Origin of the sequence: Vulgatibacter sp. (assembly GCF_041687135.1) — a bacterium.
Classification (GTDB): domain Bacteria; phylum Myxococcota; class Myxococcia; order Myxococcales; family Vulgatibacteraceae; genus JAWLCN01.
In genome coordinates, this window is sequence record NZ_JAWLCN010000017.1 from 1 (window position 1) to 52049 (window position 52049).

At 71.7% G+C, this 52049-nt stretch carries 44 protein-coding genes; 21 read left to right on the forward strand and 23 right to left on the reverse strand.

Annotated elements, in window-relative coordinates:
* Nucleotides 1-145: 145 nt before the first annotated feature.
* The 4 genes from ACESMR_RS23275 to ACESMR_RS23290 all read left to right on the forward strand — a co-directional run bounded on the left by ACESMR_RS23275 (nucleotide 146) and on the right by ACESMR_RS23290 (nucleotide 8682).
* Entirely contained in the window at nucleotides 146-1900 is a 1755-nt protein-coding gene (locus ACESMR_RS23275) for an Ig-like domain-containing protein (RefSeq protein ID WP_373049529.1), read from the forward strand.
* A 97-nt stretch (nucleotides 1901-1997) separates the two neighbouring features.
* Entirely contained in the window at nucleotides 1998-4580 is a 2583-nt protein-coding gene (locus ACESMR_RS23280; protein WP_373049530.1) for a PQQ-binding-like beta-propeller repeat protein, read from the forward strand.
* Nucleotides 4577-7027, forward strand: coding sequence for a PQQ-binding-like beta-propeller repeat protein (locus ACESMR_RS23285; protein WP_373049531.1), 2451 nt, complete (start codon nucleotides 4577-4579; stop codon nucleotides 7025-7027). Before ACESMR_RS23280 ends, ACESMR_RS23285 begins: the two co-directional genes overlap by 4 nt.
* Nucleotides 7028-7167: 140 nt before the next feature.
* Nucleotides 7168-8682: a DEAD/DEAH box helicase gene (locus tag ACESMR_RS23290; protein WP_373049532.1), complete on the forward strand. Its 1515-nt coding sequence runs from the start codon at nucleotides 7168-7170 to the stop codon at nucleotides 8680-8682.
* A 65-nt stretch (nucleotides 8683-8747) separates the two neighbouring features.
* Here ACESMR_RS23290 and ACESMR_RS23295 read toward each other — a convergent pair whose 3' ends face one another.
* Nucleotides 8748-9086 (reverse strand): FKBP-type peptidyl-prolyl cis-trans isomerase, encoded by a 339-nt coding sequence (locus ACESMR_RS23295; RefSeq protein ID WP_373049533.1) that lies wholly within the window; start codon nucleotides 9084-9086, stop codon nucleotides 8748-8750.
* A 52-nt stretch (nucleotides 9087-9138) separates the two neighbouring features.
* Nucleotides 9139-10083 carry a hypothetical protein gene (locus ACESMR_RS23300; protein WP_373049534.1) on the reverse strand — a complete coding sequence of 315 codons (945 nt, stop codon included), beginning with the start codon at nucleotides 10081-10083 and terminating at the stop codon, nucleotides 9139-9141.
* Nucleotides 10084-10194: 111 nt separating this feature from the next.
* Between ACESMR_RS23300 and ACESMR_RS23305 the strand changes: the two genes are divergently transcribed.
* From ACESMR_RS23305 to ACESMR_RS23315, 3 genes are all read left to right on the forward strand, one after another.
* Nucleotides 10195-11361 carry a PQQ-dependent sugar dehydrogenase gene (locus ACESMR_RS23305; protein WP_373049535.1) on the forward strand — a complete coding sequence of 389 codons (1167 nt, stop codon included), beginning with the start codon at nucleotides 10195-10197 and terminating at the stop codon, nucleotides 11359-11361.
* 116 nt (nucleotides 11362-11477) lie between these two features.
* Nucleotides 11478-11819, forward strand: a complete 342-nt coding sequence (locus tag ACESMR_RS23310; protein WP_373049536.1) for a hypothetical protein — start codon at nucleotides 11478-11480, stop codon at nucleotides 11817-11819.
* A gap of 186 nt (nucleotides 11820-12005) precedes the next feature.
* Nucleotides 12006-13121 carry a GGDEF domain-containing protein gene (locus ACESMR_RS23315; protein WP_373049537.1) on the forward strand — a complete coding sequence of 372 codons (1116 nt, stop codon included), beginning with the start codon at nucleotides 12006-12008 and terminating at the stop codon, nucleotides 13119-13121.
* Between the two features lie 58 nt (nucleotides 13122-13179).
* On the opposite strand, the gene ACESMR_RS23320 is transcribed toward ACESMR_RS23315, so the two are convergent.
* Nucleotides 13180-14331, reverse strand: coding sequence for a citrate synthase (locus tag ACESMR_RS23320; RefSeq protein ID WP_373049538.1), 1152 nt, complete (start codon nucleotides 14329-14331; stop codon nucleotides 13180-13182).
* A 140-nt stretch (nucleotides 14332-14471) separates the two neighbouring features.
* Here ACESMR_RS23320 and ACESMR_RS23325 point away from each other — a divergent pair, with 140 nt between their 5' ends.
* Together ACESMR_RS23325 and ACESMR_RS23330 are read left to right on the forward strand one after the other, a co-directional pair.
* Nucleotides 14472-15419, forward strand: a complete 948-nt coding sequence (locus tag ACESMR_RS23325; protein ID WP_373049539.1) for an ABC transporter ATP-binding protein — start codon at nucleotides 14472-14474, stop codon at nucleotides 15417-15419.
* Nucleotides 15416-16180 (forward strand): ABC transporter permease, encoded by a 765-nt coding sequence (locus ACESMR_RS23330; RefSeq protein WP_373049540.1) that lies wholly within the window; start codon nucleotides 15416-15418, stop codon nucleotides 16178-16180. The genes ACESMR_RS23325 and ACESMR_RS23330 overlap by 4 nt, the downstream gene beginning before the upstream one ends.
* 42 nt (nucleotides 16181-16222) lie before the next feature.
* On the opposite strand, the gene ACESMR_RS23335 is transcribed toward ACESMR_RS23330, so the two are convergent.
* From ACESMR_RS23335 to ACESMR_RS23355, 5 genes are all read right to left on the reverse strand, one after another.
* Entirely contained in the window at nucleotides 16223-17176 is a 954-nt protein-coding gene (locus ACESMR_RS23335; protein WP_373049541.1) for a TerC family protein, read from the reverse strand.
* Nucleotides 17177-17241: 65 nt separating this feature from the next.
* Nucleotides 17242-18228, reverse strand: coding sequence for a M48 family metalloprotease (locus tag ACESMR_RS23340; RefSeq protein WP_373049542.1), 987 nt, complete (start codon nucleotides 18226-18228; stop codon nucleotides 17242-17244).
* The gene (locus tag ACESMR_RS23345; protein ID WP_373049543.1) at nucleotides 18228-18587 is read right to left on the reverse strand and encodes an HPF/RaiA family ribosome-associated protein; all 360 of its coding nucleotides are present in this window, start codon (nucleotides 18585-18587) and stop codon (nucleotides 18228-18230) included. The genes ACESMR_RS23340 and ACESMR_RS23345 overlap by 1 nt, the downstream gene beginning before the upstream one ends.
* Nucleotides 18588-18676: 89 nt before the next feature.
* Nucleotides 18677-19591 (reverse strand): transcriptional activator NhaR, encoded by a 915-nt coding sequence (gene nhaR / locus ACESMR_RS23350; RefSeq protein ID WP_373049544.1) that lies wholly within the window; start codon nucleotides 19589-19591, stop codon nucleotides 18677-18679.
* A gap of 2 nt (nucleotides 19592-19593) precedes the next feature.
* A complete protein-coding gene (locus ACESMR_RS23355) occupies nucleotides 19594-20058 on the reverse strand; it encodes a GNAT family N-acetyltransferase (protein WP_373049545.1) in 465 nt (154 codons plus the stop codon).
* 83 nt (nucleotides 20059-20141) lie between these two features.
* Here ACESMR_RS23355 and ACESMR_RS23360 point away from each other — a divergent pair, with 83 nt between their 5' ends.
* Complete coding sequence (locus ACESMR_RS23360) at nucleotides 20142-21083, forward strand: tellurite resistance TerB family protein (RefSeq protein ID WP_373049546.1); 942 nt, start codon at nucleotides 20142-20144, stop codon at nucleotides 21081-21083.
* 70 nt (nucleotides 21084-21153) lie between these two features.
* Here the strand turns inward: ACESMR_RS23360 and ACESMR_RS23365 are convergent, their stop codons facing one another.
* The 3 genes from ACESMR_RS23365 to ACESMR_RS23375 all read right to left on the reverse strand — a co-directional run bounded on the left by ACESMR_RS23365 (nucleotide 21154) and on the right by ACESMR_RS23375 (nucleotide 25168).
* On the reverse strand, nucleotides 21154-22269 hold the full coding sequence (locus ACESMR_RS23365) for a M50 family metallopeptidase (RefSeq protein ID WP_373049547.1): 1116 nt from the start codon (nucleotides 22267-22269) through the stop codon (nucleotides 21154-21156).
* A gap of 223 nt (nucleotides 22270-22492) precedes the next feature.
* Nucleotides 22493-23134, reverse strand: a complete 642-nt coding sequence (locus ACESMR_RS23370) for a hypothetical protein (protein WP_373049548.1) — start codon at nucleotides 23132-23134, stop codon at nucleotides 22493-22495.
* A 120-nt stretch (nucleotides 23135-23254) separates the two neighbouring features.
* Entirely contained in the window at nucleotides 23255-25168 is a 1914-nt protein-coding gene (locus ACESMR_RS23375; RefSeq protein WP_373049549.1) for an OPT family oligopeptide transporter, read from the reverse strand.
* Nucleotides 25169-25423: 255 nt separating this feature from the next.
* On the opposite strand from ACESMR_RS23375, the gene ACESMR_RS23380 reads away from it, so the two are divergent.
* From ACESMR_RS23380 to ACESMR_RS23390, 3 genes are all read left to right on the forward strand, one after another.
* On the forward strand, nucleotides 25424-25975 hold the full coding sequence (locus ACESMR_RS23380) for a hypothetical protein (RefSeq protein WP_373049550.1): 552 nt from the start codon (nucleotides 25424-25426) through the stop codon (nucleotides 25973-25975).
* 53 nt (nucleotides 25976-26028) lie between these two features.
* Nucleotides 26029-27963, forward strand: coding sequence for an ABC-F family ATP-binding cassette domain-containing protein (locus ACESMR_RS23385; RefSeq protein WP_373049551.1), 1935 nt, complete (start codon nucleotides 26029-26031; stop codon nucleotides 27961-27963).
* 215 nt (nucleotides 27964-28178) lie between these two features.
* On the forward strand, nucleotides 28179-28853 hold the full coding sequence (locus tag ACESMR_RS23390) for a hypothetical protein (RefSeq protein WP_373049552.1): 675 nt from the start codon (nucleotides 28179-28181) through the stop codon (nucleotides 28851-28853).
* Between the two features lie 27 nt (nucleotides 28854-28880).
* On the opposite strand, the gene ACESMR_RS23395 is transcribed toward ACESMR_RS23390, so the two are convergent.
* From ACESMR_RS23395 to ACESMR_RS23405, 3 genes are all read right to left on the reverse strand, one after another.
* On the reverse strand, nucleotides 28881-29765 hold the full coding sequence (locus ACESMR_RS23395) for an MBL fold metallo-hydrolase (protein ID WP_373049553.1): 885 nt from the start codon (nucleotides 29763-29765) through the stop codon (nucleotides 28881-28883).
* A complete protein-coding gene (locus ACESMR_RS23400) occupies nucleotides 29766-30134 on the reverse strand; it encodes an FHA domain-containing protein (protein ID WP_373049554.1) in 369 nt (122 codons plus the stop codon).
* A gap of 61 nt (nucleotides 30135-30195) precedes the next feature.
* On the reverse strand, nucleotides 30196-30861 hold the full coding sequence (locus tag ACESMR_RS23405) for a hypothetical protein (protein ID WP_373049555.1): 666 nt from the start codon (nucleotides 30859-30861) through the stop codon (nucleotides 30196-30198).
* A gap of 83 nt (nucleotides 30862-30944) precedes the next feature.
* Between ACESMR_RS23405 and ACESMR_RS23410 the strand changes: the two genes are divergently transcribed.
* Together ACESMR_RS23410 and ACESMR_RS23415 are read left to right on the forward strand one after the other, a co-directional pair.
* Nucleotides 30945-32435 carry an aldo/keto reductase gene (locus ACESMR_RS23410; protein WP_373049556.1) on the forward strand — a complete coding sequence of 497 codons (1491 nt, stop codon included), beginning with the start codon at nucleotides 30945-30947 and terminating at the stop codon, nucleotides 32433-32435.
* A gap of 25 nt (nucleotides 32436-32460) precedes the next feature.
* Nucleotides 32461-33324: a hypothetical protein gene (locus ACESMR_RS23415; RefSeq protein ID WP_373049557.1), complete on the forward strand. Its 864-nt coding sequence runs from the start codon at nucleotides 32461-32463 to the stop codon at nucleotides 33322-33324.
* A gap of 7 nt (nucleotides 33325-33331) precedes the next feature.
* On the opposite strand, the gene ACESMR_RS23420 is transcribed toward ACESMR_RS23415, so the two are convergent.
* From ACESMR_RS23420 to ACESMR_RS23455, 8 genes are all read right to left on the reverse strand, one after another.
* Complete coding sequence (locus ACESMR_RS23420; protein WP_373049558.1) at nucleotides 33332-34171, reverse strand: histone deacetylase; 840 nt, start codon at nucleotides 34169-34171, stop codon at nucleotides 33332-33334.
* Between the two features lie 61 nt (nucleotides 34172-34232).
* On the reverse strand, nucleotides 34233-34616 hold the full coding sequence (locus ACESMR_RS23425) for a response regulator (protein ID WP_373049559.1): 384 nt from the start codon (nucleotides 34614-34616) through the stop codon (nucleotides 34233-34235).
* A gap of 14 nt (nucleotides 34617-34630) precedes the next feature.
* On the reverse strand, nucleotides 34631-36058 hold the full coding sequence (locus ACESMR_RS23430) for a CheR family methyltransferase (RefSeq protein WP_373049560.1): 1428 nt from the start codon (nucleotides 36056-36058) through the stop codon (nucleotides 34631-34633).
* Nucleotides 36055-37074 (reverse strand): chemotaxis-specific protein-glutamate methyltransferase CheB, encoded by a 1020-nt coding sequence (gene cheB / locus ACESMR_RS23435; RefSeq protein ID WP_373049561.1) that lies wholly within the window; start codon nucleotides 37072-37074, stop codon nucleotides 36055-36057. Before cheB ends, ACESMR_RS23430 begins: the two co-directional genes overlap by 4 nt.
* Nucleotides 37056-39197, reverse strand: a complete 2142-nt coding sequence (locus ACESMR_RS23440; RefSeq protein ID WP_373049562.1) for a response regulator — start codon at nucleotides 39195-39197, stop codon at nucleotides 37056-37058. The genes cheB and ACESMR_RS23440 overlap by 19 nt, the downstream gene beginning before the upstream one ends.
* A gap of 9 nt (nucleotides 39198-39206) precedes the next feature.
* A complete protein-coding gene (locus ACESMR_RS23445; protein ID WP_373049563.1) occupies nucleotides 39207-40445 on the reverse strand; it encodes a methyl-accepting chemotaxis protein in 1239 nt (412 codons plus the stop codon).
* Nucleotides 40446-40447: 2 nt separating this feature from the next.
* Complete coding sequence (locus tag ACESMR_RS23450; protein ID WP_373049564.1) at nucleotides 40448-40819, reverse strand: hypothetical protein; 372 nt, start codon at nucleotides 40817-40819, stop codon at nucleotides 40448-40450.
* Nucleotides 40816-41310: a chemotaxis protein CheW gene (locus ACESMR_RS23455; RefSeq protein ID WP_373049565.1), complete on the reverse strand. Its 495-nt coding sequence runs from the start codon at nucleotides 41308-41310 to the stop codon at nucleotides 40816-40818. Before ACESMR_RS23455 ends, ACESMR_RS23450 begins: the two co-directional genes overlap by 4 nt.
* 135 nt (nucleotides 41311-41445) lie before the next feature.
* Between ACESMR_RS23455 and ACESMR_RS23460 the strand changes: the two genes are divergently transcribed.
* The 5 genes from ACESMR_RS23460 to ACESMR_RS23480 all read left to right on the forward strand — a co-directional run bounded on the left by ACESMR_RS23460 (nucleotide 41446) and on the right by ACESMR_RS23480 (nucleotide 49539).
* A complete protein-coding gene (locus ACESMR_RS23460; protein ID WP_373049566.1) occupies nucleotides 41446-44187 on the forward strand; it encodes a CHAT domain-containing protein in 2742 nt (913 codons plus the stop codon).
* 61 nt (nucleotides 44188-44248) lie between these two features.
* Nucleotides 44249-46978 (forward strand): CHAT domain-containing protein, encoded by a 2730-nt coding sequence (locus ACESMR_RS23465; protein WP_373049567.1) that lies wholly within the window; start codon nucleotides 44249-44251, stop codon nucleotides 46976-46978.
* Between the two features lie 78 nt (nucleotides 46979-47056).
* Nucleotides 47057-47512 (forward strand): hypothetical protein, encoded by a 456-nt coding sequence (locus ACESMR_RS23470; RefSeq protein WP_373049568.1) that lies wholly within the window; start codon nucleotides 47057-47059, stop codon nucleotides 47510-47512.
* Entirely contained in the window at nucleotides 47512-48666 is a 1155-nt protein-coding gene (locus ACESMR_RS23475; RefSeq protein WP_373049569.1) for a methionine aminotransferase, read from the forward strand. Before ACESMR_RS23470 ends, ACESMR_RS23475 begins: the two co-directional genes overlap by 1 nt.
* 66 nt (nucleotides 48667-48732) lie before the next feature.
* Nucleotides 48733-49539, forward strand: coding sequence for a class I SAM-dependent methyltransferase (locus ACESMR_RS23480; RefSeq protein ID WP_373049570.1), 807 nt, complete (start codon nucleotides 48733-48735; stop codon nucleotides 49537-49539).
* A gap of 64 nt (nucleotides 49540-49603) precedes the next feature.
* Here ACESMR_RS23480 and ACESMR_RS23485 read toward each other — a convergent pair whose 3' ends face one another.
* Nucleotides 49604-51061, reverse strand: a complete 1458-nt coding sequence (locus tag ACESMR_RS23485; protein WP_373049571.1) for an OmpP1/FadL family transporter — start codon at nucleotides 51059-51061, stop codon at nucleotides 49604-49606.
* Between the two features lie 104 nt (nucleotides 51062-51165).
* Between ACESMR_RS23485 and ACESMR_RS23490 the strand changes: the two genes are divergently transcribed.
* Complete coding sequence (locus ACESMR_RS23490; RefSeq protein ID WP_373049572.1) at nucleotides 51166-51954, forward strand: hypothetical protein; 789 nt, start codon at nucleotides 51166-51168, stop codon at nucleotides 51952-51954.
* Nucleotides 51955-52049 lie beyond the last annotated feature (95 nt).

The following is a 52049-nucleotide window of genomic DNA, read 5'->3' on the forward strand; positions in this document are numbered from 1 at the left end:
TCTACCTGAGCCGCGATGGGGCATTCCGTGGCGGGGCTCTCGCGGGCCTCCGGCCTCCGGACCGCCGATCGCGGAAGGCGTTTCTTTCACAGTCTCTGACTCGAACGGCGGCGGCGTCGACGGCGGCAAGGCCGGCAGCGGCGGCATGGGTGGAACCGGTGGCACGGGCGGCAGCGGCGGCGCCGGTGGCACCGGCGGGTCGGAGGCGCCGGTGATCGACCGGATCGAGGTGCGCTGCGAAGGAGATCGCGGCGTGGGCTGCGGGGAGCTCGAGGCCGGCGAGACGGTGCAGCTCGTCGCAGCGGCGTACGATGCCGACGGCGCGGCGATCGAGGAGCTCGCCTTCACCTGGTCGAGCAGCGACGAGGCGGTCCTCCTCGTCGACGAACACGGCCTGGTCACCGCGGGCGGCGACGGCGCCGCGTCGATCCGCGCAACCGCCGGCGGCGCGACCGGCGAGGTCGGTTTCCGGGTGGGCATCCTGCCGGTGAAGAAGATCAACGCCTCCACCGGCATCGGCGGCGATCGGCCCAACGTCCTCGTTGGCCAGAGCGTGCTGGTCCAGGCCTGGGCCTACAGCGATCCGAGCGGCTTCCAGCAGAACGCGCAGGCGGAGCTCGACTTCGCCTTCTCGAACGAGAGCGCCGTCGAGATCCTCGAGGAGAGCCGGGAAGCCGACGGCGGCGAGACGGTCCTCGTCCGCATCCTCGCGGAGGGCGCGATCACCGTCACGATCACCAGCCCGCAGGGCGAGGGCGTCGAGGCGGCGCTCGTGATCAACGGGATCCCGGTGACCGTCGGCGCACCGGGCGCCTCCTTCTCCACGCTGGCTGCTGGCGCGAGCCTCGTCTGCGGCCTCGAGAGCGGCGCCGTCTCGTGCTGGGGCGAGAACGGCGCGGGCCAGCTCGGCGATGGGAGCACCTCCTTCGAACCGGTGCCGCATCCCGTCGCCGTCGCCGGCGGACACAGCTTCGCCGCGCTCACCACGGGCAACGACTACGCTTGCGCCCTCGACGACGGCGGCTCGGCCTGGTGCTGGGGCTCCAACTTCGCCGGACAGCTGGGCATCGAGGAGGCCGACGGCGAGATCTTCGACGTCGCCGTTCCCACCCTGGCGGCGGGTGGCACCGCCTTCACCTCCATTGACGCCGGCATCGGCCACACCTGCGCGGTGACGCCTGCGGGCAAGGCCTGGTGTTGGGGCTGGAACGGCAACGGCCAGCTCGGCAACGGCACCTCGGGCGAGGGGCGCTTCGGGCCCCAGGAGATCGCCGGGATCACCTTCACGTCGGTGCAGGCGGGCAGCTTCGCGACCTGCGGCCTCGACACCGTGGGCCAGGCCTTTTGCTGGGGGGAAGCGGGCGCGCACCTCGGCGCCCCTGCCGACGCCGAGGATCCGTGGGCGCCGGTCCCCACCCCGCAGGCGGTGGCGGGCAGCGTGCGCTTCTCCACGCTCACCATGGGGAGCGGACACGTCTGCGGTCTCACCGACGCAGGGGCCGCCCATTGCTGGGGCGCCAACTTCAGCGGCGCCGCCGGCTCCGCAGCGCCCGAGGTCCGGGAGCCCACCCCGGTGGTCGGCGGTCACAACTTCGTGGCGATCGCCGCCGGCGGCAGCCACACCTGCGCCATCGACGATGCCGGCGCAGCCTGGTGCTGGGGTGGCAACCACGCCGGCCAGCTCGGCGACGGCAGCTACGAGGGGCGCGGTGAGCCGGTGCAGGTGCTCGGCGGCCTCAGCTTCTCGTCGATCACCGCCGGCGGCGAGACCACCTGCGCCAGCGCCACCGATGGCACCGCCTGGTGCTGGGGCGGCTCGCTCTCCGGCCAGCTCGGCGCCGGCCTCGTCGGTACGGCGTGGCCGCTGCCGATCGCGGTGGAGGCAGCGGCGATCGACTGATCGCCAGCAGGAAATCCGGCGCAGGCGACCGGCGGCCCCGATGCAGGACGGGGCCGCGACGGGAGGGCTGCGCGCCAAGCGCGAGAGGAGTACGCAGATGAAGGTACGGATCGCCCCGCTGCTCGTCGCTTGCGGCCTCGCCGCCGCAGCATGCGATGGCTCGCCCCCGGAGCCGCAGCCCGCCATCGAGGAACCCGGTACGCAGCCACCGGTCGAAGAGCCCGCGGTGCTGCTGCAGCGCGATTGGGTCGCCCGGGGCTTCGGCGAGGTGCAGCTCCTGCAGCGCGTGGACCTCGACGGGGACGGCCTCGACGAGGTGGCGGTCGGTGCGCGGCGGGCGGTGGCCCTCGACGGCGGCGCAGGCGAGCAGCGCTGGTTCTTCGAGTGGGAGGCGGCGCCGTCCGATCCGCTCCACGCCTACGGCGACTACGCGATGGTGTGGGAGATCGAGCCGGTTGCACGCGCCGACGGTGGCGCGGATCTGATCGTGGTCGACGATCGCGGCAAGGCCTGGCGGGTCGACGGCACCGACGGCTCGCGGCAGTGGGCGGTGGAGCCCGATCTGCGCTTCCCCTTCGGCGGACCGATCACCGTCTTCGGCCCCGAGGACGAACGGCGCTTCTTTCCGAGCTATGGCTACGCCGCCTACGGCGTCGCCACCGGCGAGGTGGCGTGGGAATCGCCGCTGCCCACCTGGCCCACCTGGAGCCTGGAGGCGCGCCTCGCTGCAGGCGCACCCACCGGCCTCTTCGTCGCGCACCAGTACGACGGTTCCGCGGAGCAGCGGGCGAACGGCGAACACACCGGCGAGCGCGGGACGGAGGAGCCGGGGCTGCATGCGGTCACCGCCAGCGGCGAGCTCCTCTTCTCCCGTGCGTTCACGCCGGGGATCCAGCTCATGGCCATCGGGGTCGGTGATCTCGCCGGCACCGGCCTCGACGCAGCGGTGGTGGCCTTCGACGACGGCTCGGTGCTCGCGGTCGACCCTTCCGGCGAGACGATCTGGGAGAGGAGCCTCGCCCCCTTCGGCGGCGAGCCCGCGCGAACCCTCGTCCAGGCGCTCCTCGCCGAAGACGTGGACGAGGACGGCAGCGCCGAGATCTTCGTCGTCGCCCACGACGCGCACTACCTCGGCGCCCCGGTCGTTCCCTACGCCGTGATCGCCCTCGACGCCGACGGCGCCGAGCGTTGGCGCTACACCTACACCCAGAAGGTGTGGCAGGCGGCGATCGAGCGCATCGGCGGCAAGCCGGTCCTCGTGCTCGCAGCAGGCGCCAACGATTCCCACTCGAAAGGCGACGTCCGCTTCCTCGACCTCGATCCCGCCGCGTCGACCAGGCTCCTCCGCAAGATCGAGCCGACCCACGTCGCCACCAGCGCCGCCGTCGTCCGCCACGAGACCGGCGAGCGTCTCGTCGTCGGCTCCACCGACGGCATCCTCCGCAGCTACGACGCCGCGAGCGGCGACGCAGGCTGGGACCACCACCTCACCTCCTTCCTCTACGGCGTCGCGTCGGTGGAGGGCGAGGCGGGCACCGCAGGTGTGGTGGCGCGGGATCAGGCGGGAAGCATCGCCTTCCACGATTCCACCGGCGCGAAGCGCTGGGCGCACCGGCTCCAGGTCGGCCCCTACGGCTTCGCCACCGCTGCCACCGGCGGCGTGATCGATGGCGAGACCCTCGTCCTCGCCAGCTCCATCGGCTTTGCCGAGGATGCTCCCGGCCATCTCGAGGCCTTCACGCTCGAGGGGCATCGGCGCTTCACCACCAGCTACGAGGGCCTTCCCTTCGACCTGGTGATCGGCCGCTTCGAGGGCGCGCGGATCGCGGCGCTGGAGTCGATGCGGGCCGAGACCGACGTCTGCCGCCTCCTCCTCCAGGACGGCGGCGGCGCCGTGGTGCGCGAGATCGAGCTGGTCGCCTGCAGCGACGGCTCGCTCTTCGTCGGCGACGTGGACGGCGACGGCAGGGACGAGATCGCGGTCCACACCTGGCCTGCCGCCAGCGGCCAGCCCGCGTACCTCGCGCTCCTCGCCAGCGACGGATCGATCCGCTGGATGATCGACGAGATCGATCAGCTCACCGAGTGGGTGGAGCTGGTGCCGGGCGGCCTCGTGCACGGCGGCGTCCTCAGCGGCAACCGCGGCTTCGTGCTGCGCCGCGGGCTCGACGGCCTGCGCCACTGGTCGACGGTCCTCGATCCGCTCGCGGATCCGCTCTACCCGCAGGGCGTGGGGCGCGCCGGCACGGCGGTGAGCGCGGCGGTGGTGGACGATCTCGACGAGGACGGCGCCGCCGAGATCGCGGTCGCCGCCGCGTCGAACGGTCTCTATCTCCTCGACGGGGCCACCGGCGAGGTCCGCTGGGAAACCGTGACCGAGGACGCGGATCGCGCCGATCACCTGCGGCACGAGGGTGGCCTGCTCCGCTTCGTGGCGGCGGACGGTGAGAGGCCCGCCCATCTCCTCTACGCACAGGACGGGGGCAACGCCGGGCTGCGCAGCGCGGTCCTCGCCGTCTCGCTGGGGGGCGAGGTGATCGGCACCACACCGATCGACTCGGTGGCCACGGCGATCGTGCCGGTGCGGGGCTGGTCGGGCACGGACGGCGCCGTCGTCTCCGGCCTCTACAGCCTCTACGCAACCAGCCTGCAGCTCGACGGGAAGGAAGGCGCCGAATGAAGAACGGCCACGCGATCGCATGGCTCGCAGCCCTCGCCCTCTGCGGCGCTGGCTGCGGCGACGAGACGGGGGAGAAGAAGCGGGGGGGCGGTGCGACGCCCGTCGACGAGCCCTCGTGGGAGGGCCTGTCGATCGACGGCAGGCAGAGCAGCGATCTCCTCGGCGAGACGCTGCGGATGGCCGCGGGCACCTTCGGCCCGCAGGGCGCGGATGGCGTCGTCTACGCAGGGCGCGAGCTCCTCGTCGTCGACGAGGCGGGGGCGCCGATCTGGCGGGCGGGCTGGTCCGGCGTCTCCTCCGCGCCCTACGTCGCGGCCCACCGGGTGGTCGATCTCGCCGCGGTGGAAGCCACCGGCGACGGGATCTCCGACCTCCTCCTCGTCGACACCTGGGGCGAGGTCCATCTCCTCGACGGCATCGACGGAAGCGCGCGCTGGAAGCACCAGCTGGCGCAGGAGACGGTGGCGGATGGCGGCGCCATCTTCGGGAGCGAGGCGGAGCGGCTCTTCTACACCTCCTTCTCCGTGGGGCCGCTGCGGCTCGACACGGGCACCGTCGCCTTCCGGCCGGCGCTGCCGGGGCCGCCGATCTTCCTCGCCGCTGCGGCGCAGGGTGCGGGGGAGCCTTCGGTGGCGCTGGTCTCGGTGGAGCCCACCGGCGGCGCGCTGCAGCGGGACCTCTTCGTCCTCGGCCACGACGGCACGCTCCTCGCCGACTACGGCAGCGGCGGCTTCGTCACCGCGCTCACCGCTGCGTCCTTCGACGAGGGGGCGCAGGTGGCGATCGTCGGCGCCGACCGGGGCAGGCTGGCTGCGGTCGGCCTCGACGGCACCGAGCGCTGGTCGAGCAGCTTCGAGCTCCATCCCGATTCGATCGAAGGCTCGACCTACGTGGACGAGCTCGTCGCCAGCGACCTCGATGGTGACGGCGTCGACGAGATCGTCTTCACCTTGCGCGAGCTGCAGTGGGACGCGCGCACGGCGATCGTCGTCGCCGACGCTGCAGGCGCGGAGCTGTGGCGGATGCCGACCTTCGCGCCGGTCGAGCGGATCGACGTGATCGACGGAGCCGAGGGCCCTGCAATCGTGGCGATCCTCGGCAGGCGGGGCGAGGAGATGGTGGTCCTCGATCCGATGCCGGCGGCGGACACCGATCCGGTGCGCTGGCGCTACGCCGGCACCCGCATGATCACCTCCTTCGCGCCCCTGGCGGAGAAGCTCTTCGTCGGTGCGGAGGACGGCGTGATCCGCTCCTTCGATCCGGCGAGCGGCGCCGCGCTCCACGAGGATTACCAGGGCTTCTTCCAGATGGGCGCCTCCATCGCGGTCGGCGACACGCTCTTCCTCGCCGACGAGGCGGCGCGGCTCGCCGCGCGGGATCTCGACGGCGCGCTGCAGTGGCACACCCTCCCCGACGGCGCCGTGCCCAGCGTCCCCCGCGGCCTCGCCTCCTTCGGCGCTGCGGGAGAGGAGGAACTCGCACTCCTTCTCGGCAGGTTCACCACCGATCACGAGCTCGGGATGCTCCACCTCGTCGATCGGCAGGGTGCGACCCGCGCCTCGATCCCGATCGGCACCGTGCCCATGGAGCTGGCAGTGGCTGACCTCCACGGGGACGGTGGCGCCGACGCGGTGATCGTCGGCAAGAACGTGGCGCACATCGAGGCCGAGATCGTGGCGGTCGATCTGGCGGCCGGCGCCACGAAGTGGGAGGCCGCCCTCCCGCGCAAATGCGAGTTCGGCTTCGTCGCCGCGGGGGAGGAGGGCGCCGGGATCGGCTGCTTCACCGGCGTGGCCCCGCCCTTCGTCGCCTTCCTCGACGCCGACGGCAACGTGCGTTGGGAGGAGGAGACGATCGAGCGGCCGCATTGGGTCCGCCTCGTGGACGGCAACCTGGTCGTCGGTGGCGGCGGGATCGACGGCGAGGGTTTCGTCGCCAGCCGCGACGGCGCCACCGGCGAGCTGCGCTGGCAGACGGTCCTGCGCTGGGTCCCCGATCCGTCGGATCCACGGCGGCGGATCGAGGGCGCGAGCTGGTTCGGGATCCCGATCCCGGACCGGACCGGCGACGGCGCCGCCGAGGTGGCGGTGACCACCACCGCCGGCGATCTCTACGTGCTCGACGGCGCCACCGGCGAGGTGGTCTGGACCCTTCCCATCGCCGACGAGAGGGTGGAGCACACCGGGATGCAATACGGCGGTGCGCTCGCCCTCGTCCCGGGGAGCGAGGAAGCGCCCGCCTGGCTGCAGGTGGGGCTGGGCTCCTGGGATGGCAGCGACACCCTCTCGATGGCCGTCTCCCTCGACGGCGAGGTGCAGGCCACCTTCCCCCACGAGGGCACGGTTCGGGCGGTGCTGGCGGCGACGGAGGCCTCCGGCGCCGGCCGCGCCGTGGTGGTCACCTCCCTCGGCTCCACCCTCCACGGCATCGTCCCGGCGGCTCACTGAGGGGCTCCTCGCGCGCCTGCCCCGCAGCCGTGCGGGGCGGGCCGCGATCGCCGGGGTGGCCAGAAGCCTGCCCCTCGGGGTAGGACGGGCCCGAGCCAGCTGGAATCTCCCCGCAGCGGGGCCGGTTGGCACGGAGATCCATGTCTACGACCACCTTCGCATCTCTCGGCCTCTCGGCCGCCACCCTGGCTGCCCTCGACAAGGCGGGCTACCAGAACCCCACCCCGGTGCAGCACGGCGCAATCCCGCCGGCACTCGCGGGTCACAACGTCATCGGCTGCGCCGCCACGGGCACCGGCAAGACCGCAGCCTTCATGCTGCCGCTGATCGAGCGGGCCGCAGGCCGCAGGGGCACCACCGCCCTCGTGCTCGCACCCACCCGCGAGCTCGCGCAGCAGATCGCCGAATACGTCGACACCTTCGGCCCCGCGCGCGGCGTGAAGGCAGCCGTCGTCGTCGGCGGCCTCGGCATGGGCCCGCAGGCCTCCGCCCTCCGCGAGCGGCGGCACCTCGTCATCGCCACCCCCGGCCGCCTCATCGATCACATCGACCAGGGCAACGCCGATCTCTCCGGCGTCGAGGCGCTCGTCCTCGACGAGGCCGATCGCATGCTCGACATGGGCTTCCGCCCGCAGCTCGAGCGGATCCTCTCGCGCCTGTCGCGCCGCAAGCAGACGCTGCTCTTCTCCGCCACCATGGCGGGCGAGGTGGCGACCTTTGCCAAGCGTTACGTGCCCGATCCGGTGAAGATCGAGATCCACCGCAGCGGCACCACCGCCGAGCGCGCGGAGCAGAAGATCTTCCACGTCGAGCGCCACGAGAAGCCGGCGCTCCTCCTCGCGCTCCTCGGTGAGGATGATGACTCGACGCTGATCTTCGTGCGGACCAAGCACCGGGCCGACAAGATCTACAAATTCCTCAATGGCGCCGGCGTCAACGCCACGCGCCTCCACGGCGACCGCTCCCAGTCGCAGCGGCGCCACTCGCTGGACGGCTTCAAGGCCGGCACCTACCGCGTGCTCGTCGCCACCGACGTCGCCGCCCGCGGCATCGACGTGGAGCAGATCGGCCACGTGGTGAACTTCGACCTGCCGGGCGAGCCGCAGGACTACGTGCACCGCATCGGCCGCACCGCGCGCAACGCCGCGAGCGGCAGGGCGACCTCCTTCGCCGAGCCGGACGATCGCGCCGAGCTGCAGGCGATCGAGAAGCTGGTGGGCAAGCAGCTGCCCCGCGGCGTCATCCCCCGGGAGAACCCGGCGTTCGTGGCGGAGCTCGAGCGGCGCAAGTCGCAGGAGCGCGATCCCGGCGTACACGGCGGAAGGACCCGGGCGCAGCTCGGGCTGCCGCCGCAGGAGCCGGAGTCGCAGAGCCCGCGGGCGGGCAAGCCCCGTGGCGCGCGGCAGAGCTACAGGCCGCAGCGTGGTCCGGCGCCGAAGTCGCACGAGCGGCAGCAGCAAGGCGCCGCTGGCGGGCAGGGCGGCGGCGGCAGGCCCCCGGCGCGCAGCGGCGCACGTCCCGCCGGCGGTGGTGGCGGTGGCGGGCGCCCTGGTGGCGCCCGTGCCGGCGGTGGCGGCAGGCCGGGCGGAAGGCCCGGCGGCGGTCGGCCCGGTGGCGGCGCCGGTCGCCGCGGCGCTGCAGGCCGCGGGCGCTGATCCGGTAGCGCAGGAACGAGAAAGGCCACGGGAGACCGTGGCCTTTTTCATGGAGACGGCGGCCCTCAGCGCACCTCGAGGAGCTCGACCTCGAAGACCAGCGTCGAGTTGGGCGGGATCACCGGCGGGTAGCCGCGTGCGCCGTAGGCGAGATCGGGCGGGATGGTGAGCTTGCGGAGCCCACCGACCTTCATGCCGGCGACGCCCTCGTCCCAGCCCTTGATCACCTGGCCCGCGCCGAGGCCGAAGGTGAAGCCCTGGCCGCGGTCGCGGGAGCTGTCGAATTTGTCTCCGTTGGTGAGCGTGCCCACGTAGTGCACGGTGACGCGCTGGCCGCGCTTCGCCTCGGGGCCGTCGCCCTCGCGGATCTCCTCGATCTGCAGACCGGATGCGGTGGTCGTCATCTCGTCCTTCCTTTCGCTTCGTCGCGCGCACCGTGCGAGCGGATGGCGCACCCTAACCGCTGTCGCCGCTTCGCGCAGTAGCTGCGTCGTTCCGCGGATCCCAGGTGCAGAGGATGCCGCCCTCGGCCACCTCGTCGACGGCGCCGCAGAGGGGGTTGCCGGCGAGCTGCAGCCGCAGGAGCGCCGCCGCTGCGAGGCAGGCATCGAATTCGTCCTCGCTCGCCAGCGCCTCCTCGAGGCCGTCGAGGGCGACCTCCGCTTCCCGGATCCACCGCGCCTCGCGGAGCCGCGCGATCGCCGCGGCCCGCACCGTCGCCTGCGTCTTCGCCAGCGCCATGGAGGGCCAGGGGGCCTTCTCGCCGAGCGCCACGCCGTAGGCAGCCCGCGGGTAGATCTCCGCCAGCCTGACGCCGCCTTCCTCCAGCGCCGCTTCGAAGGGCCAGATCCGGAAGGAGAGGCCGGTAGCGCGGGCGGCGCCGAGCTCGCGCCAGAGCGCCTGCGCCGCAGGCCCCACCTGCCCGGGCAGGCCGAAGGTGAAGACCGATTTGCCCCCGCTGGCCCGCTCGCCCCTCCGCCAGAGATCGACACCCTGCTGCGCTGCTGCGGCGACGAAGGCCTGCAGCGATCCCTTCCCCGGCGGCGGGCGGAAGAAGGGGCGCGCCACCGACCACGCCGCTGCGCTTCCGCCCACCTCGAAGCACGCGGGCCGCGCGAGCGCCGCCTCGAGCCAGGGGACGAAGCCCGCCCCGGGATCGAGGCCGAACGGGCCTCGCGCTGCGGCGAGGTAGCTCGCTGGCAGGCCGAGGGGCGCGTCGACGCCGATGATCGCGTCGCCGTGGGGCGCCGCTGCCTCGACGAGCCGCTCGACGTTCCAGCCGCCTGCCGGCGGCGCGAGGCGCAGCACGCGGCGCGCCGCGGGCAGCGCGCCGTAGACCGCGCGGCGGCCCGGGGCGAGCGACCAATCGGCGCAGAGCAGAATGCCCGGAAGCTTCACCATCGCGGCATGGTGGCAGCGGATCGTCCGCAAGGCCACGGTGGCGAGAATGGCTGGCGAGGCGGCCGGAGGGCGACTCGATTACCCTCCTGCGATCTGCACCGGAGGTACCTGATGAGTTTGCATGCAGTGCGCCAGCTCCTGCTCCTCGTGCCCTTCCTCGCCGCCGCGGGCTGCAAATCGAGCAACGCCAGCAACAGCGGCCAGCAGCGCGACTTGCGCCTCACCATCGTGGCCAGCGGCTTCTCCCAACCCACCGACCTCCAATTCGTCCCCGGGGCGCCGGACCTGCTGCTGGTGCTGCAGAAGGAGGGCACCGCCGCGTGGGTCGACCTGGTGAGCGGAAGGAAGGGCACCATTCTCGAGCTGCAGGTGAGCACCGCCTCGGAGCTCGGCCTGCTCGGCCTCGCCTTCCACCCCGACTTCGCGCGGAACCGGAAGATCTACGTGAACTACACCGTGCGCGCGCAGCGCGGCGGAAACGAGAGCCGGATCTCCGAGTTCGTCCTGCCCGCCGGCGAACCGCTCGGCCGCGCCCGGAACGAACGGATCCTGCTCCGGCAGCAGCAGCCCTACGTCAACCACAACGCCGGGCAGCTCCAATTCGGCCCCGACGGCCTGCTCTACGTGGGCTTCGGCGACGGCGGGAGCGCCGGCGACCCGCAGGACAACGCCCAGGACCCCTCCACCTTCCTCGGCAAGATGCTCCGCATCGACGTCGACGGCACCGAGGGGGAGAAGCCCTACGCCGTCCCCGGCGACAACCCCTTCGTCGGCAGGGAGGGATGGCTGCCGGAGATCTGGGCCCTCGGCCTGCGGAACCCGTGGCGCTACTCCTTCGATCCGCGGGGGCGGCTCGTGGTCGCCGACGTGGGGCAGAACGCCTGGGAGGAGATCGACCTGGTGCAGTCGGGCGACAACCTCGGCTGGGACCACCGCGAGGGCTTCCACTGCTACGAGCCGCAGAAGGCGTGCAGGAGCGAGGGGCTCGTCGATCCGATCTACGAATACGGCCACGACGTCGGGCAGTCGATCACCGGCGGCTACGTCTACACCGGGAGCAGGATCCCGGCGCTCCGGGGAAAGTACCTCTTCACCGATTTCGCCAGCGGCAGGCTCTGGGCCCTGGAGCTGCCGAAGGAGCGGCAGCGGGTCGAGAAGGCGCAGGAGCTGGGCAGGACCGGCAGGGCCGTGGCCACCCTGGGCAGGGACGCGCGCGGCGAAATCTACCTCGCCGACTTCTCCTCGGGGGAGATCCTTCGGCTCGACGGCATCCCTTGAGCGAGAGGGCCGCTCCCGGCCATGGGGGTGCGGAACGTCGCACTATCGACAGAAGGCCTCCGTTCGTAGATCGTGCACCCAGTGGCGGCACCGGATGGCCGCCGGGGGATACGACGATGCGCGAACTCATGATGATGGTGGTGGCCGTCGTGGCCACGGTGGGTCTCATCGCCTGCGGCGGCGACTCCGACGACGGCAAGGGCGGCGGCACCGGCAGCCTCGACAGCAATCCCTGCTTCAAGGACATGCAGAGCGAGGCTTGCATGGCCTGTGCAATGGCGGCGTCGGAATGCTACGACGCCGGCATCTGCGCCGACGAGTGGGATGCCAACGAGACCTGCGGCGCCTCCTGCGACGACGCCAACGATCCGGATTGCTGCATGCAGGAGACCAAGGCCGTGGCGGCCTGCATGCGCGCCGAGTGCGACGACGGCGCCCCCTGCTACTACGGCATCTGACAACGAGCGCTCCAACTGCGGTGGTGCAGCGGCCCCGGATCGGAAACGGTTCGGGGCCTTTTCGTGCCCGGCGCGCTCGGTTGCCCGCCGGTGCCATGGCCGGCACGGCGGACGGCCGCCCGGAAGGAAAAAGGTGTGTGATTCCGGCACCTTTCTTTTTCTTTCCATTTGGGTAGGCTCTGTTGGGTGGTGAACAAACCAAACCAGCCCGGCCTGGGCGTCCCTGCCGATGCAGCGGAGAGCCGGCACCAACTCGAGGTGCGCATCGCCGCGCTGCGGGCGGAGCTGCACGCTGCCGAAGCGGCCCTGCACGCGCTCGACAGCCCGGGCATGGCGGCGGTGGCGACCGCCCCTGCAGCCGACGCGGCGGCGACCGTCGCCCGGGCGCTGGAGGCGCAGCGCCAGAGCGAGGAGCGCTTCCGGCTGATCCTCGAGAACGCGCCGATCGGCCTGTCGTTCATGGCCCTCGACGGCACGCTCACCCAGGTGAACGACAGGCTCTGCGACTTCCTCGGACGCGACCGCGCCGCGCTCCTCTCCCTGGGGTTCCGGCAGATCACCCACCCCGACGACCTCGAGGCCAGCAACGACGGCGTCGAGCGCCTCCTCGCCGGCCAGGCCACGCACTTCCAGGTGGAGAAGCGCTACCTGCGGCCGGACGGCTCCGTCGTCCACGGCCTCCTCAGCGTCGCCCTCGTGCGCGACCGGCACGGGGTGCCCCTGCATTTCATCGGGCAGGTCGCCGACATCACCGAGCAGAAGCGGGCCGAACGGCTGCTGCAGGAGCAGGCGGAGCAGCTCCGCGCGCTCTCCCTCGTCGACGAGCTCACCGGGCTCTACAACCGCCGCGGCTTCCTCTCCCTCGCGCAGCAGCAATGCAACACCGCCAGGCGCCACGGCAAGCGGGTGCTGATCCTCTTCGCCGACCTCGACGGGATGAAGGAGATCAACGACCGCCTCGGCCACGAGGCCGGCGACGCGGCGCTCTGCGCCGGCGCCGAGATCCTCCGGGCCTGCTTCCGCGACTCGGACGTGGTGGCGCGGATGGGCGGTGACGAATTCGCCGTAGCGGCGATGGAGGTCGCGCCGCCCACCACGCTCGACGGCTACGTGCGCCGGATCGAGGAGGCGGTGGCGCTCTTCAACGACACGAGCGGCCCCGCCTGGCAGCTCGCGATGAGCGTCGGCCTGGTGGAATTCGACCCGGCGGAGCCGAGGCCGCTGGCCGAGCTGCTGCAGCGGGCGGACGAGCTGATGTACGCGCGGAAGCGCGCCCGCAAGCTGACCCGGCGCAGCGCCTGAAACGCGAAACGGGCGGGGCCCATCGGAGCCCACGCCCGTTCACTGCTGCGGCTTCCGACTAGCGGCGGTCGAGGGCCGCGTAGTTCCGCGGCGCCGAGCCGACGTAGATCTGGTTCGGCCGGAAGATGCGGTTGTTCTCGAGCTGCTCGAGCCAGTGCGACAGCCAGCCCGACACCCGCGCCATCGCGAAGATCGGCGTGAAGAGGTCGGTGGGGATGCCGAGCTTCTGGTAGACGAGGCCGGAGTAGAAGTCGACGTTCGGGTAGATTCCCTTGCCGCCGACGCGCTCCTCCATCACCGACTCGAGCTTCACGGCGATGTCGTAGAGCGGGGTCGAGCCGTAGCGGGCGAAGAGCTGCTCGGCGAGGCGCTGGAGGATCTTCGCGCGGGGATCCTTCACCTTGTACTCACGGTGACCGAAGCCCGGGATCTTCCGCTTCGAGGCCATGGCCTTGTCGAGCCAGGGGACGACGTTCTCGACGGTGCCGATCTCGGCGAGCATGTCGAGCACGTCTTCGTTGGCGCCGCCGTGGAGCGGGCCGGAGAGGGTGCCGACCGCCGAGGCGACCACCGCGTAGGAGTCGGCCAGCGACGAGCCGGTCACGCGGGCCGAGAACGTCGAGGCGTTCATCTGGTGCTCCGCGTGGAGGATCAGGCACTGGTCGAAGATCCGGGCGTGGGTGCTGTCCGGCTCCTGCTCGTTGAGCATGTAGAGGAAGTTCGCGGCGTGGCTGAGCTTGTCGTTCGGCAGCACGTCGCGGTCGCCCCGGCGCATCCGCGCCCAGGCGGCGACGATGGTCGGGAGCTTGGAGATCAGCCGCACCGTCGCCCCGTACCGCTCCTCGGAGTTCATGATGTTGATGTGCGGGTAGAACATGCCGAGGGCGCCGACGGCGGCCATCAGCGCGTCCATCGGGTGGCCCGACTCCGGCAGCGTCTTCATCAGATCGATGAGCTTGTACTTCAGGCGCCGGTGGTGGACGAGGTCGTGGCTGAACTGGTCCAGCTGGTTCTTCTGCGGCAGCTGGCCGTTGAGCAGCATGTAGCTCGTCTCTTCGAAGGTGCTCTTCTCGGCGAGCTCCTCGATGGCGTAGCCACGGTAGAAGAGGATGCCCCGCTGGCCGTCGATGTCACAGACCTTCGACTCTGCAGCGGGCACGCCGGCCAGGCCGGGAACGTACGGGATCTTGGGCTCGGTGTTGTTTTCCATGTCCATCCTCCGGGCCAGGCCAAGGACCACAGCCGACCTTGGGGCCCGCGTTCTATCACACCCGCCTGCCGGCGGAAGTACGAAGAGAAACCGAATTTCGTCGGGCGCGTGGGCGGCCTGGCCGCTATGTTGCCCCGACCTTGGAAGCTCCAAATTTCGTGGTGGAGATCGACCACCTCACCAAGCGCTACGACGGCTTCACCGCCCTCGACGACGCCTCCCTGCAGATCCGGCAGGGCGAGATCTTCGCGCTTCTCGGCCCCAACGGGGCCGGCAAGACGACGATGATCGGATGCGTCGCCGGCCTGGTGGTTCCCACGGGCGGAACGGCCCGGGTCCTTGGCCACGACGTCCAGCGCGATTACCACATCACGCGACGTGCCGTAGGCCTGGTCCCGCAGGAGATCAACTTCGATCCCTTCTTTAATATCGAAGAGATCCTCCGGTTCCAGGCGGGCTACTTCGGCGTGAAGCTCTCCCAGGAGCGGCTCGACGCCCTGCTCCGCGCCATGGATCTCACCCGGAAGCGCACCGCGGGCACCCGGGAGCTCTCGGGCGGCATGAAGCGGCGCCTGCTCATCGCCAAGGCGCTGGTCCACCAGCCGAAGGTCCTCTTCCTCGACGAGCCCACCGCCGGCGTGGACGTGGAGCTCCGGCGCGACCTCTGGAATTACGTCCGGGAGCTGCGGGCCCAGGGAACCACCGTGGTCCTCACCACCCACTATCTCGAGGAGGCGGAGGAGCTCGCCGACCGGATCGGGATGATCGACCGGGGGCAGATCCTCCTCGTCGAGGAGAAGAAGGATCTGCTCCGCCGCTTCGGCGAGAGGACCCTGCGCCTGCTCCTCGGAAAGAGCGTGGGCGAGATCCCCGCCGGGCTGCAGGATCGGAACGCGCGGCTCCTCGAGGGCGGCTGCGTTCTCGAGCTCACCCAGCCGGCGAACGAGGAGCTGGGTCCCGTGCTGGCGCAGGCCCTCGCCGCGGGCCTGCACGTCCGCGACGTCGAGACCCGGAAGACCGCCCTCGAGGAGATCTACGTGCGGCTCCTCGCCGAGCACGAGCGGAGCAGGAAGGTGGCAGGTAGATGATCGCCCTCGGACCGAGGACCCTCTTCGAGAAGGAGGTCCGGCGCTTCCTGCGGGTGCCGGGGCAGACGATCCTCTCGCCGGTGATCACCACGGTGCTCTACCTGGTGGTCTTCGGCTACGCGCTGGGCGGCAGGCTCACCGAGATCCACGGCGTGCCCTACGTGGCCTTCATCGTGCCCGGCCTGATCATGCTCGCCGTGATCTCCAACTCCTTCCTCAACACCTCGTCGTCGATCTTCATCATGAAGATGCAGGGGACGATGGTGGATCTGCTCGTCTCGCCCCTCACCTATTGGCAGATCGTCTGGGCGATGGTGGGGGCCGCTGCGGTGCGGGCGCTGGGCGTGGGTTTCCTCACCTGGCTGGTGGCGATCGTCGCCCAGGGGGAGGTGATGGTGCCCCATCCCTTCTTCGCCCTCGCCTTCCCGATCCTCACCGCGATCGGCTTCGCCGCGAGCGGGCTCTTCACCGGGATCTGGGCGGAGAAATTCGAGCACGTGAACTTCGTGCCGACCTTCGTGGTCACGCCGCTCACCTTCCTCGGCGGCGTCTTCTACGACGTGGAGCGGCTCCCGGGCTTCTTCGCCACGCTCTCGCACCTCAACCCCGTGCTCTATCTCGTCGAGGGGATGCGCTACGGCCTCGTCGGCGCGTCGTCGGTGGATCCGTGGGTGGGGCTCGTCTTCCTCGTCGTCTTCGACCTGGTGGCGGTGGGCGCGTGCCTCTACGTGCTGCGCTCGGGCTGGAAGCTGCGCACCTGACGGGAGCGCCGGTGCCTGGTGCGGCACCGGCGCCCACCTCGATCACTCCGCTTCGACCCGCAGCGCCGCTGCGCCGGCTGCCTTCGGCGGCCGCAGGAAGGAGAGGAGCACGGCGCCGCCGATCAGCGTCGCGATCACGGCGAGCGAAACGCCCACCGGCACCTTGTAGAGATCGACGATCACCATCTTCGTGCCCACGAAGGCGAGCACCAGCGCCAGCGCCGGCTTGAGGTAGTGGAAGCGATCCACGATGCCGGCGAGCAGGAAGTAGAGCGAGCGCAGGCCGAGGATGGCGAAGATGTTCGAGGTGAACACCAGGAAGGGATCCCGGGTCACCGCGAAGATCGCCGGGATGCTGTCCACCGCGAAGACGAGGTCGGTCGCCTCCACCAGCACCAGCACGAGGAGGAGCGGCGTGGCGAGGCGCCTGCCGTTTTCCTTCACGAGGAAGCTGGTGCCCCGGAAGCCTTCGGTGGTGGGGACGAAGCGGCGGAAGAGCCGGGTCACCGGGCTCTTCTCGGGTTCGGGTTTCTCGTCACGGCTGACGAAGAGCTTCACCGCGGTGAAGAGCAGGATGGCGCCGAAGAGGTACATCACCCAGTGGAAGCGGGCGAGGAGCGCGCCGCCCACGAGGATGAAGATCGCGCGCAGCACCAGCGCGCCGAGGATGCCCCAGAAGAGCACCCTGTGCTGGAAGGCGGCGGGCACGGCGAAGGCCGAGAAGATCGCGACGAAGACGAAGAGGTTGTCGACCGAGAGCGCCTTCTCGATCACGTAGCCGGTGGCGAATTCGAGGCCGCGCTCGGCCCCGAAGTAGTGCCAGATGGCGACGTTGAAGAGGACGGCGAAGCCCACCCAGACGCCGCTCCAGATCGCCGCCTCCTTGAGCGAGACCGCGTGGGCCTTGCGGTGGAAGACGCCGAGGTCGAGGGCGAGCATCGCGACCACGAAGGCGATGAAGCCGGACCAGAGCCAGGGATTGCCGATCGTTTCCAACCATCACTCCAGATGCCGGCAGCATTGCCGGCTGGGGCAGAAGGACACCGGGTGTCCGAGAGGTTTCAGGCCGCCTGCCAACCGGTGGTGGCGAGCTGCCGCAGCCGGCGCACGCGCTCCGCGGTGGGCGGGTGGGTGGAGAAGAGGCGCGAGAGCCGCTCGCCGCCGGTGAGCGTTTGCGAAGCAAACGCTCCAGCGGAGCCGAAGGCGGAGCGATCGCGAGAAGGAGCGCCTTTCGCGCGAAGCGCGAGCGAAGAATGCGGGCCGGCGCCTGCCGGACCGAATTCTTCGTACGCTCTGAGCGGATTGACGATGTAGAGGCTCGCCGCAGCGGGCTGCGCCCGATCGGAGGCGATGCCGAACGCCGCGTGCTCGAGGCGCTCCAGCGCCGAGGCGAGGGCCTCGGGATCGCCGCCCAGCCGCGCTGCCTCCTCGTCGGCGAGGTATTCGCGCGAGCGGGAGATCGCGAACTGGATCATCGTGCCGACGAGCGGCGCGACGAACGCCGCAGCCAGCGCCACGAAGGGCGAGGGCGCCTCCTCCTCGTCGCCGCCGCCGAGGAGCGAGAAGGGGAGGAAGTTGCCGATCATCGAGATCGCCGAGGCGGCCACCGCCGCCAGGGTCGAGACGAGGATGTCCCGGTTCTTGATGTGGGCCACCTCGTGGGCGATCACGCCGCGGAGCTCCCGCTCGGAGAGGATCCGGACGATGCCGTCGGTCACCGCCACCACGCCGTGCTTCGGGTTGCGGCCGGTGGCGAAGGCGTTGGGCTGTGCGTCGGCGATGCGCACCAGCCGCGGCATGGGGATGCCCGCTCGCTGCGCCATCTCCTCGACCATCGCGTGGATCCGCGGCGCCTCCTCGCGGGAGAGGGGCTGCGCGCCGTGCATGCGCAGCAGCACCCGGTCGGAGAAGAAATAGGCAGAGACGTTGAGCACCAGGGCGAAGGCGAGGGCCGCGATCGCCCAGCCGGTGCCGAGGAGGGCGCCGCAGCCCACGAGCAGCGCGCCGATGGCGCCGAGGAGGAAGAGGGCCTTGAGCTGGTTCTTCATCAGCCCGCCTTCCTCTCGTCCGCGAGGGGCAGCGTCGCAAGCGACGGGCCGCTGCGCGGGTGGGCGCGCTCGAGGGTGCGGGCGACCGAGTGGCGGAGCCGCGCCGCGGCGCGATCCACCACCGCGTAGGCGTCCTCGCCGATCTCGTCGAGGCGCACCGTGCCGCCCTGGAGCAGGGCCACCTCGACGGAGCAGCTCTTGTCGACACCACCGCGGGGGCCGTTGGTGTCCTGCAGGCGGATCGAGACCCGCGCGATCTGGGGCTGGAACCGGTCGAGGGCAAAGAGGATCCGCCGCTGCGCGTGCTGCGCCAGCGCGGCGCTGGGCTGGAGACGGGTGAAACGGACGTCGATCTGCATCGCTTACCTCCGAGTCGACGAACAGAGAGGTAAGGCCAGATGCTTTCATCCGGCCAATAGATAGTTTGAGGCGGACTCCGAGGTTTTCTCTATGCGTCGGTGGGTGGTGCGAAGAGCTCGCTGCGGGCCCCTTCGGCGATGGCGAGCACCGCCGGGTGTTTGATCCGGCGCTCCGCCGAGATCGCCCAGTAGCGCTCCTGGATCGCGTCGGTGCCGCCGATGGCGCGCACGTCGTATTGCCGCTCCAGCGCCCGCTCGATCACCGCCGGCGCCGCGAAGACGCCGGCGCCTGCCTGGCCGAAGACCTCGAGCAGCGCGCTGTCCTCGAACTCGCCTGCAGGCGCCGGGCGGACCGACTGCTCCTCGAAGTAGCGGTCGAGGGCCCGCCGCAGGCTGGTGTTCTCCGCGGGGAAGAGGAAGGGCGCGCCGTCGAGGGATTGGGGGAAGCGGCGGGCGAGCCTGCGGGCCAGGGCGGGCGCGGCGAAGAAGCGCACCGGGCTCGAGCCGAGCAGGTGGTTGAAGGCGCGGATCTGCACGTGGGGCGAGACCGGCGCGTCGGAGATCACCAGATCGAGCTCGTGCACCGCGAGATCGGCGAGGAGGCGATCGGTCCGATCCTCGGTGCAGACGAGGGAGATCGGCGTCTTCGGCTGGAGCGCCGGCTCGAGGAGGCGGTGGGCCACCAGCTTCGGGACCTGGTCGGCGACGCCGACGCGGAAGCGCACCGGCCTGCCGGTGGGGGCGCCGCGCACCGCCTCGCGCAGCTCCGAGCCCAGCGCGAAGATCTCGTCGGCGTAACGGAAGACGGTGCGGCCCACGTCGGTGGGCACCAGCCGCCTCCCCTCCCTGGCGAAGAGCTTCTCGCCGAGGCTCTCCTCGAGCATCCGGATCTGCGCGCTCACCGTGGGCTGCGCGAGGCGGAGCTTCCTGCTCGCAGCGGTGACCGAGCCCTCGCGGACCACGGTCCAGAAGTAGAAGAGGTGGTGGTAGTTGAGCCATTCCATCGTCACAGGGGCCGGTGCATGCGCAGGGCGAGCTGGCCGCCGTCGTAGCGGCCGTGGTTCTCCTCGCTCACCAGGAAGCCCTCGGTGGCGAAGAGGTGGAGCGCCCGCTCGTTCGAGTCGGCGACGGTGAGCCGGAGCTCCCGCACGTCGAATGAGGTGCGGGCCGTCTGCGCCACCTCCACCGCGTGGCGGAGGAGCCGCCGTCCCATGCCCCTGCCGCGGCAGGCGGGGGAGACCGCGATGGCGAGCAGATCGGCGTAGACCCAGGTCCGTCCGGGATCCCCGAAATAGAAGCCGACCATCACGAAGCCGCAGGGGGCGCGCTCGACCGCCACCCAGGTCGAGACCCCGGGTACCGCGGTCCAGCGGGGCAGCAAATCGCGGTAGTCCCCGAAGGGCGCGAAGGCCTCGGTGGAGAGTTCGCGGACGAAGGTGGTGTCCGCAGCGCTGGCAGGTCGGAAGTGCACGGGCGAATGGAGCGTAAGCCCCGTGTTCTCCCCTCACAAGCGCCGCGCCGCGACGTGGTATGAAGGGCCGGCGGAGGACGGACATGGACAAGGCGATCTCCTGGGCACGGGCCCATCTGAGCGGTGATGCCAACGGTGCTGCGAGCGAGCTCTGCCTCGCCGCGATGGTGGCGGGTGCCTCGGGGGACGGCATCGATGCCGCCGAGCGGGCCTATGTGATCGACACCGCCAGCAAGCTGCCGGGCTTCGATCAGATGCCGACCGATCAGCTCCAGGCGCTCTTCGACCGGGTGGTCGCTGCGCTCGACGGCGCGGATCTCAAGAGCACCCTCCAGAAGCTCTCCGAGGGGGCCAACGCCGAGCAGCGCCGCGCCGCCTATTCGCTGGCCTGCCTCGCCGCCCTCTCCGACGGCGCCGCCACCGACGAGGAACTCGATCTCCTCCTCGAGATCCGCGACGGCGTGGGGCTCACCGACGGCGAGGCCGCCGACGTGGAGGCGACGATTCGCGAGGGCGTCGGCGCCCGCGAGGTCTTCGAGGAGGACGGCGTGGCCTGGCGCCTCGCCACCCCCGAGGTGCAGATGAAGGCGGCGCTCTTCGCGCAGGAGGCCCTCGACCCCACGCCGCTGGCGCCCTATGCGGGCGCCTGCGTCGAGGCGATGGTGCTCGCCGCCGCAGCGGACGGCGGCCTCTCGGCCGCAGAGGCCGACCACATCCACGAGCTGGCGGAGCGGCTCCCGGTCCTCGGCGGCATCGACGGCCACGAGCTCGAGCGCTTCGTCGCCGACGCAGCCGGGCGGATCGCCCGCGAAGGCGCGGAGCGCCGCCTCGAGGCCCTGGCCGGCTGGCTCCCCGAGGAGGCGCGGCGCAGCGCCTTCATTCTGGCGATGGTGGTGGCGCTGGCAGACCACCGCGCCACCAGGGCCGAGATGCACTTTCTCGAGCGAATGCGGGAGACCTTCGGGATCGGCGCCGCGGAGGGCGAGGAGCTCCTCGCCGCGGTACGCGACCAGGTCTACGGCTGAACCTTCGCAAGGGAAGAGAAAAGGCCCGGCCCCGCTCGCGTGGGGACCGGGCCTTTTTCATGCGGCCGGATCAGGCGGGCGGCTCGCGCCCCGGCGGCGACCGCGGCCCCTCGCCCGGCAGGTGGAAGCCGCGCTCCTGCAGCTTGGCCAGCACGTCGGCGGCGCGGACCACACCCAGCGCCTCACCGGTGTCGTGATCGATCACCGGCACCTCGCCCTCGCGCAGCACGCGATCGAAGGACTCGGCGATCTCCTCGTTGGTCTCCACCGCCACGGTGCGAAGCATGTGATCGCGCACCTGCTCGCGGCTCCGTTCCTCCACCGGCACCTTGTAGATCTCGTCGCGGCGGATCACGCCCAGCGTCTTGCCGTCCTCCACCACGACGCCGGAGGTGGCGCCTGCGTCGCGGAGCAGGACCCTGGCGTCCTCGACGCTGGCGTCCACGGCGACGGAGGGGACGGTGTTCTTCATCTCGCCGACGCGGAGGTTGGCGAGGGCGTTCTGCACCTCGGCGTGGAGCTTCTCCTGCGAGGCGCCGGCCCAGACGAAGAAGGCGATGAGCACCAGCCACACCCCGCCGCCGAGGAGGCCGACCAGGCCGAAGACCACCGCCATCGCCTTGCCCACCGTGGCGGCGATCCGGGTGGCGCGGTGCTTGCCCCACCGCCACGCGAGCGCTGCGCGCAGCACCCGGCCGCCGTCCATGGGGAAGGCCGGGAGCAGGTTGAAGATGCCGAGCACGAGGTTCAAGTAGGCGAGCACGAAGAGGGCGAAGGCGACATTGGGGGTGGCGCGGGTCGCCGCGTAGCCGAGGCTGAAGCCGACCGCCAGGAGGATCGAGGTGATCGGCCCGGCGATCGCCATCACCAGCTCGTGCTTCGGCTGCCGCGGCATCTGGGTGATCTGGGAGACGCCGCCCAGCGCCATCAGCACGATCGAGTCGACCCTGCCGCCGTGGCGGATCGCCAGCAGCGTGTGGGCGAGCTCGTGGAGGGTGATCGAGACGAGCAGGCCCGCGGAGGCGATGAGGCCCCAGGCCCAGCCCGGCAGCGCGAGCTGCTCCACGGGTAGACCTGCCGCCTCCGCCACCAGCCCGGTCTGCGCCGCCAGCGCCCAGGTCAGAAAGGGGATGAGCAGCAGCACGGAGAAGTGCAGCCGGATGGGAACCCCGCGGACGCGGAGCACGGTCAGTGCGCCTCGACTGAACATCGTCACCTCACCCCCACAAAATGGGTGCGGCGACGCCTTGCCGCAGGGAGGGATGGCCCGCTCGCCGCCACGTGCTGCAGGCGGGCGAGCAGGTGCATGCTTGTATCTTGTCCACTCGGCCCCGCTGGCGCGGGACCAAGCGGACAAGGGGCGCGCTTCGCGCGCAATTTGCTTCGCGTTGGAGCGCCCCACTGGGCGCTCAGCGCGCCGGGTCGTCCGCAGGGACGCAGACCGGACAGCCGCTCTCACCCAGGGTGAGAATCTCCCCTGCGTTGCAGGTAGGCACGGAGCAGCTCCGCGGGTAGCAGCCCAGGTAGTTGCCACCGCCGCAGCCGCAGTCGCAGGGGTCGGTGCCCGGGCATTCGAAGTCGCATTCGCAGATGCAGTCGTCGGCGAGCGCCGCGCAGCGATCGTCGGCGAAGCAGCCGCAGGCATCGAGGCTGTCGCAGGGGGGCGGCTCCACGCAGACCGGGCAGCCGTCCGGGCCCGGGGCGAGGGTGGAACCCTCGGGGCAGGTGGAGATCGGGCAGGCGGCAGGGGCGCAGCCGAGGTAGGCGCCGCCGCCGCAGCCGCAGAGGCAATCGTCGGAGCAGGCGAACTCGCCGCAGGGGCAGAAGCAGGGCTCCGCCACCACGCGGCAGGCGGGCGTCTCGGCGCAGGCGCAATAGGCGAGGCCGTCGCAGGAGCCGGCGAGGCCGCCGCTTCCACCGCTGCCGCCGGCGCCGCCGCTGCCTGCGGTCCCCGAGATGCCGCCGCCACCGCCGTCGTCGTCCTCGTCGGCCCCGGCGCTGCAGCCCGCTGCAGCGAGGCCGAGGAGCAGCACTGCGATCCAGGTGCGCATGTCGTCCCCTCCACCGCGGAGCATCCCCGATGGCGGCTTCGCCCGCAACGCGTGAAAACGGCGACGGGCGCCGCGGCTCGTGCCGGGCGCCCGTCGAATGGAAGGCTCGCGCTTTTCGGATCAGAAACCGAGGTGCGCGAGGATCTCCTTGATCATCCCGGGGCCCTGCAGCGCGAGGATGATCGCCACGCCCATCAGCGACTCGCCGGCGATGAGGCCCGACGACACCGCGACCGTGTACTTCTCCGCGGTCTTCGGCTTCTGGCGCATCAGGATCCAGGCGCCGAGGGCGCCGAGGAACATCGAGATCGAGTTGAAGGCGGGGATCACGCCGGCGATGCCGAGGCCCGTGGTCGACGGGATCCACTTCCGGTACTTCGGAGCGAACTCCTCGAGCAGCGTGAGCACGATGCCGATGATGCCGCCCACCACGATGCCCATGAGCGCGCCCTGGGGCAGCGCGTCGAGGCCGTCGGCGAGCATCTTCGCCACCGAGGCCCAGACCTGCGCCGCGGGGGCGGGGAGCTCGGCGGAGCCCAGCTTCTCGGGCTTCGCGATGATCGTGTAGACGGGCACGCAGAGCAGGGTGCCGGCGAGAACGCCGAAGAGCTGCGCGATGGTCTGCTTCCGGGGGTTGCCGCCGAGCAGATAGCCCGACTTGAGATCGGTGAGCAGGTCCGCCGAGTGGGACGCGGCGCCTGCGGTCACCGAGGCGGTCATCAGGTTGGTGGTGATGTTCGAGGGGGCGATCACGCCGTAGGTGAGCTGGGTGATCTTGCCCATGGCGCCGATCGGCGTGACGTCGGTCTCGCCGGTGGCGCGGGCGGCGACCACCGAAAGGAGGAAGGTGGCGAGCACCGCGAGGATGCCCATCCACCAGCTCACGTCGAAGAGGTAGTGGCCCATCAGGACGCAGGCGGCGCCGGAGAGGGCCGTGCCCCACACGAACCAGGAGCCGGGCACCTCGATGTGGGCGAGGGGATCGGTGTTGTCGCCCTTCTTGCCGACCACGCCGGCGAGGCCCGAGAAGGCGCGGAGCACCGTCTTCCAGCGCAGGCCGAAGGCGAGGAGGCCGCCGGTCACCATCATCGAGGTGGCGGGCCAGAGGGTCCAGGAGACGAGGCCGCGGTAGCCGGGCTGCACCACGCCGCCGTCGAGGAGCATGGGCCCGATCACGCCGAAGTAGACCACCGCGCCCAGCAGCAGCGACCAGCCCACGCGGATGCCCATGATCGCGCCGGCGGCCACCATGATCAGCGAGCCCTCGACGCCGAAGGTGAGGCGCTCCTCGAGCGCCTTGCCCTTCGCGCCGGGGAAGAGCGGGAAGTGGCCGGGGAGGGCGAGGTTGCCCATGAAGGGCGCGTCGCGCCACAGCGCCACGATGGCGCCGCCCACCGCTGCCCAGAGGAGCGACTTGGCCTTCTGCATCGCCTCGAGGCCGGCGGTGTGCATCGAGCGCAGGGTCTCGGCGGTGGCGGTGCCGGTGGGGAAGGGGAGCTTGTCGATGTTGATGAGCTGCCGCTTGAGCGGCACCGCCATGAAGACGCCGAGGATCGAGACCGCGCCGAGCCAGAGCATCATCTCCCACCAGAGCAGGTTGCGGCCGGTGGTGAGGAGGAGCGCCGGGAAGGCGGAGACCAGGCCCGCGGAGGCCATGTAGCCGGCGGCGCTCGCCGCGGAGGCCATGGTGTTGTTCTCGAGGATGGTGAAGTGGTCCTTCTTGTAGGCGGGGACCACGGCCTCGAGGGCCTTGAAGACGGCGAAGGCGATGATGCAGGCGGTGATGGTGACGCCCAGGCCCCAGCCGGTCTTGAGGCCGACGTAGAGGTTGGAGATCGACATCACGGCGCCGATGAGCATGCCGGTGATGATCGAGCGGGGCGAAAGCTGCTTCACCCTGTCGCCCTGGTAGACGTTCTCCAGCCACTCCCGGGCTTCGCGGTCCTCGGGGCTCTCGCCCTTCGCCACCACCGAGAGCTTCGGCTCTTCCGGGGGGCTGGGCTGCTTGAGGTCCTGGGCGGGATCGAGGCTCATGGGCGTCCTTGCCTGCCCCGGGGCTGGTTCCCGGGGGCCTGGGGTGGGCGGGTGCGATGCACGCGGCGGAAGCGCGCCACGGTACTCCCGGCCCCAATTGGAGGGCAAGAAGCGAGCAGGCAGGGCCCCGCCGCGTTCGGGCCCCGGCGGGTCGGCCCTGCTGTGTGGGGGGTGCTCGCTCGCCTCCCGACAGCGTGCAGAACCTTCCCACATGAGCCTCCGAGCCACTGCAGGCCGGAGCGTGGGAGGAGACGAATGGCGAAGCTCGGAACGGCAATCGTGGCTTTCTTCGCAGCGGTAGCGTTCGCAGGATGCGGCGGGAACGACGAGTCGCGGACCGCCACCCTGGGTGGCGCGGACTGGACCCTCACCATCACCTCGCCCTCGCACGGCGAGATGGTGGCGCCCCGCACCACCGTGGACGTGGCGATCACTGGCAGGGCCGCGGTCCAGGGCGAGACCCCGGCATTCGATCTGGGCTTCTTCGTGGGCGATCAGCTCATCGAACAGAGCCGCGACACCAGCGTGACCCTCGACCTGCCCGCCGGCGGCAACATCCTCCGGGTGAACGGCGTCGACGAGAACGGCGAGATCCTCGAGAACGTGCTCGGTGACGAGATCCTGCTCAACGTCGGCACCGAGCTCGAGCCGAGCGTCACCATCGATATCCCCGAGGACCTGCGCTCCGGCGACAACCTCGGCAGCCCGATCGGCGCCGGCATCGCCATTCCGGGTCTCGACGTCGAGGCGATCGACCTTCCCGATCTGCCCGCCTCCGACGTGGCGCCGCCGGCCCCCGGCCTCTGATCCTGGCCCAAAGACCCTTGCGCGCGGAGGGCGCATCCCGGAGATTGCGCTCCGTGACGCTCCTCCGCGCAGCAGACCTCCGCCTCACCTTCGGCAGCCGCACCATCTTCGACGGGCTCACCGTCACCATCGAAGAGGGCGAGCGCGTCGGCCTCGTCGGCGTCAACGGCTCCGGCAAATCGTCCCTGATGAAGATCCTCGCCGGCGTGCAGGCGCCGGATCGGGGCGAGCTGCAGCTCCAGCGCGGCGCCAACGTGATCTACCTGCCGCAGGAGCCCGTCTTCCCCGAGGGGTCGACGGTGGCCTCCGAGCTCTCGGTGGCCAGGCCCGAGCTCCGCGACGCCCTCGAGGAGCACGAGGCGCTCACGCGGCGGATCGCCGCAGCGCCGGAGGCCGAGCAGGAGAAGCTGCTGGGCAGGCTCGGCCAGCTCTCCGATCGCGTCGAGCACCTGGGCGGCTGGGATACCGAGCACGAGGCGAAGACGCTGCTCGACCGGCTCGGCGTCAAGGATTGGGACCGCCCGGTGGCGGAGCTCTCCGGCGGCCTGCGCAAGCGCGTGGCCATCGCCAAGGCGCTGCTCACCAGGCCGAACATGTTGCTCCTCGACGAACCCACCAACCACCTCGACGCCGACACCGTCGACTGGCTCGAGGACGCCCTCGACGCGCTGCCCGGCGCGCTCCTGCTGGTGACCCACGACCGCTATTTCCTCGACGACCTGGTCGACCGGATCGTCGAGATCGAGCCGGGCAAGGGCGTGACCTCCTATCCCGGCAACTACGCCGCCTACCTCGAGCAGAAGATGGTCGCCCTCGAGCAGGCGGAGCTCTCGCAGCACAAGCGGGAGCGCTGGATCGCGCAGGAGGTGGCCTGGCTCCGCAAGGGCGTCGAGGCCCGCCGCACCAAGAGCAAGTCGCGGATCGAGCGGGCCCAGAAGCTGATGGCCGAGAAGGGCTTCCAGCGGCCGAAGGTGGCGGACCTGCAGGTGGCGGCAGCGCCGCGGCTCGGCGGGATCATCATCGAGGCGGAACACGTCGACCAGGCCTACGGCGATCGAAAGATCCTCTCCGACGTGAACTTCAAGCTGCTCAAGGGCGAGCGCGTCGGCATCGTGGGCCCGAACGGCGTGGGCAAGACCACCTTCCTGCGCACCGTGCTCGGCGAGCTCGAGCCGACGAGCGGGACGGTGGTCATCGGCAAGAACACCAGGATCGCCTATTACGACCAGCAGCGCGACCAGCTCGATCCCGAGCAGACCGTCTACGAGGCGGCGTGGGACGACGACTGGGTGACGCTGGGCGATCAGCAGCGCGTGCCCCTGCGCGACTACCTCGACGATCTGCTCTTTCCGCCGGCGATGCAGCGGATGCAGGTGAAGGCGCTCTCCGGCGGCGAGCGCAACCGGCTGCTGCTGGCGCGGCTCTTCCTCGAGGGCGCCAACGTGCTCGTGCTCGACGAGCCCACCAACGACCTCGACATCGTCACCTTGAACGTGCTCGAGCGCCTGATCATGCAATTCGGCGGCAGCACGCTGCTCGTCACCCACGACCGCTACTTCCTCGACAAGGTCGCCACCGCGATCCTGGCCTTCGAGGGCAACGGCAGGGTCGTGCGCTACGAGGGCAACTTCGAGACCTACAAGGCCCTGAAGGCGCAGGCGGAGAAGGCGCCGGCGGCGCCTGCCGCTGCAGCGAAGCCCGTGGCCCAGGCGATGCCCGCGCAGGGAAAGAGCGAGCAGGCCGGCGAGAAGCCGCGGAAGCTCAGCTACAAGGAGCAGCGCGAGCTCGACGGCATGGAGAAGGCCGTCGACGAGGCGGAGGCGAAGAAGGCCGCGCTGGAGGCGCAGCTCGCCGATCCGGCGGTCTTCTCCAACGCCGCGAAGGTCGCCAGCCTCCAGGCCGAGCTCGAGGCGGCGACCGCCCTCGTCGACCGGCTCTGGACCCGCTGGCAGGAGCTCCAGGAGCTGCAGGCAGCCGCAGGCGGCTGACCGAACGCCGTGCTTCCGTGGCGCGCCGCGGAGCTGCGGCGTCGTGCCCGCGACGCGACGTGCAGCAGGGCATGCAGCCCTCCCGACGTCGACGAAGCGCCGACATCGTCCAATTGCCGCGTCCAGGCACGATGGTCGACGACCCGACCGGGCGGTAGAAACCTGCTCGAAACCGATATATGCTTTTCAAGTGGGTCCTCGGGGGGAGGCACGCCATGGCACGCAAGCCGAAGGAAGGCGAGCAGGGGAAGCTGGCGCTGAAGGAGCGCGGCTGGGGCGGCGCACGCAAGGGCGCCGGCCGCAAGCCGAAGGGCCCGCGACCCATGGGCGACAGGCCCGCGACCCCGCACCTCGCGCGTCCCGCGATCGAACGCCGCCATCCGGTGCACCTCACCCTGCGGCTCATGCCCGAGGTCTGGAACCTGCGCTCGAAGCGCGCCTACCGGGTGCTCGCTGCGGCCTTGCTCGGCGTCCGTGAGATGGGACTGCGGCTGACCCACTACTCGGCGCAGGGCAACCACCTCCACATGATCGCCGAGGTCGAGACGCGCTCGGCGCTCTCCCGCGCGATGCGCTCGCTCTCCATCCGCGCGGCGAAGGGCCTCAACAAGCTGATGGGCCGCAAGGGCCGCGTCTTCGCCGACCGCTACCACCTGGTCGTGCTCAAGACGCCCCGCCAGGTCGCCAACGCGATCCGCTACGTGCTCAGCAACACGCGCAAGCACATGCTCGAGCGCGGCGAGAAGCCCGCTGCCGTCACCTTCGACGCGTACGCCGCGGGACCCGCGGAGCACGTGCCCCGCACGATGCGGCTCCTGCCGAGCGCGCTGGTTCTCGAGCCACGAACGTGGTTGCTCGGGGTGGGATGGAGGCGCGCCGTCCCCACCTAGCACCGCGGGGAGAATGGCGTCGACTGTTCAGGCCAGCTTGAGCTCGACGCCCTCGCGGGCGGCGAAGACCTGCAGCCACGGGGCGCGGCCCGCGGCGCGTTCGCGGCAGGCGGCGATCTTCCGCTCCACGTCGGTGTCGGTCTGCATCGGATCGTGGTGGGTGATCGCGAGCTGCTTGGCGCCGGCGGCGATGGCGAGATCGACGGTGGTGGTGGCGCGGGGGTGGCCCCAGCCGATCTTCTCCGGGTATTCGGCGTCGGTGTACTGGCCGTCGGCGATGAGCAGATCGGCGCCGGAGACGAAGTCGACGAGCGCCTGCGGCAGCACGCGCACCGCGCCGGGGTCGCGGATCGACGCCTCGCGATCGGCGAGGTGGGCGTCGAGCTCGTGGTCGGTGGCGTAGACGACCTTGCGGCCCTGGGTCTCGAAGCTGAAGGCCCAGCTGCCGCCGGGGTGGAGCTGGGAGAGCGCCTTCACCCGCACGCCCTCGATCGTCTTCTGCCCGAGGATCTCCTCGTGGGAGATGGTGGCGGAGAGCTCGCTGAAGTCGACGGGGAAGTAATCGGAGCGCATCTGGCCGGAGAGCAGCTGGAAGATGCGCTGGTCGCCCTCGGCGAAGCCGTAGATGTGGAAGGTGTTGGCGGGCTGGTAGATCGGCGTGAAGAAGGGGAAGCCCTGGATGTGATCCCAGTGCGGATGGCTGAAGAGCAGGTGCCCCTCGATCGGCTTGCCCGCCGAGCGCCGCAGCAGATCGAGCCCGAGCTCCCGCAGCCCGGTGCCGCCGTCGCAGATGAAGAGCGCGTCGCCGGTGCGGATCTCCACGCAGGAGGTGTTGCCGCCGTAGCGGGCGGTGGCGGGACCTGGCGTGGGGATGGAGCCGCGGGTGCCCCAGAACTTCACGAAGAGGGACATCTAGGCTGCACCTGCGTGGAAGACGAAGATCACGTCGCCGAGCTGGAGGAGGTCGCCTTCGCGCAGCACGGCGCTGTGGATCTTCACGCCGTTCAGATAGACGCCGTTGGAGCTGTCGAGATCGGTGCAGGCGTATTCGGTGCCGGCGCGTTCGATCTTCAGGTGGCTGCGGGAGAGCTCGGCGGAGGCGATGCGGATGTCGCCCTCGGTGCGCCCGATCACGATCCGGCTCTCGACGAGGAGATGGCGCTGCGGCGCACCGGGGCCGCGGATCTGCTCGAGGACCGCGGCGCGGCTGTAGCGCTGCAGATCGTCGAGCGGGATGCCGCCCGGTACCGTGTGATCCCACTCGTCGAATGGACCCGACATCGCTTCGCGTTCCTCCGGATCCGCTAGCCTATCGCCCCGGGCTGCGTCGATCCAAGGAGCATCAGTGCAGCTGCCCGGTCCGGTAGGCGAGATCGAGGGCCAGCGCCCGCTCGTCGAGCCTGCGCCTGGCCTCCTGGGGAAGGAGCAGGCAATCGGCCTCGTCCCTGGCCACGAAGGGCAGACCCGCGGGGAAACGCCCGGCGATGGCGGTGCGCAGCGATTCCGAGCCCTCCGCCGCCGACATCCCGCCTGCCAGCGCCGCGAGGAGGAGCAGGTTCGAGGCGGGCGAGCCCCTGGGGTGGGTGAGGTTGTGGCCGCGGAGCTGGAGGAGCCGCACCGCCGCCCGCTGCTGCGAGGGGCGCAGGCGATCCCGCTCGCGCCACAGCGTCCGGACCACACGCTCGTCGACCACGTCGTGGTTCAGGTAGCGCTGCTGCTCGGAGAGGAGCCAGAAGGCCTCGTCGAGGGGATCGGCGTGGAGGGTGCCCATCCGCTCCATCTCGGCGGTGGCGGCGCGGACCAGCACGCGGGTGGCGAAGCCCGCCCGGCGCCACGGCCCCCGGGCCGAGCCGAAGAGCGAGCGCAGCGTCCAGGCGTCGTGCACGAGCTGATCGCGGCGGTCCGCGAGCAGCTCCCCGAGCACCTGGAGCGCCTGCCTGGCCGCAGGGCTGCGATCGTCCGGACCGGGCCCTCCGCGGGGAAGCTCGTACTCTTCCAGAGGCAACATGGCGCCGGTAGGTAGCACAGCCCGCTCCGTTGCGATAGATCAGCGCCCCTATGCACGCGACCCGAGAAGCGACGGAAAAGTTCGTGGACGAGGCGGATCTGGCGGCGGTGGGCTACACCACCCTCGGCAAGACGGGCCTCCAGGTCTCCCGGCTGGGATTCGGCACGTTCCGGGTGGACGATCGCGCGGCGCCCCACAAGGAAGCGCTCGCCACCGCCCTCCAGCACGGCGTGAACCTCATCGACACCTCCGGCAACTACGCCGACGGCCACGCGGAGATCGCGGTGGGCCAGGTGCTCGCCGAGCTCTTCGCCAAGGGGACGATCAGCCGCCAGCAGGTGGTGGTGGCCGGCAAGATCGGCGTCCTCCAGGGCGAGAGCCTCCGCGAGATGCGGGAGCGCGAGGCCGAGGAGAAGCCGGTGCCCGGCGTCGTCCACTTCCAGGACGGCGTGTGGAGCTGCATCCACCCCGCGTGGATCGAGGAGCAGATCGGCGCGTCGCTGCAGCGCCTGCAGCTCGACGGCCTCGACATCGTCCTCCTCCACAACCCCGAGATATTCCTCGCCGACGCGCAGACCAACCGCCGCGGCGTCTCGATCGAGCAGGTCCGCGAGCAGTTCTACGGCCGGATCGAGCGGGCCTTCGAGCAGCTCGAGAAGGAGTGCAAGGCCGGCCGCATCGGCTGGTACGGCATCTCCTCCAACACCCTCGCCGCCCCCGCCGCGGAGCCGCAGGCGATCGATCTGCAGCGCCTCGTGCAGGCGGCGAAGGCGGCGGCCCGGAAGGTGGGCGCCGCCGACGACCACTTCGCCGTGGTCGAGGTCCCCCTGAACCTCTACGAGAACCGCCCCGCCACCCTCGCCCTCGGCGACCAGGGCACCTTCCTCGCCCAGGCAGAGATGGCCGGCCTCGCCGTCCTCACCAACCGCCCGCTCAACGCGATCCTCGGGCCCAACCGCCTGCTCCGCCTCGCCGAGCCGCCGCAGATGCCCAACGCGCCGAAGCTCGCCGACGCCGCTGCCGAGGTGCAGGCGATCGAGGCGGTCTTCGCCCAGGACTTCGCCCCCAAGATCAAGGTGCAGGGCGGCCCGCCGCCCACCGAGATCTTCCGCTGGGGCACCGAGCTCGCCGACGCGCCCGCCAAGCTCACCGGCATCGAGCATTGGATGGCGATGCAGGCCCAGGTGATCGGGCCGCAGGTGCAGACGCTGCTGGGCCAGCTCGGCCAGGGCTTCAAGAACGACGCCTCCTTCCAGGCGTGGGCCAAGCGCTACGTCGAGTCGCTCAACAAGCTCCTCGCAGCGGTGAGCGGCGCGCTGGTGGAGAAGCTCGGCGCGGAGGCGGCGCAGCTCAAGAGCCGCCTCGCGGGCCAGGTGCCGGAGCGCTGGCAGGGCGCCTCGCTCTCGCGCCAGGCGCTGGGCACGCTGCTCTCGACCGGCGGCGTGACCACCGTGCTGGTGGGCATGCGCAACAAGAAGTACGTCGAGGATGCCCTCGGCGCCGTGGCGCTCGAGCCGATCGCTCCCGCCACGATCACCCAGGTCTACGAGGCGTTCGCGCGCCAGGGGGCCTGAAGCCCCTGAAGGCGCGCTCATCCCCATGAGCGATCTTCTCGAAAGCATCGCGGCAGACCGGGGCCGCATCGCCGATCTGGTTGCCGACGGCCGCCTCGATCAGGCGGCCTACCGGAGCCGGCACCTGGCGGATCGCAACGCGGCGGACGCCCGCTGCGCCACCGATGCAGCCCTCGTCGAGTGGCTGCGCGACAGCGATCTGCCCCGGGATCGGCCCGCCGCCTGGCGTGATGCCTTCCGGGAGGGGAACGTCCGCGGCAAGGAGGGCTCCGCGCCGATCCTCGCCGCGGTGCGCCGCTACCTGGCCCGGGGCCTGGTCAAGGCTTCGGACGCAGCGGAGGGGCGCGGCGGCTTCCTCGAAGGGGAGCCCGTCGGCGTCTATCTGCTCGAGGCCGGGCTGGTGGACGAGGCTGCAGCCTCGCTCTTCGCCAGCCTCGCCCGGGCGCCCACCTCCGGCCGCGCCGCGCTGCTCCTCGGCAACGCCCTGCGCCGTCTCGAGCGCGTGGAGGAGGCGCGCGACGCCTTCCGCCGCGCGCTGCGGGTGGCGCCCTTCGAGATCCTCCTCGCCGAGATCGAGGACGAGGAGGTGCGGGGGCTCGCCGACCTCGGCGACGAGCTGGAGCTGCCCGGCGACGTGCGGGCCTGGGTGCCGGTGATCGGCTTCCTCGAGGACGTGCTCCCGCTCTCGGCCCTCGATCCGGTGCCGGGCGCCGGCTTCGGCGACGCCACCCGCGTCTACGATCTGCTCATCGCCCACAAGGGCGCCCGCAGCCACGGCGAGCGCACCGCGATCCGCCGGGACTTGAAGCAGCTGGTGCCGCAGCTCTTCGACGCGCTCCTCGCCGCCCGCAAGCTCGACGCGGTGCCGACGCCCACCGGCAACGCCTGAACGGCGTTCAGCCGAAGATCGCCACCGCCGTCTCGTAGGTCCCCACGTGGCCTTCGAGGGTGAGGGAGATCGGCCTGGCGTAGCCGCCGCCCATGGTGAGCACCACCGGCAGCCCCTTCGCCCGGGCCGTCTCCAGCACGTAGCGATCCCGCGCCCGCAAGCCCGCCAAGGTGAGCGAGAGGCGCCCGAGGCTGTCCTCCGCCAGGGCGTCGACGCCGGCCTGGTAGAAGAGCAGATCCGGCAGCGCCCGATCGATCACCTGCGGCAGGTGGTGACGCAGCGCCTCCAGGTATTCGTCGTCGCCGACGCCGTCGGCGAGCCCCACGTCGAGGTGCGAGCGCTGCTTGCGGAAGGGGAAGTTCTTCTCGCCGTGTATCGAGAAGGTGAAGACCGTCTCGTCGTCTGCGAAGATCGCCGCGGTGCCGTTCCCCTGGTGCACGTCGAGATCGATCACCGCCGCCCGGCCGATCGCGCCCGCGCGCTGCACCACCCGCGCCGCCACCGCGATGTCGTTGAAGACGCAGTAGCCCTCGCCATGATCGGCGAAGGCGTGGTGGGTGCCGCCGGCGAGGTTGCCGGAGATCCCCCGCTCGAGCGCCTCGCGGGTGGCGGCGAGGGTGCCGCCCACGGAGGCCCGGGAGCGCAGCACCAGCTCCTCGCTCCAGGGCAGGCCGATCCGCCGCTGCGCCGCGGCGTCGAGGCCGCCGCCGAAGACCTGCTCGAGATAGTCGCCGGTGTGGACGAGGCCGAGCTCGTCCCGGTGGGCCAGGGGCGCCTCGCAGAGCTGCGCGGGCATGAGCACCTCGCGCTCGAGCAGCAGCTGCCGGAGCATCCGGTACTTCTCCATCGGGAAGCGATGCCCGGGCGGCAGCGGGACCGTGTAGCGATCCGAATGGAAGGCCCGCACCTTAGAAGACGATCTCGCCCACCAGCGCGTCCACCAGCTCGCCGAGCTTCTCGATCCCCTCGGCCTTGGAGAGCCAGCCGTCGGCGCCGGCCTCGGTGGCGAGGCGCTGCAGCTCGGACTCGGGCTTGGAGCTGAAGAGGATCACCGGGATCCCCTCGGTGGCGAGGTCGCGCTTGAGACGCTGCACCAGCTCGGCGCCGGTCATCTCCGGCATCACGTGATCGGTGAGCACGAGGTCGGGACGGAAATGCTCGAGCCGCTGGTGGAACTCCGCGAGGTTCAGGGCGGTCGCCACCTCGTAGCCGCGCTCCTCGAGGACGAAGCGTCCCATCTCGAGGCTGATCTCCGAGTCGTCGAGAACGAGCACGCGCCTGGCCTGATCCATCGCAACCACCTCACTCAAAGCGCCTGCAGCGCACTCTCCGCAGCACGGGCGAAGGGACCGTCGTCTTCGGGCAGGTCCGGGTAGAACCCGAGAAACCGGCGCCGCTGCCGACCCTCCCGCGAGGTGCGCACCGCGTTGCGGTAGGCACGACGCGCCCCCTCGAGATCGCCCGCCCGCTCCCGGCACCTGCCGAGGAACCAATGGCCCAGCGCCAGCTCGGGCTCGAGGAAGAGCGCCCGCGAGAACTCCTCCGCTGCCCGCTGCCAATCTCCCTGCGCATGGAGGTGGATGCCGAAGAGCAGGTGCACCTCCGCCCGCAGCGGCTCCATCTCCAGGGCCGCTTCGTAACACGCACGTGCCTCCGCCGGAAGCCGGAGGAGCACGAGGAGGTTGGCGAGGGTGAGGCGGGCGCCGAGATCCTCGGGGACCTTCTCCACCCGCTCCTCGAGGGCGCGGCGCGCCTCCTCGAAGCGCCCCGCCTCGATCCCCACCGCGATCTCCCGCAGGGTCGGCGGGCCCGGGGGCGGCGTCTCCCTCGCCGGGCTCGGCGCCAGCACCGGCGGCTCGTCCGGGGACGGCGCCGCGGCAGCACCACCGGCGGCGCCCCGCCGCGCTGCTCCGTGGGGCTTGCGGTAGAAGAAGGCCCCGGCCCGCTCCACCAGCTCGAAGCCGTCGTAGACCCGGAAGAGCGACTCGGAATAGCCGAGGAAGAGGAAGCCGCCGGGCTTCAAGGCCCGGTGGAAACGATCGAGGACCTGCATCGTGGTCGGCAGGTCGAAATAGATGAGGACGTTCCTGCAGAAGATCACGTCCCAGCTCCCGGCGCGGGGCTGCGGGTAGCGATCGTCGGCGAGGTTCTGCACCTCGAAGGAGGGCGCTGCCCGCCGCAGCGCCGGGCGGACCTGGGCGACGCCGTCCTCCACCCGGAAATGGCGCTCGATCCGGTCGGCCGAGAGTCCTTCGAGACGGGCGAGGGGATAGCGCCCCGCAGCGGCGAAGGCCACCGCCGCCGGGTTCACGTCGGTGCCGAGGAGCTCCAGCTCCGGCGGCTCCGCACCCGCTTCGAGGGCGGCGATCGCGATGGAGTGGATCTCCTCGCCGGTGGCGCATCCCGCCGACCAGATCGAGAGGCGCCGTCCTGCGGCGCGGCCCGCGGCGAGCCAGTCGGGGAGCAGCTCCGAGAGCGCCGCGAATTGCCGATCGTCCCGGAAGAAGGAGGTCTTGCCCACCGTGACCAGGGGCAGGAGGCGGCGCAGCTCCTCTTCGCTCTGCGCCAGCGCGCCGAGCCATTCGTCGATGTGGGCGGTGGGCGCGCCGGCGCCGAGGCGCGCCGAGACCGCGAGGCGCAGGTTGCCCCAGGCGTCCGGCCGCACGTGCAGTCCCACCTTTTCGTGGAGCAGCCCTGCGAGCTGCTGCAGCTGCCGCGTCTCGAGTCCCCTCATCCGCCCACCTCCGCCAACGCCGCCGCGATCCCGTCCAGGGGCAGGACCTGCTCCACCGCACCGGCGGCGATCGCCGCCCGCGGCATGCCGAAGACCGCGCAGGTCGCCTCGTCCTGCGCGATGGTGCTGCCCCCTGCGTCGCGCAGCGCCTTGAGGCCCAGCGCGCCGTCGTCGCCCATGCCGGTGAGGACCACCCCGCAGGCCCTGGCGCCGAAGCTCTTCGCCACCGAATGGAAGAAGGGCGTCGCCGAGGGCCGGAAGCCGTGCTGCGGCGGCCCGTCGTCGAGGTGCACCGCCTCCCGGCTCACGGTGAGGTGCTTGCCCGCGGGCGCCACCAAGACCGTGCCGGCGACGAGGGGCTCGCCGTCCTCCGCCTCGCGGACCTCGCGGCGCCCTTCGTGGGAGAGCCAGCGGGTGAGGCCCGCGGTGAAGCCCTCGGCCATGTGCTGCACCACCACGACCGGAAGCGGGTAGGGCACGGGCAGCGCCTTGAGCAGCTGCCCCAGCGCCCGCGGTCCGCCGAGGGAGGCGGCGATCGCCACCAGCGCCACCGGCTGCCGCTGCAGCGCAACCGCCACGTTGCGATCCCGCTTGCCGCGCACGTGCCGGATCACCGGGGTGCCGGCGAGGAGCCGCAGCCGCTCGGCGAGGCGCGCGCCGAAGTCGCGCTGCTCCTGCGTGGCCGGCTTGGGGAGGAGGTCGAGCGCCCCGAGGGAGAGGGCGCGGAAGGCGTTGGGCTCGACGGACTCCGCGGTGAGAACGAGGATCGGCGTGGGGCGCAGCGCCATGATGCTCGCGATCCCGTCGAATCCGTCGGAGCGGGGCATCTGCAGATCCATCGTGATCACGTCGGGGGCGAGCTCGATGGTGCGCGCGGTCGCCTCCTCGCCGCTGGCGGCGGTGCCCACCACGGTGACGCCCGGCTGCCGCGCCAGGGCGTCGCAGATCCAGGCGCGGATCAGCGGCGAGTCGTCCACCACCAGGACGCGGATGGTCTTCAGCCCGGGCTGCCGCACAGCCGCTCCACCATGCGGGCGAGGCCCGCAGCGTCCAGCTCCTGCTTGCCGAGATAGCCGTCGGCGCCTGCCTCGAGGCCCCGCCGCTTGTCGTGCTGCGTCGCCAGCGAGGAGAGGATGAGCACCGGGATCCTGCGCAGCGTCTCGGATCCCTTCACCCGCCGGGTGAGCTCGATGCCGTCCATCACCGGCATCTGTACGTCGGTGACGAGCAGGTCGTAGGCGGCGCCCTCCAGCTTGCGCAGCCCCTCTTCGCCGTCCGCCGCCTCGTCCACCTCGTGGCCGAGGCCGCGCAGCAGCGCCGCCTCCGCCTCGCGGGCGATGAGGGAGTCGTCGACGAGGAGGATCCGGCGGCGGCTGCGGCTCTTCTGCGCCGGCAGGCCGGTGCGCCCCTTCGCCGCCGCGAGCAGATCCGCGGTGCTGAGCAGGAGCGCGACCCTGCCGTCCTCGAGGGAGGCGGCGCCCGAGACGAAGCGGCGTCCCTGGAGGAAGGCGCCCGGCGCCTTCACCGCCACCTCGCGCTCGCCGCGGAAGCCGTCGACCACCAGGGCGAGGCCGTGGTCGCCGTGGTGGACGAAGGCCACCGCAGGGCGGCGCTCGGCGGGACCGCCGTTCAGGCCGAGGAGCGGACCCGCGGCGACCACGGGCACGAGGCGGTCGCGGTGGCGGACCACCCGGACGCCTGCGACCTCGCTCACGTCGGACGGCTCGAGACGACCCACCGCCTGCACGTCGGCTGCGGGCAGGCCGTAGACGTCGTCGTCGATCCGCACCAGCAGCACCTTCACCAGCGAGAGCGACTGGGGCAGGCGCAGGGTGAAGCGGGTGCCCACGCCCGGCGTCGACTCGACCGAGACGGCGCCGCCCAGCGAGACCACCCGGCGGCGGACCACGTCGAGGCCGACGCCGCGGCCCGAGGTCTCGCCGGCGGAGGCGCGGGTGGAGAAGCCCGGGGCGAAGATGAGCTCGAGCGCCGCCTTGTCGGAGAGGGCCGCCGCTGCTGCTGCGTCGAGGACGCCGCGCTTCACCGCGGTGGCCCGGATCTTCTCGGCGTCGATGCCGGCGCCGTCGTCCTCGAGCACGACCTGGAGCCGGTCGCCGTCGGGGAGGGCGCTGATCCGCAGCTGCCCCGCTGCAGGCTTGCCTGCGGCGGCGCGCTTCTCCGGCAACTCGATGGCGTGGTCGATGGTGTTGCGGAGCAGGTGGACGAGGGGATCCTGCAGCGAGGGGAGGATCGCCTTGTCGATGCCGGTGTCCGCGCCGGTGATCGAGACCTCGATCGCCTTGCCCTGCTCCGCCGCGAGGGAGGCGGCGGTGGCGGGGAGATCGGCGAAGAGCTCGCCCAGCGGGATGAGCCGCGCTTCGGCGACCCGCTCGGCGAGGGTGCCGAGCAGCTGGCGCACGCCGCCCACCGATTCGGCGTGGTGGTGGAAGAAGCGGAAGGCCTGGGTGCGGAGGCGGTGGACGTCGTCCTCCACCACCGCGGTCAGATCGCGCAGCCCCGCGGCGTCGGCGCGCTCGGCGATGCGCAGCAGCCGCTCCGACACCGCGTTCCAGCCCTCGAGGAGCTCCTTGAGCTCCCGGGTGCGGGCGCCGGCGCGGGCGCCTTCGACCAGCGTGTCGCCGGCGAGCCCGGCGATCTCGTCGAGGGCGTCGAGATCGACGCGGATCGAGACCGGCGCCATCGCCACCGCCTGCTGCTGTGGCGCCTGCTGCCGCTGCGCCAGAGCGGGCTCCGCCTCGTTCACCGGCGGCGCTTCCGCCGGGCCTGCGAGGAAGGCCTGCAGCTCGGCGAGGAGCGAGTGGGAGGAGGGCCCGCCCTCCGGCGGCTCCTCGAGGAGCAGCGGGATCGACTCGCACGCACGGCGCATGCTCTCCAGCCGCTCGCCGTGGAGGCCGGCGCCGAGGAGATCCTCCGCGGCGTGGACGATCTTCGAGATCCCCATGAAGCCCATCATCCGGGCTTCACCCTTCAGCGTGTGCAGCTCGCGCGAGAGCTCCTCCAGCACGTCCGGCCCCGCACCGTCGAAACGGTGCAGCGCGGACGAGAGGCGCTCGGCCCTGTCGCGGGCCACCTCCCGGAATCGCCCGAGGAGCTTCTGGCGGATCGCTTCCGCGCTCATGGGACTCTCTTACTGGACGTGAAAGCGCTTCACGAGGGCGGAGAGCCGCTCGGCGAGGCGCGCCAGACCGGCTGCTGCGTGGGAGGACTGGCGCGCACCTTCCTGCGCCTGGCGGGTGGCGATCTCCACCTCGGCCATCGACTGCACCACCTGCTCGGTGGCGGTGCGCTGCTGCTGGGTGGCGAGGTGGATCACCCGGGCGGCGTCGTTGGTCTCCTGCACGCCGGCGACGATCTCCTGCACGCTGGTCATCGCCGCCTGGCCCTGCCGGTTGCCGTCGTCGGCGGCGCTGCGGTTCTTGTGGCTCGCCTCGATGGCGCTCTCGGTGGCCTCGCGGATCTCGCCGATCAGCCCCTTGATCTCCTTGGTGGAGACGAGGACGTTCTCCGCGAGCCTGCGCATCTCCGCGGCGACGATGGAGAAGCCGCGGCCCGCCTCCCCCGCCTTGGCGCCTTCGAGGGCCGCGTTGAGGGCGAGCAGATCGGAGCGATCGGCGATGTCGTCGATCACCTCGACCACGCTGCCGATCCGCTCGACCCGCCGCGCCAGCCGGCTCATCGCGTCGTGGACCACCACCGCGTTGTCGGTGATCCGCTGCACGCTCTCGAGGAGCCCGCGGATCGAGCCCTCGCCGCTCTGCGCGGAGCCCAGGGTCTGCTCCGCCACCGAGGCCACCGTGCGCGCGTTCTCCGCGATCTGGTGGGAGGCGCCCTTGAGCTCCTCCATGGTGGCGGTGGTCTCGTGGATCGCCGAGGCGTGCTCGGCCATCGAGCTCTCCTGCTGCGTCGCCGCAGCGAGCACCTCGGAGGAGCTCGCCGAGATCTGCAGCGAGGCCTCGCGCATCTCGAGGGTGAAGGCACGCAGGGTCGAGAGGAGCTGCTCGAGGCCGTTCACCAGCGGGGCGAGCGCCGGATCCGGATCCTGGATCCCCGTGGTCCCGGAGAGCTGCCCCTGCGCCACCACCCGCTCCACCGCCTCGAGGGCGTCGCCGACGCCGTGGCGGAGGCTGCGGTTGCGCTCGCGCGCGGTCTGCAGCTCCTGCGTGGCGTGATCGGCCACCGCGTTGGTCATCTCGGCGAGGCGCCTGAGCTTGGGATCCTCGATCGAGGCGAGGTCGACCCGCGCCTCGTACCTGCCGGTGGCGAGCGCCTCGAGCACCGCCTCGATCCTGCCGGTGTCGTCGACGGCTGCCTTGCGCACCGCACGCTTCCGCGTGGTCCCCGTTCCCCGTACTTCGTTCCGCGCCATCGTCAGCCCCGATCCTCCGCCCGGTCCCGGAGGAGGACGGGCAGATCCAATAGCGGCAGCAATTCGTCTTCGTGCTCGACCAGCCCGGCGATCCCGCCCCGCGGCAGCAGGTGCGCCACCAGGGCTGGGAGCCGGTGGAGGCGGGCGCCGGTGAGCATCCCGTGGACCTCGTCGATCGCCAGCGCGGCCTCGCCGTCGCCGCACCGCACCACCAGTCCCCTGCTTCCGTCCCGCGGCGCGCCGAGCGCGGTGCCGCCGGCGAAGGGCGCGTCGCCCCTGCGTGCCACCCGGCGCACGTCCACCGCCGGGGCTGCGAAGCGCCTGCCCCCCAGCGTGAAGAGGAGCACCGGTGCGTCGGCGTGGTGCCCGTTCATGCGGCGGCGCTCCGCTCCCGGGCCGATTCGATCAGCCGCTCGAGATCGAGGAGCGCCACCGGCCCCTTCGCGTCGGCGCCCACCCGCTCCACGAATTCGAGGAGGCCGCCGCTTCCCTGCGGCGCCGGCTCGAGCTGCGCGTCGGCGATCTGCACCAGGCCCTCCACCGCTTCGGCCACCAGCGCGAGGCGGTAGGGGCCCGATTGGACCAGCGCCACCCGGCCCCCGCTGGCCAGCGGGGTGGGGCGCTCGCCGAGGAGCTGCGCCACGTCGAAGACCGGCAGCACCTCGCCGCGGTGCTGGAAGACGCCGCAGAGGAAGGAGGGGGCGCCGGGGAGCCGCGTCATCGGCCCGAGCCGGACCACCTCGGTGGCGAGGGATGCGGCGAAGGCGTAGCGCGCGCCGAGGAGCCGGACGCAGAAATACCAGGGGTCGGTGCCGTGCACCCCCCAGGGATCGGCTGGCTCGGGCCTGGTCTCGTCGGATCGCATGGTCGGGCAGTGTAGCCTCCTCCGGGATGTAGGCGACAACCGCTTGCTTTCCCTCCCAGGCGCTTTACTGCATCGGCGGGTGGGGTAGAGTGCGCGGATCCTTGGCTCGGAGTAGGGGGAGAGCCGATGCGGGGAATGCGCACGACCATCCTGGCACTCGTGCCGGCGCTGGCTGCCCTCGCATGGGCGCTGGCCTGGCCACAGCTCCATGGACCCGGCGCCGTCGAGGCGCTGGGCGCGTTCATGGGCCCGTCCCGCTGGTCGGAGGGACGCAGCGCGTTGCCGCTGCCCTGGCGGCCGTGGCGCGGCACCACCCGGCTCGGCGATTACGAGCGGCTCCTCGCCGCGCTCTACGCCCCTGCGGCGCAGGACGACCCCACCCAGCCGCTGGCGCTCGCGCAGCAATACGTGTGGCGCGGCGGGGCGGGGGATGCGGAGCGCGCGCAGGCGATCCTGGAGGCGCAGCCCGAGAGTGCGGTGGTGTGGAACGAGCGGGCGCTGGTGGAGCTCTCCCGCGGCAGGCGAATCGAGGCGCTGGCAGCGATCGATCGGGCCATCGCCCAGGAGGGAAGCCTTCCGGCGGCCCGCTTCAACCGGGCGCTGGTCCTGGAGCAGCTCCACCTGCGCGGCGAGGCCGAGGCTGCCTGGCGGCACTTTCTCGCGGTGGAGCCGGCGGGACCCTGGGCAGCGGAGGCGCAGCTGCGCATGGAGCGGCTGCAGCGGCCGCTGGAGAAGGCGCCGCGGAACGGGAGCTCGTCCCGGATCGTCCGGAGCCTCTATCTCGTCGAAGACGCCGCGGCGCTGGATGCGTGGCGCCGCCAGCGCGAGGCGCGGCAGCTCCTCGAGCAGAACGGACCCACCTCCGATCCGCTGGTCCGCTCCACGGTGGCGTGGCTGCGTGACGCAGGCGAGGCGGAGTGGGCGGAGCACCGCCGCCTCGGCGGCGTGTACCGCTCCTGGTACACCCGGGTGATGGAGGGGCGGGCCGATCATCGGAAGCTCGCCGCGCTCGCCGAAACCGACGCGCCGATCTTCGCGGTGCGCTACCTGCAGCTTGCTGCCTACGATGCGCTGCAGCGGCAGGAGCGGGCCGCGGCCAGGGAGCTGCTCGAGCGGCTCCTCGAGCGGTGCGGGCGCTTCGGCTGCGGGGAGGAGGCGATCCTCGCCCGGAGCGATCTCGGCAACCTCCTCCTCGGCGAGGGGGATTTCCACGGGGCGGAGCGGGCCTTCGACGCCGCCTTCGCGGCGCTGCCGCAGGATGCGCACGTGCGCCGCGCGGAGCTTCTCACCAAGCGTTCGATCGTCGCGAAGGGCTACGGCGCCGAGCAGCAGGCGGTCGAGCTCCTCCTCGAGTCGGTGCGTCTCTCCGAGCTGGCTGCTGGCGACCACCCCCTCGCCGCCTCCCTGCTCAACCTCTCCCACCACCTCGCCGGGCGCGGCATGCCCTCGGTGGTGGCAGCCTTCGCGCGGGAGTCCCGCCGCGTCGCGGAGCGGGCGGGCATCGCCCGCCTCGCCCAGAAGGCGCAGGCGAACCTCGCCGCGGCGCTCCGGGAGGAGGGGCGGCTCGAGGAGGCGGCGGCGGTGCTCGAGGTGGCGTGGGCGGAGGCGCAGGCAGCAGCCGTCCCCCCCGTGCTCGGGGCCAACCGCCTCGGCCTCGCCCTGGTGCGCCTCGAGGAGGAGCGGCCGGCGGAGGCCCTCGCGCTTCTCGACGAGGCGGAGCGCAGCTTCGGCGAGGGGCTCGACCCCCGCCACCGGATCCGGCTCGCGCAGGCGCGGGCAAGCGCCCTGGAGCAGCAGGGCGAGCTGCGGGGCGCAGCGGCGCAGCTCGAGCGGGAGGCAGCGGAGGTCGCCGCGCAGGCGGCGCGCCTCCCCTCGCCGCTCGCACGGCAGCGGGTGGGCGCTGCGGCTTCCGATTCGATCGGCAGGTTGGCGTTGCTGCGGGGGCAGCTCGACGGCGTCGGTGCGGGCTGGGAGATCCTCGCGCCCCGGGGCAGGCGGCAGCTGGCAGCAGACGAATGCCTGGTCGCGCCGACGCGTCTTCCTGCGGGCAGGACGGTGCTCTTCGTCGCCACGCGATCCAACGCGTTCTTCGAGGTGGTCCCGGTGGCGGTCCCCGCGGTCGATCTGCTGGCGCGCAGCCGCTGCGGCCCGGGCACCCGGCGGATCACGCTGCTCGATACCATGGCGACGGACGCAGCGCCGATGGCCCGGGTGCTGCGACGCCTCCACCCGGAAGTGGCGGTGCTCCTCGCCGGCGACGCGCTCCAGCCCTGGCCGGACGGCGGCGTATCGGGGCCTGCGCTGGTGGTCCACAGCCCCAGGCCCACCCAGAGCGACCGCGGCCTCGCCTTCCTCTACGGCGCCGCCCGGGAGGCGGCATCGATCGCCGCCACGCTCCCCGAGGTTCGCGAGCTGCGCTACGAGGCAGCCACGCCTGCAGGGGTGCGTGCCGAGGCAGGGCGCGCGGGCCTCCTCCACTTCGCGGTCCACGGCGACGGGCGGATGGAGACCGGCGCCGCCTCGCACCTCGTCCTCGCCGGGGAGGCGGGGCGGCTCCAGGTCGTCGACGTGCTCGGCCTGCAGCTGCGGGAGAAGCGGCCGGTGGTGGTCCTCTCCGCCTGCAGGAGCGGCGGCCGCAGCGCCGATCCCGAGAACGACGGCGCCGGCCTCACCTGGGCCTTCCTCCACGCCGGCGCGCGGGCGGTGATTGCCCACCAGGACGATCTCCGCGACGACGTCGGACTCGCCTTCGCCGCGTCCTTCTATCCGGCGATCGCAAGGGGCGCCGGGCTCTCGGCGGCCTTCGAGGCGGCGCTCGCCGGCGTGCGGAAGGAGCACGGGGCGGCCGCCGCGGAGGGTTTCCTCCTCTCGTTCTGAAGCGCTCGGTTCAAAGCGCCGCCACCCGCAGCTACACTGCGCCGACTGGTGGAGGTCGGGTGTGAGAGGCGTCGCAGCAAAGATCGCAGCAACCGCCGTGCTCATCGGCGCGGCCCTGGCGGCGCTGATCTGGCCGCGGCTCTTCCCACCTTCGCCGGCGGAGGTGCTCGGCGGCTTCCTCGGGGAAGCCCGTTGGTCCGAGGGGCGCAGCGCGCTCGGCTTGCCATGGCGCCCCTGGCGCGGCGGCGAGAAGCTCCAGGCGTACGGGCCGGTCCTGGCGGCGCTCTACCACGACGAGGAGGCAGGCGACCTGCCTCTGGCGCTGGCGCAGCTCTACCTCTGGCGCGGCGACACCGGTGATCTCGACCGGGCGGAGAAGCATCTCGCCGGGCTCCCCACCGAGGCGAAGACCCTCAACGAGCGCAGCCTCCTGCTCCTCGCCCGTGCGCAGGGCGTCGAGGCGCTGGAGACGATCGAACACGCCTTCGAGCTGGCACCGTTGGATCCCGCGGTGCTCTTCAACCGGGCGATCGTGCGCGAGCATCTCGGTCTGACGCGGATGGCTGCGGAGGCGTGGGAGGCCTTTCTCGGTGTGGAGCCGGCGGGTCCCTGGGCTGCGGAGGCGCGGGAGCGCGCGGCAGCGCTCGCCACGGCGGAAGCGCCGCCCGGCGATCTGGAGCTGCGCCTCGCGAAATTCGAAGGAGCGATCGCCCACCTCGATGGTCCCGATGCGCTCGCCGCGTTGCGGGGCGATCCGGCGACAGCGGTCCTGCTCGATGAACTCCTGCAGCGCGGGGAGCGGCTGCCGGCGGCGCTCCTCACCCGGCTGCAATCGCTGGACGCGGCGGCGTGGAGGGAGCGCCGCCGCTGGAGCGAGGCCTACACCCGCGAACGGGAGAAGGTCCTCTCCGGCACCGCCGACCTGCGCGCCCTCGAGGCGCTGGGAGAGGTGTCGGATCCGCTCATCGCGCTGCGCTTCAACCGGCTCGCGCTCTACGACGCGGTCCAGCGACAGGACGTCGCCGCTGCCCGGCGCCTCTACGAGCGGATCGCTGCCATCTGCCTCCGGGAGGGCTGCGTCGAAGCGGTGGTTCTCGCCCGCTCGGACCTCGCCTCGCTCCTCGTCCACCAGGGCCGCTTCCACGAAGCCGAGCAGGAATGGCGGCACGCCGCGGAGGCGCTCCCCGAGACGGCGACGGTCCGGCGCGCCGAGCTCGTCTCGAAGCGCTCGCTCCTCGCCTGGCGCACCGGCGCGTTCCGGGAGGCAACCGAGCTGGCGATCGACTCGGCCCGCGGCATGCGCCGGGATCCCGTCGGCAGCGCGACACCCCTCGTCAACGCCGGCTTCTTCGCCATGCTGCAGGGAAAGCTGCGCGCAGCCGAGGTCTTCTGCAGGGAAGCGCTCCTGCTCTCCCGGCAGGTGCAGGTGGTTCGGACGGCGCTCATCGCGAGCCGGACACTCGCGGACATCCGGCTCGACCGCGGCGATCTCCAGGGCGCAGCGAGCGTCCTCGACGAGACCCGGGAGGATGCCGAGGAGACGGGCATCGTGCCGGTGCTGCAGAGCAATCGGCTGAGCCTCGCACGCATCCGGCTGCAGCAGGTCCGGCTCTCGGACGCGCGCACGCTCCTCGAGCGGGTGCTCGCCGAGGAGGAGGCGCGCAATCTCCAGAACTTCCGCGTGGAGGCGCTCGAGCTGCTCGCCCGCGTCTCCGCTGCAGAAGGGAAGGACGACGAGGCGTTGCGCTTCCTCGAGAAGGCGGTCGCCGTCGCGGACGAACAGGTCGCGCACGCGCCCTCGCCCCTCGCCGCGCAGCGCATGTGGGCCGAGACCGGATCGACCCGGCTGGCCCTCGCCGAGCGTCATGCAGCCAGGGCCGACGCCGCTGCCTTCTGGCGGATTCTCGGCGGCGCCGAGCTGCGGGAGCTGGCGCCGGACGAGTGTTTCGTCGCCGAGACCCGCCTCGACGTGGGCTGGGGCCTCTGGGTTGCGACGAGCGAGGGCACGAGGCTGCTCCGCGGCGATGCGCCGCTGTCGCCGCTGCAGGATGGCGCCTGCCCCGCTGGCGTTCGCCGGATCAGCCTCCTCGACCGTTCCGGTCTCGACTCCGCCGCGCTCTGGAGGCGCCTGCGCGACGAAGCGCCAGGGGTGGCGCTGGTTGCATCCAGCGGGCCCGAACGGCCGTGGCCGGCTGCGCAGCCGAGCGGTCCAGCTCTCGCGGTGCACAGCCCGCAGCCCGTCGAGCTCCGGAGCGGTCTCGGCTTCCTCCCCGCAGCGCCGAAGGAGGCGGCGATCGTACGGGGTGCGTTCCCGGGCTCGAGGGAGTTGCGCGGCATGGCGGCGACACCCGCCGCCGTCCTCGCGCAGGCGGGGGCGTACGGCCTGCTCCACTTCGGCGTGCACGGCGAAGCCCGTCTCGGCAAGGGCGCTGCCTCCTACCTGCTGCTCGGCGGCGAGCTCGGCCGCCTCGAGGTCGCGACGATCCTGGAGATGCCGCTGCGGGAGCGGCGTCCGGTGGTGGTGCTCTCCGCTTGCAGGAGCGGCGGCACGGTCGTCGACCGGGAGCGCGACGGCGCGGGGTTGGGCTGGGCCTTCCTCGAGGCGGGGGCCCGGGCGGTGGTCTCGTACCAGGACGCGCTCGACGACGAGGTGGCGCTGCTCTTCTCCGCGGCGTTCTACGACGCGCTGGGCAGGGGAGCGGATCTCTCCGCTGCCTTCGAGTCGGCGGTGGCGAAGGTGCGGCAGGAGCGTTCCGCTGCTGCGGCGGCACGCTTCGTCCTCTCGATCTGATCCTCGGGTGAGGGCTATGCTGTGCGACACCGCCACACGTCCGGTATGGCGCGCACGCATTGCCAGGGGGATCTCTCGATGAATCGCGAATTCTATTTCCCGTCTGCTCTCGTCACGCAGGAGGCGGATTTCGTCCGCGTCCGCTTCTGGGCGCGCAAGGACAAGGACACCCTCCAGATCACCGGCAACGACCCGAAGGCCTATCTCGACGGCGCCCAGATCGTGCTGCAGGTCAGCGGTGCTTCGGGCACGCCCTCCTTCCCGCCGCTCAACGCGGGCAGCGAGCTCTACGACGAGCCGTTCATCGAGGTGCAGTTCAAGGGCAAGTGCATCGCGCGCAAGGTTCCGCGGTCGGGGGGCACCGGGCTGCGCGTCACCGTCGACGGCGGCAGCTGCGAGGTCCTCGACGGCACCGGGCTGCCCTTCGATCCGTCCGACGTCGCGGCTGCAGCGAACGTGACCCTCGGCGGCATCTGCACGTCGGCCGACGACCAGCCCCACGGCCCGCCCATCCCGCCCGCCGGCAGCAACTGATGATCACCAGCCGCCTCCGCCCCTTCGGCACCACCATCTTCAGCGAAATGACGCGCCTCGCCCTCGAGCACGGCGCGGTCAACCTCTCGCAGGGCTTTCCCGATTTCGAAGGACCGGCCCGGGTGATCGAGGCGGCGGTGGCGGCGCTGCGGGGCGGGCACAACCAATATGCCCGCTCCATGGGGCTGCCGCCGCTGGTCGAAGCGGTGGCAGCCCATCGCGCGCGCTGGTACGGCCAGCGCTTCGAGCCGTCGAGCGAGGTGGCGGTGACCACCGGCGCCACGGAAGGGATCGCCGCGGCGATCCTCGGGCTGCTCGAGCCGGGCGACGAGGTGATCCTCTTCGAGCCCTTCTACGACAGCTACCCGGCGGCGGTGGCGCTCGCAGGCTGCACCGCGAAATGCCTCACCCTGCGCTTCCCCGACTTCGCCCTGGACGTGGACGCGCTGCGCTCGCTGGTGGGCGAGCGCACCAGGCTCCTCGTGCTCAACTCGCCCCACAACCCCAGCGGCAAGGTCTTCACCCGCGCGGAGCTCGAGGCGATCGCCGCGCTCTGCGTCGAGCGTGACCTGCTGGTGCTCTGCGACGAGGTCTACGAGCACCTCACCTACGGCGCAGCGCACGTTCCTCTCGCCACGCTGCCGGGGATGCGGGAGCGGACGCTCACCACCTCGAGCCTCGGCAAGACCTTCTCCTTCACCGGCTGGAAGATCGGTTGGCTCACCGGGCCGAAGGAACTCGTGGCAGCGGCGCAGGCGGCGCATCAATTCCTCACCTTCGCCACCGCCACGCCCCTGCAGATCGCTGCGGCCGAAGCGCTGCGCAGCTGCGACGAGCCCTTTGTGGAGGGGCTGCAGGGCGCGTACCGATCGCGCCGCGACTTCCTCGTCGACACGCTGCGCGCTGCGGGCTTCGCCGTCTCGGTACCCGCAGGCGCCTACTTCGTCCTCGCCGACTTCTCCGCGCTCTCGCGGGAGGACGATCGCAGCTTCGCCGAGCGGCTCGTCCGCCAGGTGGGCGTGGCCGCGATCCCGCCCAGCTGCTTCTACGCGGCCGATCCGGCGGAGGGGCGCAGGCTGCTCCGCTTCGCCTTCTGCAAGCGGCTGGAGACCCTCGAGGCGGCGGCAGAGCGGCTGCGCGTGCTCGCCGGCTGAGCGCACTGCGGGTCGCTCCGACGCAAAGCGATTTGCCCGCGCGAATTTTGTGGTACCTGCCCGCCGATGATCGAGCCGTCCCAGGCGGTGGTGACCACACCGCGCAGGCCGAAAGCCGTTGACGTCGCCGAGGCCCGGGCCGAGGCGGCGCGCCTCGGCTGCCGCTACGTCGAACGCCGCAGCCAGGGGTGGGAGAAGCTGGTGGAAACTACCGGCGCACGAGCGGTGCTGGCGGTGGCCCACGGCGACCGGGCGCTGTGGCTGCCGGGGATGACCGTGCCCTGGCGCTTCCATGGCGGGATGGCGGTGCTGCGGATCCGGCGGATGATCGCAGGTGTCGAGCCCGATCCCTTCCTCGCCGCCTGCGACGTGCGCGCGGGGGATCGCTTCCTCGACTGCACCGGCGGCGCCTGCGCCGACGCGCTGGTCGCTGCCCACGCGGTGGGGGAGGGCGGCCACGTCGAGGTGATCGAGGCGAGCGCGCTGCTCCACGCGGTGACGGGCCATGGCGCCCGGCACGTGCGCTTCGGCGAGGCGCCCATCGACGCGGCGCTCTCGCGGATGCACGTCACCCTGGGCGATCACCTCGAGGTGCTCCGCTCGCTCCCCGATCGCTCGTACGACGTCGTCTATTTCGATCCCATGTTCCGCGAGACCACCACCGCGGCGCCGGGCTTCGACGTGGTGCGGGCCCTCGCCGACCCGCGGCCCCTCGCGGCGGAGGCCCTCGCCGAGGCCAGGCGCGTCGCGCGCCGCCGCGTGGTCCTCCAGGATCGCAAGACCGGCGGCGAGCTCGAGCGCCTCGGGCTCCCCGAGCTACCGGTGATGAGCCGCTACGCCCAGGTACGCTTCGGCGGCCTCGTATTCGCGTAGGCGAGGAACGAAGACGGCGCCCGGTCTCCCGGACGCCGCCCTGCTGCCTGCCGTGTAACGCAGCTCAGAAGGTGTACTGCGTGTAGACGTTGAGCACGCTGACCGACTGGTTGTAGCGGCCGGCGGCGTTCGGCTGGGCGGAGGGTGCTTCGAAGGTGGTCACGTCCTCCACCTCGACGTTGCGCTCGTTGTAGATCACCTGGGTGAAGGTGCCGCTCAGGACCCAGTTCGACGCGAGGGCGAACTCGCCGCCGATCGCGAGCGTGTACTTGGTCATGTCGATGAGCGCCGGATCGAGGGTCTCGTCGGGGACCGCGTTCCCGTCGTAGCCCAGGCCGATGTAGCCCTCGGCGCGCTGGGTGAACCAGTAGGAGACGCCGCCGCGGAGGCCGAAGGCGTCGTCCCAGTTGCGCGGGATGTTCTGGATCACGGAGCCGTCGCCGGTGATCTCCGCGCCGTTCTCGGCGAGATCACATTCGGCGTTGGCAGCGTTCACGATGCACTGCCGGTCGAAGACGCTCCAGCGGGCGTACTCGCCGAAGAGGCGGGCCTCCCACTGCCGGTCGAACTGCCAGCGGGCGCCGAAGCGCCACACGTCCGGGAGCTCCTGCTGCAGCTCGACGTCGGTCACGCCGGGCTGGCCGTCGGCGAGCACCGTGTCGAGGGTGCCGTCGAGGACCATCTCGCCGAATCCGGGCTGGCTCTGGTAGGAGACGCCGACCCAGAGCCGATCGACGGGCTCCCAGATCACGCCGCCCGAGAGGGAGAGGTCCCAGCCGCTGGTGTCGAGATAGGAGCGGCCCTCCTTGATCGTGGTGCCGTCCTCGAGGACCAAATCGTCGCTGCCGTCGAGGTTGCGGGCGCGGATGGTGTGCACGGTGCTCTGCACCGCGTTGACGCCGACACCGACGGAGAGGCGGAGCGCGGGGATCTGGTAGGCGGCGGCGCCGGTCACGTAGAGCGACTGGATCCTGCCGTCCATGGTCCACCAGCGCTGCACGCCGTCGGCGGCGCCGGGGTATCGCGCGTTGCCCTCCCAATCCTCGTTCTCGTCCCAGGAGGCGACGCCGCCGAAGGGCACGTAGACCGCCACGCCGGCGCCGAAGTTCTCGAGGCCGAAGTTGGTGGTCACCGCTGCGAAGGGGGAAGCGATGAAGTCGCCGAGGGTCGCCTCGCCGCTGTTGGCGCCAACGGCGTCGAGGGGGGTGAAGCCGTCGCTGCCGTTCGGCTCGCGGAGGTTGCTGATCGCCTCCTCGGGCCGCTCGTAGGTGGCGGTCCGGTAGGCGAAGCTGCCGTCGAGGTAGAGGCTGAAATTCCAGCCTTCCTTCTTCCGGTCGTATTTGTTGTAGGTGGAGCCGAGCGCCAACCCCGCCGGGTTGTAGTACATCGCCGTGGGATTGCTCGTGGTCGGGTGGCCGTGTTCGCCACCGAAACGTGCCGCGAGGAAGCCGCTCGCCGAGGCCGGCTGCGCCGCGAGGGTCGTCGCCAGACCTGCTGCTGTTCCGAGGATGATTCGCCTCAAAATACCCTCCGGACGATGGGTTCCGGCAGCGCTGCAGAGGTTTGACAGCGCACCCGCCGGGCCGCAAACTTGCCGCTCACCTGCTGTTTCGGAGCGATTTACCCATGGCCCGATCGCACCTGTCAAAGAGTTCGCTCCTTGCGCTGACCGGCACCGCACTCCTGCTTGGCGGCTGCCCGGATCCCGAGGGGAAGTGGGACGAATTCCTCGACCGCACCGAGGACCAGCGGGGCGGGGAGACGGTGAGCTGCGAGGTCACCAACGTCTACGACGTGAACGGCGACTTCCTCCTCGCCCTCTCCACCATCCTGGGGCGCAACCTGCCCCTGCTCTTCGTCGCCGAGACGGAGATCAACGTCGTCAACGAGATCGAGTGCCCGCCCGAGGGCTGCAGGATGAGCCTGCGCCTCCAGCCGATCGTGCCGCTCACCTCGAGCCCCGCTGCGCTGGCGGAGCACGACCGGTCCAATTGCCCGGAGCCGGGGGAGCCGACCGGCGATCTGATCGTGCTCGAGAACGTGCCGGTGGATCCCTTCGGCGAGTTCGTGGCGGACTTCGGGGAGCAGACGGTCAGCGGCTGCGCCAACCCGATCACCGGCCGCGAGATCGTCGCGACGATCACCCTCGACGGCAATACCGTGAGCCCCGACATCTACGCCGGCGACCTGCAGGGCGACGTCTCGGTGCCGATCACCCAGTCGCTCCGGGGTTCGACCTTCGCGGCGGTGCGGATCGAGGGCGACGAGCTGCCGGAGCCGGCGATCGATTGCGAGGACGCGATCAGCGGAAACGGCGGCGCCGGTGGTGCCGGTGGTGCCGGTGGTGCCGGTGGTGCCGGTGGAGCCGGTGGAGCGGGCGGTGCCGGTGGTGCGGGCGGAGCAGGCGGCGCCTGAGAGTTTGTGAAACAAACTCTCCAGCGCAGCCGAAGGCGGAGCGATCGCAAGTAGGAGCGTTTCTCGCGCGAAGCGCGAGCGAAGGAATCGGGCCG

What these genes read in the sequence shown, in the direction of transcription:
- ACESMR_RS23420 (WP_373049558.1), bottom strand. Translation starts at nt 34,171, where the DNA reads ATGGAGAAGTACCGGATGCTCCGGCAGCTGCTGCTCGAGCGCGAGGTG.
- ACESMR_RS23450 (WP_373049564.1), bottom strand. Translation starts at nt 40,819, where the DNA reads ATGAACGGGCACCACGCCGACGCACCGGTGCTCCTCTTCACGCTGGGG.
- nhaR (WP_373049544.1), bottom strand. Translation starts at nt 19,591, where the DNA reads ATGGAATGGCTCAACTACCACCACCTCTTCTACTTCTGGACCGTGGTC.
- ACESMR_RS23475 (WP_373049569.1), top strand. Translation starts at nt 47,512, where the DNA reads ATGATCACCAGCCGCCTCCGCCCCTTCGGCACCACCATCTTCAGCGAA.
- ACESMR_RS23480 (WP_373049570.1), top strand. Translation starts at nt 48,733, where the DNA reads ATGATCGAGCCGTCCCAGGCGGTGGTGACCACACCGCGCAGGCCGAAA.
- ACESMR_RS23395 (WP_373049553.1), bottom strand. Translation starts at nt 29,765, where the DNA reads ATGTCCCTCTTCGTGAAGTTCTGGGGCACCCGCGGCTCCATCCCCACG.
- ACESMR_RS23445 (WP_373049563.1), bottom strand. Translation starts at nt 40,445, where the DNA reads ATGGCGCGGAACGAAGTACGGGGAACGGGGACCACGCGGAAGCGTGCG.
- ACESMR_RS23375 (WP_373049549.1), bottom strand. Translation starts at nt 25,168, where the DNA reads ATGAGCCTCGATCCCGCCCAGGACCTCAAGCAGCCCAGCCCCCCGGAA.
- ACESMR_RS23430 (WP_373049560.1), bottom strand. Translation starts at nt 36,058, where the DNA reads ATGAGGGGACTCGAGACGCGGCAGCTGCAGCAGCTCGCAGGGCTGCTC.
- ACESMR_RS23425 (WP_373049559.1), bottom strand. Translation starts at nt 34,616, where the DNA reads ATGGATCAGGCCAGGCGCGTGCTCGTTCTCGACGACTCGGAGATCAGC.
- ACESMR_RS23305 (WP_373049535.1), top strand. Translation starts at nt 10,195, where the DNA reads ATGAGTTTGCATGCAGTGCGCCAGCTCCTGCTCCTCGTGCCCTTCCTC.
- ACESMR_RS23370 (WP_373049548.1), bottom strand. Translation starts at nt 23,134, where the DNA reads ATGCGCACCTGGATCGCAGTGCTGCTCCTCGGCCTCGCTGCAGCGGGC.
- ACESMR_RS23290 (WP_373049532.1), top strand. Translation starts at nt 7,168, where the DNA reads ATGTCTACGACCACCTTCGCATCTCTCGGCCTCTCGGCCGCCACCCTG.
- ACESMR_RS23340 (WP_373049542.1), bottom strand. Translation starts at nt 18,228, where the DNA reads ATGAAGAACCAGCTCAAGGCCCTCTTCCTCCTCGGCGCCATCGGCGCG.
- ACESMR_RS23415 (WP_373049557.1), top strand. Translation starts at nt 32,461, where the DNA reads ATGAGCGATCTTCTCGAAAGCATCGCGGCAGACCGGGGCCGCATCGCC.
- ACESMR_RS23330 (WP_373049540.1), top strand. Translation starts at nt 15,416, where the DNA reads ATGATCGCCCTCGGACCGAGGACCCTCTTCGAGAAGGAGGTCCGGCGC.
- ACESMR_RS23300 (WP_373049534.1), bottom strand. Translation starts at nt 10,083, where the DNA reads ATGGTGAAGCTTCCGGGCATTCTGCTCTGCGCCGATTGGTCGCTCGCC.
- ACESMR_RS23295 (WP_373049533.1), bottom strand. Translation starts at nt 9,086, where the DNA reads ATGACGACCACCGCATCCGGTCTGCAGATCGAGGAGATCCGCGAGGGC.
- ACESMR_RS23400 (WP_373049554.1), bottom strand. Translation starts at nt 30,134, where the DNA reads ATGTCGGGTCCATTCGACGAGTGGGATCACACGGTACCGGGCGGCATC.
- ACESMR_RS23440 (WP_373049562.1), bottom strand. Translation starts at nt 39,197, where the DNA reads ATGAGCGCGGAAGCGATCCGCCAGAAGCTCCTCGGGCGATTCCGGGAG.
- ACESMR_RS23490 (WP_373049572.1), top strand. Translation starts at nt 51,166, where the DNA reads ATGGCCCGATCGCACCTGTCAAAGAGTTCGCTCCTTGCGCTGACCGGC.
- ACESMR_RS23460 (WP_373049566.1), top strand. Translation starts at nt 41,446, where the DNA reads ATGCGCACGACCATCCTGGCACTCGTGCCGGCGCTGGCTGCCCTCGCA.
- ACESMR_RS23280 (WP_373049530.1), top strand. Translation starts at nt 1,998, where the DNA reads ATGAAGGTACGGATCGCCCCGCTGCTCGTCGCTTGCGGCCTCGCCGCC.
- ACESMR_RS23390 (WP_373049552.1), top strand. Translation starts at nt 28,179, where the DNA reads ATGGCACGCAAGCCGAAGGAAGGCGAGCAGGGGAAGCTGGCGCTGAAG.
- ACESMR_RS23285 (WP_373049531.1), top strand. Translation starts at nt 4,577, where the DNA reads ATGAAGAACGGCCACGCGATCGCATGGCTCGCAGCCCTCGCCCTCTGC.
- ACESMR_RS23455 (WP_373049565.1), bottom strand. Translation starts at nt 41,310, where the DNA reads ATGCGATCCGACGAGACCAGGCCCGAGCCAGCCGATCCCTGGGGGGTG.
- ACESMR_RS23320 (WP_373049538.1), bottom strand. Translation starts at nt 14,331, where the DNA reads ATGGAAAACAACACCGAGCCCAAGATCCCGTACGTTCCCGGCCTGGCC.
- ACESMR_RS23470 (WP_373049568.1), top strand. Translation starts at nt 47,057, where the DNA reads ATGAATCGCGAATTCTATTTCCCGTCTGCTCTCGTCACGCAGGAGGCG.
- ACESMR_RS23405 (WP_373049555.1), bottom strand. Translation starts at nt 30,861, where the DNA reads ATGTTGCCTCTGGAAGAGTACGAGCTTCCCCGCGGAGGGCCCGGTCCG.
- ACESMR_RS23310 (WP_373049536.1), top strand. Translation starts at nt 11,478, where the DNA reads ATGCGCGAACTCATGATGATGGTGGTGGCCGTCGTGGCCACGGTGGGT.
- ACESMR_RS23360 (WP_373049546.1), top strand. Translation starts at nt 20,142, where the DNA reads ATGGACAAGGCGATCTCCTGGGCACGGGCCCATCTGAGCGGTGATGCC.
- ACESMR_RS23345 (WP_373049543.1), bottom strand. Translation starts at nt 18,587, where the DNA reads ATGCAGATCGACGTCCGTTTCACCCGTCTCCAGCCCAGCGCCGCGCTG.
- ACESMR_RS23275 (WP_373049529.1), top strand. Translation starts at nt 146, where the DNA reads ATGGGTGGAACCGGTGGCACGGGCGGCAGCGGCGGCGCCGGTGGCACC.
- ACESMR_RS23380 (WP_373049550.1), top strand. Translation starts at nt 25,424, where the DNA reads ATGGCGAAGCTCGGAACGGCAATCGTGGCTTTCTTCGCAGCGGTAGCG.